At 60.6% G+C, this 56604-nt stretch carries 54 protein-coding genes and 2 pseudogenes (1 of these 56 only partly in view); 16 read left to right on the top strand and 40 right to left on the bottom strand.

Annotation, left to right across the window (positions count from 1 at the left end; all coding sequences use genetic code 11):
- Nucleotides 1–245: 245 nt before the first annotated feature.
- The 7 genes from AC1DYF_RS06530 to AC1DYF_RS06560 form a co-directional block, all read right to left on the bottom strand.
- Nucleotides 246–1958 carry a glycerol-3-phosphate dehydrogenase/oxidase gene (locus tag AC1DYF_RS06530; protein WP_477875884.1) on the bottom strand — a complete coding sequence of 571 codons (1713 nt, stop codon included), beginning with the start codon at nucleotides 1956–1958 and terminating at the stop codon, nucleotides 246–248.
- Between the two features lie 4 nt (nucleotides 1959–1962).
- Entirely contained in the window at nucleotides 1963–3486 is a 1524-nt protein-coding gene (locus tag AC1DYF_RS06535) for an FGGY-family carbohydrate kinase (RefSeq protein ID WP_477875885.1), read from the bottom strand.
- A gap of 57 nt (nucleotides 3487–3543) precedes the next feature.
- Nucleotides 3544–4386 carry a DeoR/GlpR family DNA-binding transcription regulator gene (locus tag AC1DYF_RS06540; protein WP_477876053.1) on the bottom strand — a complete coding sequence of 281 codons (843 nt, stop codon included), beginning with the start codon at nucleotides 4384–4386 and terminating at the stop codon, nucleotides 3544–3546.
- A gap of 159 nt (nucleotides 4387–4545) precedes the next feature.
- A complete protein-coding gene (locus AC1DYF_RS06545; RefSeq protein ID WP_477875886.1) occupies nucleotides 4546–5493 on the bottom strand; it encodes a substrate-binding domain-containing protein in 948 nt (315 codons plus the stop codon).
- A gap of 110 nt (nucleotides 5494–5603) precedes the next feature.
- On the bottom strand, nucleotides 5604–6644 hold the full coding sequence (locus AC1DYF_RS06550; protein WP_477875887.1) for an ABC transporter permease: 1041 nt from the start codon (nucleotides 6642–6644) through the stop codon (nucleotides 5604–5606).
- Nucleotides 6645–6666: 22 nt separating this feature from the next.
- Nucleotides 6667–8208, bottom strand: a complete 1542-nt coding sequence (locus AC1DYF_RS06555) for a sugar ABC transporter ATP-binding protein (protein ID WP_477875888.1) — start codon at nucleotides 8206–8208, stop codon at nucleotides 6667–6669.
- On the bottom strand, nucleotides 8205–8855 hold the full coding sequence (locus AC1DYF_RS06560; RefSeq protein ID WP_477876054.1) for a DUF2291 family protein: 651 nt from the start codon (nucleotides 8853–8855) through the stop codon (nucleotides 8205–8207). The genes AC1DYF_RS06555 and AC1DYF_RS06560 overlap by 4 nt, the downstream gene beginning before the upstream one ends.
- Before the next feature lie 832 nt (nucleotides 8856–9687).
- Between AC1DYF_RS06560 and AC1DYF_RS06565 the strand changes: the two genes are divergently transcribed.
- The 6 genes from AC1DYF_RS06565 (at nucleotide 9688) to derI (ending at nucleotide 16373) form a co-directional block, all read left to right on the top strand.
- Nucleotides 9688–11259, top strand: a complete 1572-nt coding sequence (locus AC1DYF_RS06565) for an FGGY family carbohydrate kinase (RefSeq protein ID WP_477875889.1) — start codon at nucleotides 9688–9690, stop codon at nucleotides 11257–11259.
- A 60-nt stretch (nucleotides 11260–11319) separates the two neighbouring features.
- Nucleotides 11320–12825, top strand: coding sequence for a glycerol-3-phosphate dehydrogenase (locus AC1DYF_RS06570; protein WP_477875890.1), 1506 nt, complete (start codon nucleotides 11320–11322; stop codon nucleotides 12823–12825).
- Between the two features lie 8 nt (nucleotides 12826–12833).
- Complete coding sequence (locus AC1DYF_RS06575; RefSeq protein ID WP_477875891.1) at nucleotides 12834–13766, top strand: sugar phosphate isomerase/epimerase family protein; 933 nt, start codon at nucleotides 12834–12836, stop codon at nucleotides 13764–13766.
- A 372-nt stretch (nucleotides 13767–14138) separates the two neighbouring features.
- Nucleotides 14139–15077: a sugar-binding transcriptional regulator gene (locus AC1DYF_RS06580; RefSeq protein WP_477875892.1), complete on the top strand. Its 939-nt coding sequence runs from the start codon at nucleotides 14139–14141 to the stop codon at nucleotides 15075–15077.
- Between the two features lie 58 nt (nucleotides 15078–15135).
- Nucleotides 15136–15906, top strand: a complete 771-nt coding sequence (locus AC1DYF_RS06585; protein ID WP_477875893.1) for a triose-phosphate isomerase — start codon at nucleotides 15136–15138, stop codon at nucleotides 15904–15906.
- Between the two features lie 11 nt (nucleotides 15907–15917).
- Nucleotides 15918–16373, top strand: coding sequence for a D-erythrulose-4-phosphate isomerase (derI, locus tag AC1DYF_RS06590; RefSeq protein ID WP_477875894.1), 456 nt, complete (start codon nucleotides 15918–15920; stop codon nucleotides 16371–16373).
- An 88-nt stretch (nucleotides 16374–16461) separates the two neighbouring features.
- Here derI and AC1DYF_RS06595 read toward each other — a convergent pair whose 3' ends face one another.
- Together AC1DYF_RS06595 and oiaX are read right to left on the bottom strand one after the other, a co-directional pair.
- On the bottom strand, nucleotides 16462–17772 hold the full coding sequence (locus AC1DYF_RS06595) for a four-carbon acid sugar kinase family protein (protein ID WP_477875895.1): 1311 nt from the start codon (nucleotides 17770–17772) through the stop codon (nucleotides 16462–16464).
- 300 nt (nucleotides 17773–18072) lie between these two features.
- Nucleotides 18073–19329, bottom strand: a complete 1257-nt coding sequence (oiaX, locus tag AC1DYF_RS06600; RefSeq protein ID WP_477875896.1) for a 3-oxo-isoapionate-4-phosphate decarboxylase OiaX — start codon at nucleotides 19327–19329, stop codon at nucleotides 18073–18075.
- 147 nt (nucleotides 19330–19476) lie between these two features.
- Here oiaX and AC1DYF_RS06605 point away from each other — a divergent pair, with 147 nt between their 5' ends.
- Complete coding sequence (locus AC1DYF_RS06605; protein ID WP_477875897.1) at nucleotides 19477–20193, top strand: transcriptional regulator NanR; 717 nt, start codon at nucleotides 19477–19479, stop codon at nucleotides 20191–20193.
- 66 nt (nucleotides 20194–20259) lie between these two features.
- On the opposite strand, the gene AC1DYF_RS06610 is transcribed toward AC1DYF_RS06605, so the two are convergent.
- From AC1DYF_RS06610 to AC1DYF_RS06645, 8 genes are all read right to left on the bottom strand, one after another.
- The gene (locus tag AC1DYF_RS06610; protein ID WP_477875898.1) at nucleotides 20260–20541 is read right to left on the bottom strand and encodes a hypothetical protein; all 282 of its coding nucleotides are present in this window, start codon (nucleotides 20539–20541) and stop codon (nucleotides 20260–20262) included.
- 251 nt (nucleotides 20542–20792) lie between these two features.
- Nucleotides 20793–22667, bottom strand: coding sequence for a D-apionate lactonase (gene apnL / locus AC1DYF_RS06615; RefSeq protein ID WP_477875899.1), 1875 nt, complete (start codon nucleotides 22665–22667; stop codon nucleotides 20793–20795).
- A gap of 229 nt (nucleotides 22668–22896) precedes the next feature.
- Nucleotides 22897–23934 carry a Gfo/Idh/MocA family protein gene (locus AC1DYF_RS06620; RefSeq protein WP_477875900.1) on the bottom strand — a complete coding sequence of 346 codons (1038 nt, stop codon included), beginning with the start codon at nucleotides 23932–23934 and terminating at the stop codon, nucleotides 22897–22899.
- Between the two features lies 1 nt (nucleotide 23935).
- Nucleotides 23936–25003: an ABC transporter permease gene (locus AC1DYF_RS06625; RefSeq protein WP_477875901.1), complete on the bottom strand. Its 1068-nt coding sequence runs from the start codon at nucleotides 25001–25003 to the stop codon at nucleotides 23936–23938.
- On the bottom strand, nucleotides 25003–26547 hold the full coding sequence (locus AC1DYF_RS06630) for a sugar ABC transporter ATP-binding protein (protein WP_477875902.1): 1545 nt from the start codon (nucleotides 26545–26547) through the stop codon (nucleotides 25003–25005). The genes AC1DYF_RS06625 and AC1DYF_RS06630 overlap by 1 nt, the downstream gene beginning before the upstream one ends.
- A 3-nt stretch (nucleotides 26548–26550) precedes the next feature.
- Complete coding sequence (locus AC1DYF_RS06635; RefSeq protein ID WP_477875903.1) at nucleotides 26551–27189, bottom strand: DUF2291 family protein; 639 nt, start codon at nucleotides 27187–27189, stop codon at nucleotides 26551–26553.
- 76 nt (nucleotides 27190–27265) lie between these two features.
- Nucleotides 27266–28207: a substrate-binding domain-containing protein gene (locus AC1DYF_RS06640; RefSeq protein ID WP_477875904.1), complete on the bottom strand. Its 942-nt coding sequence runs from the start codon at nucleotides 28205–28207 to the stop codon at nucleotides 27266–27268.
- A gap of 117 nt (nucleotides 28208–28324) precedes the next feature.
- Nucleotides 28325–29152 (bottom strand): phosphogluconate dehydrogenase C-terminal domain-containing protein, encoded by an 828-nt coding sequence (locus AC1DYF_RS06645; protein ID WP_477875905.1) that lies wholly within the window; start codon nucleotides 29150–29152, stop codon nucleotides 28325–28327.
- A 239-nt stretch (nucleotides 29153–29391) separates the two neighbouring features.
- On the opposite strand from AC1DYF_RS06645, the gene AC1DYF_RS06650 reads away from it, so the two are divergent.
- The gene (locus AC1DYF_RS06650) at nucleotides 29392–29664 is read left to right on the top strand and encodes a type II toxin-antitoxin system Phd/YefM family antitoxin (protein WP_477875906.1); all 273 of its coding nucleotides are present in this window, start codon (nucleotides 29392–29394) and stop codon (nucleotides 29662–29664) included.
- Between the two features lie 84 nt (nucleotides 29665–29748).
- Here the strand turns inward: AC1DYF_RS06650 and AC1DYF_RS06655 are convergent, their stop codons facing one another.
- From AC1DYF_RS06655 to AC1DYF_RS06690, 8 genes are all read right to left on the bottom strand, one after another.
- Entirely contained in the window at nucleotides 29749–30813 is a 1065-nt protein-coding gene (locus AC1DYF_RS06655) for an ABC transporter ATP-binding protein (protein WP_477875907.1), read from the bottom strand.
- A 4-nt stretch (nucleotides 30814–30817) separates the two neighbouring features.
- A complete protein-coding gene (locus tag AC1DYF_RS06660) occupies nucleotides 30818–31651 on the bottom strand; it encodes a carbohydrate ABC transporter permease (protein ID WP_477875908.1) in 834 nt (277 codons plus the stop codon).
- A 4-nt stretch (nucleotides 31652–31655) separates the two neighbouring features.
- A complete protein-coding gene (locus tag AC1DYF_RS06665) occupies nucleotides 31656–32591 on the bottom strand; it encodes a carbohydrate ABC transporter permease (RefSeq protein WP_477875909.1) in 936 nt (311 codons plus the stop codon).
- 101 nt (nucleotides 32592–32692) lie between these two features.
- Entirely contained in the window at nucleotides 32693–33955 is a 1263-nt protein-coding gene (locus AC1DYF_RS06670; protein WP_477875910.1) for an ABC transporter substrate-binding protein, read from the bottom strand.
- A gap of 35 nt (nucleotides 33956–33990) precedes the next feature.
- Nucleotides 33991–35157 (bottom strand): PLP-dependent transferase, encoded by a 1167-nt coding sequence (locus AC1DYF_RS06675; protein ID WP_477875911.1) that lies wholly within the window; start codon nucleotides 35155–35157, stop codon nucleotides 33991–33993.
- Nucleotides 35154–35876: a FadR/GntR family transcriptional regulator gene (locus tag AC1DYF_RS06680; protein ID WP_477875912.1), complete on the bottom strand. Its 723-nt coding sequence runs from the start codon at nucleotides 35874–35876 to the stop codon at nucleotides 35154–35156. Before AC1DYF_RS06680 ends, AC1DYF_RS06675 begins: the two co-directional genes overlap by 4 nt.
- Before the next feature lie 252 nt (nucleotides 35877–36128).
- Entirely contained in the window at nucleotides 36129–36359 is a 231-nt protein-coding gene (locus AC1DYF_RS06685) for a DUF456 domain-containing protein (protein ID WP_477875913.1), read from the bottom strand.
- A gap of 70 nt (nucleotides 36360–36429) precedes the next feature.
- Complete coding sequence (locus AC1DYF_RS06690) at nucleotides 36430–36687, bottom strand: hypothetical protein (protein ID WP_477875914.1); 258 nt, start codon at nucleotides 36685–36687, stop codon at nucleotides 36430–36432.
- Between the two features lie 183 nt (nucleotides 36688–36870).
- Between AC1DYF_RS06690 and AC1DYF_RS06695 the strand changes: the two are divergent.
- Both AC1DYF_RS06695 and AC1DYF_RS06700 read left to right on the top strand, forming a co-directional pair.
- Nucleotides 36871–37047 (top strand): annotated as a pseudogene (locus tag AC1DYF_RS06695) (GntR family transcriptional regulator); the annotation flags it as partial.
- A gap of 36 nt (nucleotides 37048–37083) precedes the next feature.
- Nucleotides 37084–37572 carry a GntR family transcriptional regulator gene (locus AC1DYF_RS06700; RefSeq protein WP_477876055.1) on the top strand — a complete coding sequence of 163 codons (489 nt, stop codon included), beginning with the start codon at nucleotides 37084–37086 and terminating at the stop codon, nucleotides 37570–37572.
- A 131-nt stretch (nucleotides 37573–37703) separates the two neighbouring features.
- On the opposite strand, the gene AC1DYF_RS06705 is transcribed toward AC1DYF_RS06700, so the two are convergent.
- Nucleotides 37704–38615, bottom strand: coding sequence for a dihydrodipicolinate synthase family protein (locus tag AC1DYF_RS06705; protein ID WP_477875915.1), 912 nt, complete (start codon nucleotides 38613–38615; stop codon nucleotides 37704–37706).
- A 622-nt stretch (nucleotides 38616–39237) separates the two neighbouring features.
- Between AC1DYF_RS06705 and AC1DYF_RS06710 the strand changes: the two genes are divergently transcribed.
- Both AC1DYF_RS06710 and AC1DYF_RS06715 read left to right on the top strand, forming a co-directional pair.
- On the top strand, nucleotides 39238–40260 hold the full coding sequence (locus tag AC1DYF_RS06710) for a calcium-binding protein (protein ID WP_477875916.1): 1023 nt from the start codon (nucleotides 39238–39240) through the stop codon (nucleotides 40258–40260).
- Between the two features lie 53 nt (nucleotides 40261–40313).
- Complete coding sequence (locus AC1DYF_RS06715) at nucleotides 40314–41360, top strand: M10 family metallopeptidase C-terminal domain-containing protein (RefSeq protein ID WP_477875917.1); 1047 nt, start codon at nucleotides 40314–40316, stop codon at nucleotides 41358–41360.
- A 79-nt stretch (nucleotides 41361–41439) separates the two neighbouring features.
- Here the strand turns inward: AC1DYF_RS06715 and AC1DYF_RS06720 are convergent, their stop codons facing one another.
- Nucleotides 41440–42417, bottom strand: coding sequence for a threonine ammonia-lyase (locus tag AC1DYF_RS06720; RefSeq protein ID WP_477875918.1), 978 nt, complete (start codon nucleotides 42415–42417; stop codon nucleotides 41440–41442).
- 89 nt (nucleotides 42418–42506) lie between these two features.
- Between AC1DYF_RS06720 and AC1DYF_RS06725 the strand changes: the two genes are divergently transcribed.
- On the top strand, nucleotides 42507–42968 hold the full coding sequence (locus AC1DYF_RS06725) for an Lrp/AsnC family transcriptional regulator (RefSeq protein ID WP_477875919.1): 462 nt from the start codon (nucleotides 42507–42509) through the stop codon (nucleotides 42966–42968).
- A 167-nt stretch (nucleotides 42969–43135) separates the two neighbouring features.
- Here the strand turns inward: AC1DYF_RS06725 and AC1DYF_RS06730 are convergent, their stop codons facing one another.
- A complete protein-coding gene (locus AC1DYF_RS06730) occupies nucleotides 43136–44104 on the bottom strand; it encodes a hypothetical protein (protein WP_477875920.1) in 969 nt (322 codons plus the stop codon).
- Between the two features lie 330 nt (nucleotides 44105–44434).
- Here AC1DYF_RS06730 and AC1DYF_RS06735 point away from each other — a divergent pair, with 330 nt between their 5' ends.
- Nucleotides 44435–45646 carry an AI-2E family transporter gene (locus tag AC1DYF_RS06735; protein WP_477875921.1) on the top strand — a complete coding sequence of 404 codons (1212 nt, stop codon included), beginning with the start codon at nucleotides 44435–44437 and terminating at the stop codon, nucleotides 45644–45646.
- On the opposite strand, the gene AC1DYF_RS06740 is transcribed toward AC1DYF_RS06735, so the two are convergent.
- Nucleotides 45614–47734, bottom strand: coding sequence for a hypothetical protein (locus AC1DYF_RS06740; protein WP_477875922.1), 2121 nt, complete (start codon nucleotides 47732–47734; stop codon nucleotides 45614–45616). The two genes, AC1DYF_RS06735 and AC1DYF_RS06740, sit on opposite strands and share 33 nt — an antisense overlap.
- Before the next feature lie 183 nt (nucleotides 47735–47917).
- Between AC1DYF_RS06740 and AC1DYF_RS06745 the strand changes: the two genes are divergently transcribed.
- A complete protein-coding gene (locus AC1DYF_RS06745; protein WP_477875923.1) occupies nucleotides 47918–48934 on the top strand; it encodes a fumarylacetoacetate hydrolase family protein in 1017 nt (338 codons plus the stop codon).
- Here AC1DYF_RS06745 and AC1DYF_RS06750 read toward each other — a convergent pair.
- From AC1DYF_RS06750 to AC1DYF_RS06800, 11 genes and pseudogenes are all read right to left on the bottom strand, one after another.
- Nucleotides 48931–49308, bottom strand: coding sequence for a type II toxin-antitoxin system VapC family toxin (locus AC1DYF_RS06750; RefSeq protein WP_477875924.1), 378 nt, complete (start codon nucleotides 49306–49308; stop codon nucleotides 48931–48933). The genes AC1DYF_RS06745 and AC1DYF_RS06750 overlap by 4 nt on opposite strands.
- Nucleotides 49305–49529, bottom strand: coding sequence for a type II toxin-antitoxin system Phd/YefM family antitoxin (locus tag AC1DYF_RS06755; RefSeq protein ID WP_477875925.1), 225 nt, complete (start codon nucleotides 49527–49529; stop codon nucleotides 49305–49307). The genes AC1DYF_RS06750 and AC1DYF_RS06755 overlap by 4 nt, the downstream gene beginning before the upstream one ends.
- A 63-nt stretch (nucleotides 49530–49592) precedes the next feature.
- The gene (locus AC1DYF_RS06760) at nucleotides 49593–49817 is read right to left on the bottom strand and encodes a type II toxin-antitoxin system Phd/YefM family antitoxin (protein ID WP_477875926.1); all 225 of its coding nucleotides are present in this window, start codon (nucleotides 49815–49817) and stop codon (nucleotides 49593–49595) included.
- 56 nt (nucleotides 49818–49873) lie between these two features.
- Nucleotides 49874–50887 carry an aldose epimerase family protein gene (locus tag AC1DYF_RS06765; protein WP_477875927.1) on the bottom strand — a complete coding sequence of 338 codons (1014 nt, stop codon included), beginning with the start codon at nucleotides 50885–50887 and terminating at the stop codon, nucleotides 49874–49876.
- 91 nt (nucleotides 50888–50978) lie between these two features.
- Nucleotides 50979–51860, bottom strand: a complete 882-nt coding sequence (locus AC1DYF_RS06770) for a 3-hydroxybutyryl-CoA dehydrogenase (protein ID WP_477875928.1) — start codon at nucleotides 51858–51860, stop codon at nucleotides 50979–50981.
- A 162-nt stretch (nucleotides 51861–52022) separates the two neighbouring features.
- A complete protein-coding gene (locus AC1DYF_RS06775) occupies nucleotides 52023–52952 on the bottom strand; it encodes an electron transfer flavoprotein subunit alpha/FixB family protein (protein WP_477875929.1) in 930 nt (309 codons plus the stop codon).
- A gap of 43 nt (nucleotides 52953–52995) precedes the next feature.
- Complete coding sequence (locus AC1DYF_RS06780; RefSeq protein ID WP_477875930.1) at nucleotides 52996–53748, bottom strand: electron transfer flavoprotein subunit beta/FixA family protein; 753 nt, start codon at nucleotides 53746–53748, stop codon at nucleotides 52996–52998.
- Between the two features lie 204 nt (nucleotides 53749–53952).
- Nucleotides 53953–54708: a rhomboid family intramembrane serine protease gene (locus AC1DYF_RS06785; protein WP_477875931.1), complete on the bottom strand. Its 756-nt coding sequence runs from the start codon at nucleotides 54706–54708 to the stop codon at nucleotides 53953–53955.
- Nucleotides 54709–54722: 14 nt separating this feature from the next.
- Nucleotides 54723–55301, bottom strand: coding sequence for a cob(I)yrinic acid a,c-diamide adenosyltransferase (locus tag AC1DYF_RS06790; protein ID WP_477875932.1), 579 nt, complete (start codon nucleotides 55299–55301; stop codon nucleotides 54723–54725).
- A gap of 71 nt (nucleotides 55302–55372) precedes the next feature.
- Nucleotides 55373–55567 (bottom strand): annotated as a pseudogene (locus AC1DYF_RS06795) (twin transmembrane helix small protein); the annotation flags it as partial.
- A 30-nt stretch (nucleotides 55568–55597) separates the two neighbouring features.
- Nucleotides 55598–56431, bottom strand: a complete 834-nt coding sequence (locus tag AC1DYF_RS06800) for an SDR family oxidoreductase (RefSeq protein WP_477875933.1) — start codon at nucleotides 56429–56431, stop codon at nucleotides 55598–55600.
- Nucleotides 56432–56508: 77 nt separating this feature from the next.
- On the opposite strand from AC1DYF_RS06800, the gene AC1DYF_RS06805 reads away from it, so the two are divergent.
- Nucleotides 56509–56604, top strand: partial view of a YihY/virulence factor BrkB family protein gene (locus tag AC1DYF_RS06805; RefSeq protein WP_477875934.1) — the start only. The gene runs 846 nt beyond the window's last position; 96 of the gene's 942 nt are visible here — the first part of the coding sequence; its start codon is at nucleotides 56509–56511; its stop codon lies beyond the right edge, outside the window.

Raw genomic sequence — 56604 nt, forward strand, 5'->3', positions numbered from 1 at the left:
AGCGCCCGCGCGATCGGGGTTCTCTGCGATCATATCCATGAGGCCCTCCAAAGTTGGGATTGCAAACACGACTTTGATACAAGCCGTGGCGCTATCCACCCTCATGGAATCTTGTGGGGGAGATGGCCGGCAGGCCAGAGAGGGTCTTTGCCACATGCGAACACCTTCAGGGCGGCTGGAAGATGACTCAACGGTCACCAGGAGGGAAGGCCGTTCCGGCGGCTATTCAGCAAGTTTTTCAGGCGTCAAAGCCTGACGCGATGATAAGTCGCCAGATGCGCCGTCAGCGCCGCAACCTCATCACGCCGCCGCACTTCATCCCAGCCGAGCGCCTGCGCCGCGGCAACGGAGAGCTCGTCGATTGCCGCAGTCGTCATTCTGCCCTCGATCGCCAGCGTCGTCCGGCGCATGACGAGATCGGCAAGATGGACCACCATTTCCGACCGCGCCAGCCAGGCGACTTCAACGGCGCTGAAATCCGGCAGATGGGTGAGCGGCGCATCATTTCCGGCATCCGGCAGATGGGCGACGAACTGATCTGCCGTTGTGCCGTAACGGCTGAGCAAGGCTTCCACCCGTTCGGCAGTCAGGCCGCTTTGCTTCGACCTTTTAGACACCCAGCGGCGGCGCGCGGCCGGATCGGTCGGGAAATCGCGGCCGCCCCCGATCGGCAAGGTCTGCGTGCTCTGGATTCGCTTTTTGCTTAGCCGGCTTATCAGACTATCAGCGACCTCTTCCGCAAAACCACGGAACGTGGTCCATTTGCCGCCGACCAGCGAGACCAAAGCAAAAGGCCGCCCCTCCTCCGGTTCGAATGCCGGCGAGGAATGATCGCGGCTGATCAGCCCTGGCTCGCTTGCATCCGAGGCCGGCAGCGGTCGGATGCCGCTATAGGCATAAACGATCTGATCGCGGCCAAAGCTCAGCCGCGGCAGCAGCGATTTCAGGCTTTCGAGGAAATAATCGATCTCGTCTTCCTCGCATTTCACCGTATCGGGATTGTCTGCTTTGATATCTGTAGAGCCGACGAGTGCGAGACCGAAGGCCTCGTAGACCAGGCAGATGCGGCCGTCATCGGCTTCGAAATAGATCATCCGGCCTTTGAGGCTTTTCACCAGCTCAGGATGGTCGAGCAGGATATGCGAGCCCTTGGTGCCGCCGACCAGTTTTTTGTCGACGCCAAGCGTGGCATTGACATGATCGATCCACGGGCCAGCGGCGTTGACGACGACCTGGGCTTTGGCGAGACGAAGCGAACCCACGCTGTTGCGAAGCCTGAGAACGCCACCATCCCGCCCTTCAAGGGTGACGAAATTTTCGGCGCGCGATTGCGGATTGGCGTCGAGCCCGTCCTTGACCAGTTCCCAGACCAGCCGCTCCGGCCGGGTGATCCGAGCGTCGTAATAGATGCCGCCGGCGACGATGCGCGGCGTCACTTCCGGCATTTCCCTGAGTGCCGCTTGCCGGAACAGGAACTGGTGCTTCGGCATGACGCGATGACGGGCACCATAGATATCGTAGAGGGCCAGCCCGATCTTGATGAGCAAGGCTCCACGGCTGCGCGGCGCGGTCGTCGAGCCGAACAGCGTGCGCAGCGCTGCCCATACTCCCTTCATCAGCGAGAAGGACGGGATGAACGTCGGCAGCGGCTCGACGCAATGCGGCGCATTCTTGAGCAGGAGATTACGCTCCAGTGTCGACTGCGACACGAGGCCGAACTCACCCGTCTCCAGATATTTGATGCCGCCATGGATGAGCCGTGACGGCGCTGCACTGGTGCCCGAGCCGAAATCTGCCTTATCGACGATCAGGCAGTTGACGCCCTGCAGGCTGAGTTCCCGGAACAGCCCGGCGCCATTGACGCCGGCGCCCAGGATAATGACATCATATTCCTCCACCAGGTCCGGCGCATTTCCTCCCGTCTTGCCGGCCTGGACGTCACTGTCGATTGCTTGCATCATTTCATTCCTGTGCTGAACCCAGCATCTGCAGCTTTCGCCACAGGGGTTTCATCGTCTCGGCGAGTTCGAGGAAAACGGCGTATTTCTCGTCGTAGGTTTTTTGGCGCGCAGCGTCGGGATAATAAGTCGTTTCCAGCGCTTCGAGATTGCGCGGATCGGCTGTCGGCTCGGCAAACAGGCCAGCGCCGACGCCAGCGCAGAGCGCCGCGCCCCAGGCTGCCGCCTCTTCCGTCCTGGTCGCGGTGACGGGCAGGCCGAGAATATCGGCAAACAGGCCGGCCAAAGCGGGATTGCGGGATATGCCGCCGGTCAGCCGTGCGGATTTGGGTCTAAAACCATCCAGCAGCGCATCGACATGAATGCGGTGGTTGAAGGCAATGCCTTCGAGCACGGCACGCACCATGTCGCCGCGATCATGCCAGGCATTGATGCCGAAGAAACCGGCGCTCGACGCGCCGCCGAAGGGCGAGCCGAACAGGTAGGGATGGAAGAGCACGCTCGACGGTTTTTTGCGCGCGCGCTCGAATTCCTCACCGAGTATGGTGTGGATGCTGGTTCCTGAGGATTCGGCCTCACGGCTTTCGCGGGCGCAGAGCTGATCGATGAACCAGTCGTAATTCGCCGTCGATGCGGGCGAGATCGACATATTGTTCCACTCGCCGGGCAATATGCCGTTGCGGCAGAACCAGCGGCCGTCGACTTTGGGATGGTCCGATACAGTCTCATTGATCGAATAGGTGCCCGCAATCACCGCGACGACATCCTTGCGGTAACCGCCAATGCCGAGCGCCGAGGCGGTCACGTCATGCAGGCCGGCAACGACAGGCGTGCTTTCCGCCAGACCGGACAGCCGCGCCGCGTTAGCCGTGACACGACCGACAATCTCGGTGGAGACGGCCATCGACGGCTTTTTGCCCGCAAGTTCATCCAAGCCAAACAGCCGGAAAGCATCGTCGGTGAAAGCCTGGGTGCCGACATCCGTGAAAGACGTGCTGGCTTCGGTCCGATCCGTGCCGATCGTGCCGGAAAGGCAATAGACCAGCCAATCCTTGGCGGCGATGAAATGGGCAATCTTGCCGTAGCGATCCGGCTCGTTCTGCTTGATCCAGCGCAGAATGGCGGAGGGGGCCGAGGCATGCGGGCGCTGCCCGGTCAGTGTCAGCGATAGCGCCCCGACTTCACCGGCATTCCAGTCATCGGCGATGTCGCCGGAGCGCGTATCGAGCGAGACGATCGCGTTGCCGAGTGGCCGGCCGGCGCCATCGAGAAGATAGATACCATCCCCATGTGCCGTTGCCGCCACGGCGACGATATCCGTTGCCGGGCGTCCGCTGGCCGTGATCGCTTCGTGGATGGCTTCGGCCGTTGCGGCCCACATGCCATCCATATCGCGCTCGACATGACGCGGCTTCGGGATCAGTTGCGGCACGCGCCGGCGGGCGACGGACAGCACCGCGCTATCGGCATCAAACACGACCGCCTTGGTCATGGTCAGCCCACTGTCTATACCCAGGATGCAGGGCATTTGCGCCTCCATTCAGTAGCGAATGAAGCCCCGCGGATCCTAGATCGCCGCGAAACTTCAGAGCGGACGCTCGCCCTCCGCCACGACGACCTTGATCCCCTTGGCGCGCATGCGCGACAGATGGGCGATCGGAATGTCCTCGTCGACGATGACGGCGTCGAATTCCTCGAGTGCGGCGAACCGGTGCAGCGCCCGCCGCTCGAACTTGGTGTGGTCGGCCAGCAGAACACGCCGTTGCGCGCATTCAAACATTGCCCGCTTGGTCTCCACCGTGTCCGGCGACTGGTGGAAGACGATGTCGTCGATGATCGCCGACAGCGACATGAACACGGTATCGGCCCGCATGCGGCGAATCTCGTTGATGGTGATATGGCCCATGAAGGCATTGCACCAATTGTAGAACTGGCCGCCGAGACAGATGAGGTTCAGGTCGTTGATGTCCTTGAGATCGTTGATCAGGACGAGCGAATTGGTGATCACCGTCAGCGGCACCTTGGCCGGCAGCAGGCCCGCCATTTCATGCACGGTCGTGGCGTCATCGAGGAAGATCGCCTGGCCGGGTTCGACGAAATTCATCGCGGCTCTGGCAATCGCCTTCTTCTCCTTCGGCTGGCGGGTGGCGCGGTAGGCGTCACTCGATTCGATCAGACTGGTCGGGGCAGCGGAGACGATTCCACGCGTCTTGCGGAACAGGCCGCGGTTGACAAGATCATCGACGTCGCGATGCGCCGTCATCAGGCTGATGCCGAAACGTTCGGTCAGATCCTCGATGCGCAGCGAGCCTTCGGCGATCACAGTCTCGGCAATCAATTGCCGCCTTACCAGCTGGCGGGCATGCCGGCTGTCGCTCGGCAATTCCTCTGAGAGAAGGTCCTTGACATCCACTTTCCTGTTCACGATCGCCCCTGTCTTGAAATCGAGGATGAACCGTCTCGTATCTCGGATCGAGCGCCAAGGCAAAGGCCGCAGGCCAGGCCTCGGGATGCACGCGAAATCAAGAAAACCTGTCGTGGCGGCGAAGGTGGGAGCGCCGGCAAACCGGCGCTCCCCAAGTCGAAATCACTGGCTGAGCGTGAAGGGGCCAGTGTACTTGTCGATATTGTCCTTGGTGATCAAGAGGCAGTCGAAGAGCTGCTTTTCGTGATCGACGCCAGTCTTACCGGTCTTGATGAAGTTGTCGGCCTGCTTGACCGCTTCCGCGGAGAACACGGCGACCGGCTGGAGGACGGTATACTGCATCTCGCCCGCCTTGATCGCGGCGACCGCGTCCGGCGAACCGTCGAAACCACCGACCTTAACCTGCGACAGCTTGCCGGCTTCCTTCAGCGCGGCGATCGCGCCCAGCGCCATTTCGTCATTGCCGGAGATCACGCCGACGATGTCGGGGTGAGCCTGGAACATGGACTGCATCTTGTCATGGCCCTTGGTGCGATCCCAATCCGCCACTTCCTTGGCGACCTTCTTCAGGTCCGGATACTGCGTCAGCACGGTTTCGTAGCCGTTCGAACGGGTTGCGGCATTGTTGTCGGCCGGGTTGCCGAACAGTTCGGCGTAGTTGCCCTTGTCGCCGATCGCTTCGACCCATTGCTGCGCACCGATGGCGGCACCCTGGGCGTTGTTGGAAACGAGCTGCGCCTTGGCGAGGCCTTCCTGGTTGATTTCAGCGTTGACGAGGAAGACCGGGATATTGGCCGCGACCGCCTTCTTGACCGCACCGACCGAACCGTCGGCATTGGCCGGATCGAGAATGATGGCGACCGATTTGTTGGTGATCGCGGTGTCGATCAGGTTGCTTTCGGTATTGGTGTCACCCTTGTGGGCGGCGACATTGGCGGAGTAGCCGAGCTTTTCGGCGGTTGCCTTGGCAACCTGGCCTTCCGTCAGCCAATACGGATTGGCCGGATCGGTGACGATGATGGAGATCAGTCCGCCGGCCCAGGCGCTGCTGACCAGCAATGGGGCAACTGCGGCGGCGGCCAAAAGTACGCGCATTCCTCTTCTGAACATAGTCTCACTCCCTTTTTGATGAGCTCAGATTGTGCCGGTTTCCGGCCATGCTTGCTGCGGCCGGCCGTTGACCGGACCGCAGCGAAGTTCCATTCAGTCGCTGCCTGCCGTCAGCGGCGACTGTATTTGATGCTGTTGAGCAGGACCGCGAGCACGATCACCGCACCTGTGAAGACCGTCTGCCAGTAGGCGGAGACACCGACGATCACGAGACCGTCCGAGAGAAAACCGATGACGAAGGCGCCAAGCATGGTGCCGACCACCGTGCCGCGGCCGCCGGTCAGCGCCGCACCGCCGATGACGACAGCGGCGATCGCGGTCAGTTCGTAGGAGCCGCCGGCGGTGGGGCCGGCCGAGGTCAACTGGGAGGACAGGACCAGGCCGGCCACCGCCGCGCAGATGCCGGAAAGCACGTAGACGGTGATTTTGACGCGCTTGACCGGCACACCGGACAGTTCAGCGGCACGCTCATTGCCGCCCGAAGAGTAGAGCCAGCGGCCGAAAGCGGTGCGCGACAGCAGGATGGCGGCGATCATGGCGAAGACGGCAAGCGTGATGACGCCGATCGGCACGCCGCCCAGCCGGTTGAAGCCGAGCCAGTCGAAGCCGGTATTGCCAAGTTCCGGACGACCGCCGAGGCTATTGTAGGTCAGGCCGCTGGTTATCAAGAGCGCAATGCCGCGCGCCACATAGAGGACGCCCAGCGTGGCGACGAAAGCCGGCACCTTGAGATAGGCGATCAGCACGCCGTTGACCGCGCCGACGATGGCGCCGAGCAGGCAGGTGAGGATGACGACGACCCAGACCGGCGGATAGAGGATGACGCCGAACTGCTGGATCATCACCCCCTGCATCAGGAAGCCGGCGATAACGCCCGACAGGCCGAGCGTCGAGCCTACGGAGAGGTCAATGCCGCCGTTAAGGATCACCAGCAGCATGCCGATGGCAAGCAGGCCGTAGATCGCGACATGCGAGGCCATGATCAGGAAATTGCTGAGCGTGAAATAGTTCGGCGACAGGAAGGAGAAGACGGCGACGATGACAATCAGCGCAAAGAAAGCGCGACCGTCGAACAGGCGTTCGATCAGGCCCTTCTTGCGCCTGCCGGCCGAAACGGCGGCTTTGCTGTCGGATGCTGTTGTGACTGCCATGCTGATCGCCCCTCCACCCAGGCTAGTGTGTGACCACAGCTTCGCCCGAAGCAGCCATGATTTGTTCCTTGGTCGCGTCAGGACCGAATTCCGCCGAGATGCGCCCGCGCCGCATGACGATGATGCGGTGGGCGATGCTCAGGCACTCGCCGACTTCCGACGTGGTGTAGATGACGGCCAGACCGGTCCTGGCGCGCCCGGCCAGCAGCCGGAAGACTTCGGCCTTGGCGCCGATGTCAATGCCGCGGCTCGGCTCGTCCAGCAGCATCACTTCGGGCTCCGTCGCCAGCATCTTGCCGATCACGACCTTCTGCTGGTTGCCGCCCGATAGAGACCCGATCGGCGCTGCGCCGCCGTCGGTCTTGATATGAACCTTCTGGATGGACTCGCCGACCAGTCCCGCCTCGCGCGTCAAAGAAGTGAAGAGACCGCGGGTAAAGGCGCCGAGACTGGCAAGCGACAGGTTCTTACCCACGCTCATGGTCTGCACCAGACCGTCGCGCTGCCGGTCCTCCGGTACCAGGACGAGACCATCCTGGATGCATTGCGCGATCGATTGGCCGGTGATGTCGCGGCCTTTAAGCAGCACTTTGCCCGCTGTCGAACGCAGCTTGCCAGCCACGGATTCCAGCAATTCGGTGCGCCCGGCGCCCATCAGTCCGTAGATGCAGACGATCTCGCCGGCGCGAACGGAGAGCGACAGCTTGTCGACGACCGAGAAATGCGCGCCCGAGGGGTCGGGCACCGTCAGGCCCTCGATCGAAAGCGCCACGTCGCCCATCTGATAGCCCGTCGGCGGCGAGCCGAGGTCGAAATTGTCGCCGACCATGTGCCGGACGATCCATTCGAGATCGATATCCTTGCGCTCGGCATAGGCGGTCATCGTGCCGTCACGCAGCACCACGGCATGATGAGTAATCTGCAGCGCTTCTTCGAGATGATGCGAGATATAGACGATGGAGACGCCGCGGCTGGTGAGGTCGCGGATCACCTTGAACAGCACCTCGACTTCCGTCGCCGACAGCGCCGAGGTCGGCTCGTCCATGATCAGGATGCGCGAATTGACCGACAGCGCTCGGGCGATCTCGACGATCTGCTGCTGGCCGAGGCGCAGATCCTCGACCTTGGTCAGCGGATCGATATTCTCTTCCAACTCCTTCATCAAAAGCCGCGTCTGCCGCTCTTCCTCTGCGAAATCGACGCCGGTCGGCGTGGTGATCTCGCGGCCCATGAAGATATTGTCACGCACATTCATGTTGGGCGCGAGGCTGAGTTCCTGATGGATAATGGAAATGCCGTGATCGCGGGCTTGGGAGGATGACGCGAACGCGATCTGCTGGCCATCGAGGATGATGTCGCCTGATGTCGGCGGCACGACGCCTGAGAGGATTTTCATTAGGGTCGATTTGCCGGCACCGTTCTCTCCAAACAACGTCGTCACCTGGCCACGATGGATGTCGAAATTGACGCCCTTCAGCGCATGGATACTGCCATAGGACTTGGCGACATTGCGCGCGGCCAGCACGACTTCACCCCTTTGTCCGTTTTCGACGACCTCGCTCATTTGACGTCGAACCTCACCGGCGTGACAATCCAGTTCTTCGGATTGATCAGCTTGAAGACGCCGACGACGCTGACCGTCTTGCCGGTCAGAGTATTGGGATCGATGCCGGCGAGAATCTTTTTCTTGACCTCGTTGTTGATGGCCGAGCCGGCATCCTGGTATTCGATCTGGTTGGTGAACTGGCCGAACTGGATCTTGCCGGTCGCATCGCGCAGATCCGTGCCGTTCAGCGCCGGGCCGGTCTGGACTCGGACGGTGATCTCCGGCGGCAGGCCGTCGATCTTGAACGTGTTGAAATTCGACTTGCGCTCGCCGACGACGCCAGTGAACGAGACCGGAAGGACAGGACCGGTCGATGTCGCCACGCCATATTTCGCGCCCGCGGCCTTCTTGTCGGCCGTAACAGCCTTGGCAAGATCAGCCGCGGGGACCGCACGCTTCTCGACATCCGCCTTGATCTCGGGGAACTGCTTCTCGCCAAAGCTTTCGGGCGAGAATTTCTGCTCGCGCACGTCATGCACCGAACCGATCTTCACCACCGTCGTATCGAGCGCCATGGCCGCGACCAGAACCACCACGGCGGCGATGCCGATCCAGCGATGGGTCTTGGAAGACGCAGTAAATTTTCGTTTGGCGTTGTCAGTCATGTCTAGGGCGACCGTGGGTGTGACGAGGTTGTCGAGGCGCATTCCGGAGGACGTCAGTTTCGGTGTCGCTCGCGATCCGGCACACACATAGCTTTGCGTGACGGCCAGACGCGCGCTCGGTTTGGGCACGGCCACGTGCCCGGTCTCTGGCAAAGCTCCACGATGTCCTCCCATCGAATATACCGGGCCTGTCTCCTCGACTCGCCCGACACGGCAGATGCATATGATGCTGCACTGCGATATATACATGTTAGATGCAGCGAAAGATATGTTAAGTTATCATAGACTGTCAACGGGCGATTTCGAATTTTTTGCCGCTCATCTTATATGGCACGATCGCAAGCTCGGTTCTTTCTCCAGCCATTCTACGCCCATTTTTGCAGCTGCAAAATTCCTGAAACAGCTTCTTCGGCGCTGCAAAAATTTCCGCATAGATTCTTGGCAATCATTTAAATAATTGATTTTGAATATTTATATCCAGAACGCCCGATTCGTGCTCGCGTTCACATCTAAAATGTTCACCTGAAAGCCGAACCTACGTGAATTGTCCGCTTCAGAGCCTCGTCAGACTCTGGTCTTCCAATTTGCATCTCATCATATATGAAAAAAAATACGCAACTAGAAAAATTTTACGAGACATACGATAACTTTGTGATATCTTTTCTGGTGAAATTCGAGAGTGATATGTTATGTTGGCTACAGGACGGTTTTCGCCGCCTCCTGCAGCAGCTACGGTTGTCATGGACGCTATCGCTCCGCCGGCATATCTCGACGACCATGGGGAGGATGAAATGCTGTTTTCCAGGCAGTTCCTGTCTGCCTCGACGCTCGAATGCCCCAAGAAGGTGACGGCGTGACGGACGAGGCGGATCTGATCATCGGCATCGATGCCGGCACCTCCGTGATGAAGGCCGTCGCTTTCTCGACCTCGGGGCGACAGATCGCCAGCGCATCCGTGCGCAATTCCTACCATGTCGGCAACGGCGGCGCGGTCACGCAATCGCTCAACCAGACCTGGGCCGATTGTGTCCGCGCCTTGCTAATGCTGAAGGACAAGGTCGAGCGCCTCGCGCAACGGACGACCGCGATCGCCGTCACTGGCCAGGGCGACGGCACCTGGCTGGTCGGCGCGGAAAACAAGCCCGTAACCGATGCCTGGCTGTGGCTCGATGCTCGTGCTGCGCCGACGGTTGAGGAACTCGCAAACTCCGGAGCGGATCGCGCCCGCTTCGAAGCCACGGGTACCGGCCTCAACACTTGCCAGCAAGGCAGCCAGATGGCGCATATGCAACGCCATTGCCGCGATATCCTGGATCGCAGCGAAGCCGCTTTGCATTGCAAGGACTGGCTTTATCTCAACCTCACCGGCATGCGCGCCACCGATCCTTCCGAAGTGAGCTTCACCTTCGGCAATTTTCGCACCCGGCAGTATGACGATACGGTACTCGATGCGCTCGGCTTGCGACAGCGCCGGGCCTTGCTGCCCGATGTGATCGAGGGCACAGAAGTCACCCACCCACTGGCGGCGGAGGCCGCTGCCGCCTGCGGGCTCAAGGCCGGTACGCCTGTTTGCCTCGGCTATGTCGACATGGCGATGACGGCGCTCGGTGCCGGCGTCCGCAGCAGCTGCATGAACGCCGCCTGTTCCGCCATCGGTTCGACCGGGGTGCATCTGCTCGCCAAATCGGTGGAAGACGTGTTCCTGAACAACGAGCGGACGGGTTATGTCATCGCGCTGCCCATTCCCGGCATCGTCACCCAGGTGCAGACCAATATGGGCGCGACGATCAATCTCGACTGGCTGCTGCAAGTCGGCGCCGACCTGCTGGGCGAATTCGGCGTCGAGATCGAGCTGGGCGACATGATCCCGCGCGTCGACGCCTGGTTCGCAGCCAGCAAGCCGGGTGCAGTGGTCTATCATCCCTATATTTCCGAAGCCGGCGAACGCGGGCCGTTCGTCGATGCCAAGGCGCGCGCCAATTTCAGCGGGCTTTCCAGCCGGCATCGTTTCCCCGATCTCGTCCGGGCAGTCATCGAAGGCCTGGGCATGGCGACCTGCGATTGCTACTCCGCCATGGGGGCGCTGCCATCGGAGCTGCGCGTCAGCGGCGGTGCCGCGCGATCCGCAGCCTTGCGCAACACGCTGGCTGCCGCCATCGACGCGCCTGTGCGTGTCTCTTCGCGCGAGGAAGCCGGTGCCGCCGGCGCCTCGATGATGGCAGCCGTGGCGATCGGCGCCTATCGCAGCATGGATGATTGCATTGCCGATTGGGTGACACCGCATCTCGGCGCGGCCGAGCCGCCGGCTCCGGCTGATGTCGAGCGCATGGCGCGCTTGTTCGCCGCCTATGGCGAGATCCGCCGCGGTATAGCACCCGCTTGGGGCATCCTCGCCGGGCGCTGACAAATTTCGATTGATGCCTGGCCGGTCGCGCAAGCGATGCCGGGCGACAAGGAGACACGCATGACGCAAACCTACGATCTCTTCGTGATCGGCGGCGGTATCAATGGCGCCGGCATTGCCCGCGATGCGGCCGGCCGGGGCCTGTCGGTGGTACTTTGCGAGAAGGACGATCTTGCCGAGGGCACGTCGTCGCGGTCCGGCAAACTGGTGCATGGCGGCTTGCGCTATCTCGAATATTATGAGTTCCGGCTGGTACGCGAGGCGCTGATCGAGCGCGAAGTGCTGCTCAAGGCCGCGCCACACATCATCTGGCCGATGCGCTTCGTGCTGCCGCACAGCCCTGAGGATCGTCCGGCCTGGCTCGTGCGGTTGGGACTGTTTCTTTATGACCATCTCGGAGGCCGCAAGCGGCTGCCCGGCACCCGCACGCTCGATCTCCGCCGCGATCCTGAGGGCATTCCGATCCTCGACCAATATACGCGAGGCTTCGAATATTCCGATTGCTGGGTAGATGATGCCCGTCTCGTCGTGCTCAATGCCGTCGGTGCGGCGGAAAAGGGCGCCGTTGTGCTGACCCGCACACCGGCCGTTTCCGCCCGACGCGAAGGCAAGCTCTGGACGATCACGACCAGGAACAGCCTGACCGGCGAAACCGCGACCTACCAGGCTAAATGCCTGGTCAATTGCGCCGGCCCCTGGGTGTCTGACGTTATCGGCCGCGTCGCCGGTTCCAATTCCAGCCGCAATGTTCGCCTGGTCAAGGGCTCGCACATCATCGTCCCTAAATTCTGGCAGGGCGCCAATGCCTATCTTGTGCAGAACCACGACAAGCGGGTGATCTTCATCAACCCCTATGAGGGCGACAAGGCGCTGATCGGCACCACCGATATCGCCTATGAAGGCCGCGCCGAGGATGTCGCGGCGGACGAGAAAGAGATCGATTATCTGCTCGCCGCCGTGAACCGCTATTTCAAGGAAAAACTGCGCCGGCAGGACATTATCACGACATTCTCCGGCGTCCGGCCGCTGTTCGACGACGGCAAGGGCAATCCTTCGGCAGTGACGCGCGACTATGTCTTCGACCTCGACGAAACCGCCGGTGCGCCGCTGCTCAATGTCTTCGGCGGCAAGATCACTACGTTTCGCGAACTGGCCGAACGCGGCATGCAGCGGCTCAAGCATATTTTCCCTGATATGGGTGACAACTGGACGGAGCATGCGCCGCTGCCAGGCGGCGACATGCCAAATGCCGACTACGAGACTTTCGCCAACAGCCTGCGCGACGCCTATCCCTGGATGGGCCGCACGCTGTTGCATCACTATGGCCGGCTCTACGGCACCCGCGCCAAAGACGTTATCGGCCGGCCCCTCAGTCTGGAAGGCTTGGGGCGTCACTTCGGCGGCCAGTTCTACGAGGCCGAGGCGCGCTATTTAGCTGCCCATGAATGGGCGCAGACGGCCGACGACATCCTCTATCGCCGCACCAAGCATTATCTGCATCTGACGGAAGCCGAACGCGACCAGTTCCGCCAGTGGTTTTCCTCCAATCAGCTCGCTGCCGCCTGAGGAAGACCATGGCCCTGACGCTTTCGCTCAACACCAATCCGCTGGTGAACCGCTTCGCCGATCCGGACGACCTGATCGATACCGTGGCGCGTGACCTCAGGCTGCGCGATTTGCAGCTGACGCATGAATTCATCAACCCGAGCTGGCCAGCTTCGACCATCCGTCCCCTGACCCGGCAGATGCGGGCCGCACTCGACCGCACCGGCGTGCGCGTCACCTCAGGCATGACCGGCCCCTATGGCCGGCTCAATCATTTCGGCCATCCCGATGCCGAGGTCCGGCGCTACTATATCGACTGGTTCAAGACCTTCGCCGACATCACCGGCGATCTCGGCGGCCATTCGGTCGGCACACAGTTCGCCATCTTCACCTACAGGGATTACGACGATCCAGCCCGGCGCGAAGAGCTGATCAGGATCGCCATCGATTGCTGGGCGGAAGTGGCCGAGCACGCCAAGGCGGCTGGCCTGTCCTATGTCTTCTGGGAGCCGATGAGTATTGGCCGCGAATTCGGGGAAACGATCGCCGAATGCATCGCCCTGCAGGACCGGCTGACGGCTGCGGACATGGCCGTGCCGATGTGGATGATGGCCGATATCGACCACGGAGATGTCACTTCGGCCAATCCCGATGACTACGACCCCTATGCCTGGGCGCGCGCGGTCCCAAAAGTCTCACCGATCATCCATATCAAGCAAAGCCTGATGGACAAGGGCGGTCATCGGCCGTTCACCACCGAGTTCAACGCCAAGGGCCGTATTCATCCCGCCCCTTTGCTCAAGGCTTTTGCCGAAGGCGGTGCGGTGGACAATGAAATCTGCCTGGAACTGTCTTTCAAGGAAAGGGAGCCCAACGATCGGCAGGTCATCCCGCAAATCGCTGAAAGCGTGGCCTTCTGGGCGCCGCATATCGATACCGGCGCGAGTGATCTCAAGATTTAAGGATCGAGCGGATGGAAACCAAGGCAACGCTGACCCTTCGAGGGCCCATTCCGCTTCGCGTCGTGGGACGCCTCAGGGTGAGGGAGAATGGGGTGCTCGCTGTGCCACAAGCACGCTTGCAGCAAGGGGAGATTGAGGCACCTGCACTGCCACACTCTCGACCTCACCCTGAGGTGCCCTATGACGCGAAGCGGAATAGGGCCTCGAAGGGTCCATCCCAAGCACAACGAAAAAGCCGCTGCGCTACGAGCCACCTTCTCCCCAATGGGAGAAGAGCAAAGGCGCTGGCCTCACAACGAAGCCAATGCTTGCAATGTCGAAAGACAGACAGTTATCCGTCTTGCCTTCAACGCATGTCCGGAGCCTCCTACGATGAATGACAATGACGACTCCCTCGCCGTGAGAGCGGCCTGGCTCCACTATGTCGGCGGCTTTACGCAATCGGCCGTGGCCAAGCGGCTGGGCGTGCCCTCGGTGAAGGCGCATCGTCTGATCGCTAAGGCGGTGGCCGACGGGATCGTCAAGGTCAGCATCGACGGCGATATTTCCGAATGCGTCAATCTCGAAGTGGATCTGTCGACGCGCTACGGGCTCAAATATTGTGAGGTAGCGCCGGATGTGGATGAGGACGGCCTGGCGCTGACGACGCTCGGCCATGCCGGCGCCAGCTTCCTGCGCCGGGAGATCGAGCGTGACGACGTGCAGGTGATCGGCCTCGGCCATGGCCGGACGCTGTCCGCCGTGGTTCACTACCTGCCGCGCATCACCGCGGGCGCCACCCGCTTCGTGTCGCTGCTTGGCGGCCTGACGCGCAATTACGCCGCCAATCCCTATGATGTCATGCATCGCCTGGCGGCGAAAACCAGCTCGCAGGCCTATGTCATGCCAGTGCCTTTCTTCGCCAATACGGTCGAGGACCGGGAAGTGCTGCTGTCGCAGCGCGGCGTCAGAGATGTGTTCGATCTGGCCGATGCTGCCGACCTCAAGATCGTCGGTATCGGCACGGTCGACAGCCAGGCGCATCTGGTGACCTCGGGCATGCTGGAACCGGACGAGCTCGCGGAAATCGCAGCCCTTGGCGGTGTCGGTGAAATGCTCGGCCATTTCTTCGATCGCAGGGGCCGGATTCTCGAAACTTCGGTGACGGCGCGGACGCTCGCTGCATCTTTCCTGGAGACCCGCGACGACAGGATCGTGGCGATCGCCGGCGGGCCAGTCAAAACCGAAGCCATTCGCGCTGTTTTGCACAGCAACAAGCTGCATGGCTTGATTACCGACGAAAGAACAGCGAAAGCATTGCTGGCAGGGTGATTATACCATCACCACATGATATGACGCGTCGAATGCATGTGGCAACGGAGACGAATGGATGAGCGCTGAGCGCAAAGCCTGGATTGGCACGAGCTGGAAGATGAACAAGACTTTCGCTGAGGCGAAGGCATTCGCGGACGCGCTTGTGGCTGCAGATGCAGCGCGCGATCCGCGCATCCAGCGTTTCGTGATCCCGCCCTTCACGGCCGTGCGGGAGGTCAAGGCGATTCTGGCCGGCGCATCCGTCAAGGTCGGGGCGCAGAACATGCATTGGGCCGATCAAGGCGCCTGGACCGGTGAGGTCTCGCCAGTGATGCTTAAGGATTGCAATCTCGACATTGTCGAGCTCGGCCATTCCGAGCGGCGCGAATTTTTTGGCGAGACGGATGAAACGGTCGGCCTGAAGACGGAAGCCGCGGTCCGGCATGGGCTGATCCCGCTGATCTGCATCGGCGAGACGCTTGCCGACCGCGAGGGCGGCCGTGCTGCGGAGGTTCTGGCGCGCGAAGTGCGCGGCGCGCTTGGAAAATTGAGCGGCGAGCAGAAGAAGGCGGAAATCCTGCTCGCCTATGAGCCCGTCTGGGCGATCGGCGAAAAGGGCATTCCGGCCACGGCCGACTATGCCGATGCCCGTCAGGCCGAAATCATCGCTGTCGCGGAAGAGGTGCTCGGCCGCCGCATCCCATGCCTCTATGGCGGCTCGGTCAATCCCGAGAACTGCGAAGAGCTGATCGCATGCCCGAATATCGACGGGCTGTTTATCGGCCGCTCGGCCTGGAAGGTCGAGGGCTACCTGGGCATCCTGGCGCGATGCGCCGCGAAACTCTGAAGGAGAAAGTCATGAAACTTGCTGTTGCCGGTGACAGTGCGGGCGAAGGCCTCGCAAAAATCCTCGCCGAACATCTGAAGGACAAGCACGAGGTGCATGAAGTGTCGCGCACCGATGCCGGCCCGGATGCCTTTTACGCCAACATCGCCGACCGGGTCGGTTCGGCGGTCCTGGCCGGCGAATATGACCGCGCCATCCTCGTCTGCGGCACCGGCATCGGCGTCTGCATCTCGGCCAATAAGGTGCCGGGCATCCGCGCAGCATTGACCCACGACACCTATTCGGCTGAACGTGCGGCGCTGTCGAACAATGCCCAGATCATCACCATGGGCTCGCGCGTCATCGGCCCGGAACTGGCGAAGAGCATCGCCGACGCCTATCTGGCGCAGACGTTTGACGAAAACGGTCGCTCGGCCGGCAATGTCCAGGCGATCAACGCGGTCGACGCGAAGTACAAGGCGAAGTGACGTGGAACGACGAAGCGGGGCCAGAGCCTCGCTTCGTTTCAACAGGCTGTGGCCAGAGCCTTCGCAGGCTGACAGCGAGGGCTCGACATCAGTTTTGCTTGCCGCTGCGGATCATCGAGAAATAATCATCTCCGCCGACCTGGCCGCCCTTGAGGGCGATCTGTAATCCGTCCGCGCCGCCGCCATGCGCGATGCAGAGCGGCGAACCGGGCGTCTGTGGCAGCGGCATGGTCAGTGTCAGTGCTGAGATACCCATCTCGCCCAGCGCGTGGCTCGACGTATCGCCGCCGGCGACCACGGCGCGTTTCAGGCCTGCGCGCGCCACCAGTTCACGCTGGATGCGGCCGAGCGCCTTGCCGATGCGATGCCGGGCACCAGCGGACGTGTCGATCTCGCCGCCGCGATCGGCAGCCGGGCCGAGCGCCGTATAGAGAATGACGCTGCGGCCGGCCGATAGAACGGCGATACCGGCATCGATGGCCCTGGTGATTTCATCGTCACTGGCAGCCAGCGCGACCGGATCGAGCGGGATGCCATCGAAGCCATTGGCCAATGCATGGCGGATTTGTCGCTCCGTGGTCGGCGAGACGCTACCAGAGACGACCGCGATTTGATCAACCGCGCCGGCGTCGGAAAATTTCGGTTTTTCACCAATCAGGCCAGTCGCTCGCCAAGCCGGGATTAGAGCATATTCGACACCGGACGAGCCGCAGACGAAGCGGTTTTTCTCACGCAGCACGTTCCAGAGCAGATCACCTGCCGCGGCCTGCGTGGCCGCGTCGAGAACGTCGATCAGCAGTATGTCCGTCTCGACACCGGCCTGCTGCCTGGCGTCAGGCGTCAATACGGCGACATTGTCGATCGAGGCGGAAGCAAGGTTTGTCTGGCGCGCCAGGTGCTTCAAAATATCGGCCTCGTCCATCGGCGTGACCGGGTGTCGGCTCATCACCGGATGCCGATCGATGCGGTAGTTGCGTCCCTGGTAAGCGGCGAACAGATGGCCGAAAGCGGTGTAGCGGCGAATTTGCGGCGAACCGACGATCAATGGAACGACTGCCTCGCTGAACAACTTGCGCCCGATCTCGATGGCGCGGCCGATATTGCCGATTGCCGGGCTGGAATCGAAGGTGGAGCAAACCTTGTAGTGGCAGAGCCCGGCATTCAGCGTCTTCAGCCACTGGAACGCTTCAGTCAGATGCACATCCATCCACTCGGGCGTCTCGCTGCGGCTGGTCCCAGCAAGGCCGAAAGCTTGCGCGGTCGAGAAGCGGGACAGGAGCGACACGTCAGGCTGGCGAAGAAACAGCACCGTGTCGATGCCATTGGAGGCAAGCGCTTCCATCGCATCGGTCGAGCCGGTGAAATCGTCGCCGTAGAAACTGATCAATGGGGTGAACAAGGTCGTGTCTCGCTGTTGATGTTGTAGTTCAATTTCGCGTGCCATCTGATTGCAAATGGCGTTTTCACTCCTCACCAACTTCGGCCAAGGGTTCGCAAGTGCTCTCCCGGCCTTCGTATCCTCTCCCGCAAGGGGCGAGGAAAAACTCACGGCTCCCGCTCTGCCTCAAGCGAGACCGGTGATCGTGGCACCCTGCCTCGCCCCTTGCGGGAGAGGATAGTAAGCCCGCGAGAGCGTAAGCGATCGCTCGGGCGCACTTGGTGAGGGGTAATGACGCTCGAATGTGCATCGATTCAGATCTCACGCAGCCTTCCCGTCGGCAAACTTTTCGATCGATTGCGCCAGTTCGCGATGCTCCTTCGCGTACTCCTCGAGTGCAATCCCGGCCACTGCCGCCTCCCAGGCCTGCTGCACCGCCTTCACCCCCGCCCCCGGTCCGCCGGGATGGCTGACGATGCCGCCGCCGCAGAGGTAAAGCAGATCGGTCGAGCCGCCGGTTGCGGCAATCGTGTCCGGCGCCTGACCCCCCCATTGACCTGAGCAGACCACCGGCATGGCAATGTCGCACTCTGTGAACAGCGGCGTGCTGACCGCCTGGTAGGAGCGGATAAAACTCTCATCCGGCTCCCAATATTTGGCACGGATGCCATTGATCTGAAACTGGTCGACGCCCAGCAGCCGCCAGAATTGCTGCCAGACGGAGAATTCGAAGCCCAGGCCCGGATGGCGCGTGAGAATGTCCCAGCCGTTGCGATGGCCATGCAGCGCTAGGCCGGAGCGCTTGCGCAGGAAGGACATGCCGCCGAAGCCGATGGAATTGATGTTGACCACGGCGGCGTTGCCGCCGGCCGCCAGCACCATGTCGTGATTGCGCATCATCTCATCCGGATCGGTATGGCTGATGCCGAAGGCATACATGACCTTCTTGCCGGTCTTCTGCTCGTGATCGAGGATGCGCGGCATGATCGCGGCGACCCGCTCCTTGAGCGGCGAATAGGCCGGGCTCATCAGTTTCTCGTCGTCCTTGATGAAGTCGACGCCGGCTTCGATCAGTTCGCCCACCATCTCCGCCGTCTCGTGCGGCCGCAGCCCAAGCGCCGGTTTGACGATCGTTCCGATGATCGGTCGTTTCTCGACGCCGGTCAGCCGGCGGCTGCCGGGAATGCCGAATTGCGGGCCGGGATAGGCGGCGGCGAATTCCTGCGGCAGCTTCATGTCGACGATGCGGATGCCGGTCAGCCCCTTGATCGAAAACACGCCGCCGATGGCGATGGTCATCAGCGCCGAGAGGTCCGTTCCGATCGCATCCATGGGAAAATCCACGTCGGCGTCGGCGCGGTTGAAGCGTTGCGCCGCGGCGCCCTCATCTGGGAAGGATGGCTTGTCGGTGTCCGGCAGCGGCCGTATGGCGACGACGCGCGCAGCAACCCGCGCCTTCAACTCCTCGGTCTCGCCCGGAACCGCGACGAACGTGCCCGTCGACTGGTCGCTGGCGATCTTGTTGGCCATCGCCTCCACCGAGCCGGGCGTTTCTATCCTGTATGTCAGGCGGATCATGGCATCCTCCTCGCCCATGGCGTCGGCTTGCAGCTTCATCGAAACTGGTATAATGAGTATTTATGTGAATACAAGTCGCGCCGCTGCAAAAGCGGTGGTGCGTCGGACAATTTATGTATAAAAAAGCCTGTCATTCCCAGGTGATCCATGAACATTCCTTCCGAGCCGATCCTCCGCAGAAAACTCTCCGATGAAGTTTTTGCCCGCCTGAAATTGCTGATCGAAAACGGGGAATTGAAGGCCGGCGACGAGATGCCGTCCGAACGCGAGCTGATGGAGCGCTTCGGCGTCGGCCGTCCGGCGATCCGCGAGGCCATGCAGGCGCTGGCCGGCAAGGGCCTGGTCGAAATCTCCCATGGCGAACGTGCCCGTGTGCTGCAGGTCACCGCGGAATCGATCTTCCGCCAGGTCGACCTGCCAGCCAAGCTGATGCTGTCGGGCTCGGCAGATTCGCTCGAACATCTGAAAAGTGCTCGCATCTTCTTCGAGCGCGGCATGGTGCGCGAGGCGGCCGGGAAGGCCACCGCCGATCAGATCGCGGAATTGCGCGCCCGCCTCGCCCGGCAGAGCGAAAATCTCGGCAATTCCGAAGCCTTCATCAATGCCGACATGGCCTTCCACCAATATATCGCCCAGATCTCCGGCAACCCGATCTTCGCCGCCGTCAGCGAAGCCATGCTCGGCTGGCTGAAATCATACCATACGGAAATGCTGATCTGGACCGGCCGCGAGAACTATACGCTGGCCGAGCACGAGGAAATCATCCGCGCCATCGAGAAGGGCGATCCCGATCTCGCGGAAAAAGCGATGATCAAGCATCTTGAGCGCTCACGGGCGCTTTATGCGATGAAGGCGCAGGGCTAAGGCTGCTCTTTTTTCGTCACCGGATGAATCGGTTTGTCGATTTGCTGGCCTCAATACCGTGGCTGTTCACTTCTTGTGAGGAAGCTCGATGCTTTTTATTTTTTTGAAAGTCGCCTCATCAAAAACTTCGACGAAAGAGCCCGTCGGAACCGAGCCATCGAATAGAACTGGATGCATCATCGATAACACCTGATCGGGAGAATTGGTGTAGATGTAAATCGAGAAAAACCCCTCGCCTGCTTCATCGCCGTCGACATTCCCCGCATTGCCAATATCGCTTCCGAGTCGATCTTCCAGGTCGTAGAAACCGAAAGTCTCCCCTTCAGCGCCGAAGGTGGAATCGCTCAACTTTACATTTATCTTAATGAGATTGGTTTCGTCTGCTCGGCTCGGAATCGGAGACAAGCACAGCATCGCGCCGATCGCGATTGGTATAATCCTCTTCATTGTCTGGATCACGCCCCCTCAACCGTGCCACTTGATTGGCCGAAATATGCTAAGCGACGTGCATTGCCGTCGCAAGATCGCATCATTGGCAACGGTATTTATCCCGGCCTTTCGGGGGTGATGGTGCAAACCAACCGCGGCGTTTTCTGGAGTTAACGTGTGACGCGCGCGCAACCATACGGGCCAAGCACGATGGTATCAGTCGCACTGGTAGCGCGGAATTCACCGTCCATGACCTCGACCGCTCGCGCGCCGTCGAGCACAACCCTCTGGGTCTCTGGCGTCGTATTGGCTAGCAATAGTGTCGTCGCCGTCGACAGGCCGACCACTGCATCCGGGCGCGAACTCTCGATAATGTGCAACGCCTGGCCTGATAGGGCACCGAGCGCGGCGATCACCGCAGCCAGCGGCCGCAAGGAACCTGCGTCTGCTGGTTCGCCTCCCCCGGCGACCAGTCCAAACGGCCCGGCCAGCGTCGACAGCGTCAGCACTTCAAGACCGGCCTCCGCCACCGTCGCGGCATAGGCTAGCGCCCAGGCCGCACCGAACTGGCCGGCGTGGCGCGGGTCGGCATTGGCCATCGGGATACGCGACAGTGCCGGATTGTCCTTGGCGGCGCTGCCATAGGGATTCTGGCGCATGGCGATGGTCGAGGGGCCGATGCGATAGGGCTTGTCGCCATAGAGGCTGCGCACGGATTTCACCACATAGCGCAATGCCTCGAAAGTCTGCATGACCGAGAGATCGTCGGCGGCATGCACGATCGGGTTGGTGCAATGGCTGACATAGTCGATCAGGTCGTTCGGCACGCGCTTGCGGTTGAGCTCGGTGAAATAGGAAAGCATGCCGCCGCCTAGCCGGACGCCTGGAAAAGCGTTTCGCGCAGCAGCGTAGATGTCTTCGAGCGGCGGGCAATCGGGCCATTTGCTGCCGGGCGGCGTCGATTGGCGGTCCACGGCAGGGCTGACGAACAATGTGTCGAGCGCGAGACCGGCCTGCTTGACCATATCCGCGATATCGCCCAGCTCCATGTCGAGAGGACGGATGCAGGGCACCGCAAGCTCCAGCGTCACCCTCAGCCCGGAAGCTTTCGCCAGTTCGGCATAGCCCTTGAGCGCCTCGATGCCGTGACCGGCAATCGGATCGAAATGGGCGATCAGATGGCGGGCGCCGATTGCCTTCAGCGCATCGAGCGCCGCAAGCTCCTCCGCACGGCATTCCGGCCTCAGACCGATGCCGATATCCGGCAGAGGCACGCCGGTTTTCTTGATCGTCAGGTGGACCGGCGCATCGTTAGCGACAGCGGCAACCGCGTCGCCGGTGACACGAATGTCGACGGTCACCTTCTGCCGCAACGGCTCGCCCTTGCGGACCAAATAGGGCCAGGGCAACGCCAGCGGCCGCACATAGGTCTTATAGGACCCATCCGTCCAATTGCGCTGATCCTCCATCTCGAAGACGTCGCCCTCGAAACGGGTTTCCGCTGAAATGCCCTTGGCGACGGCATGGGTGATCGCCGTCATGTCCATGAACGGCTGCCAGGGATCGATGAGTTCTGGCCAGTGTGAATGTTCGATCGAGCCGTCGCTGTGCTCGACCGACACCGGCTGGCCGGCGACGCCGTTCAATGGGTGGAGCACGGTGAAGCCGGCGCGGGCGGTCTCGAAATCGGCATCGCTCACGCCTTCCGCTTCGAAGACCAGCGTGCCACCGGCCGAGGCAAAGATACGCATGCGGCAATCGAGATTGGCGCCTGATGGCGCGGCATAACGGGCTCGGTAGCGCACCGAAAATTGTTGATGACCACTTTCGATTGACAGGTCGGTGAATTCGGCCTTGCAGGTACCCCAGTCTTTGTCGCGGACGAGGAAGGAAACGGCGCGCAGCACTTCATGGCCCATGAAGCGGATGGTCCGGAGGTTGCCGTCCTGGAGGGTGACCGTGAGGGGGCCGGCGGAGAGTTCACGGTTTTCGGGTTCAGGTTCGGCTGTGCCGTAGAGGGCGAATGTCGATTGATCAATGGTCACGGTACCCTCCATGAAACTTAGAATTCTCGGCCACCCCCCTCTGCCCTGCCGGGCATTTCCCCCTCAAGGGGGGAGATTGGCAAGCGGCACGCTTCCCGCCCAAAACCTCTGTCGAGCACAGGGCGTGGGCCAGAAGTTTGTGGCAGAGCGGCGCCCCATCCAATCTCCCCCCTTGAGGGGGAGATGCCCGGCAGGGCAGAGGGGGGTGAGCCACTTGCACCCCCAGAAATCACCCCAGCAGCGTCTTCAATTCCACCGTCTGCCCCTTCTCGGCGCTCAGATAAGCTGCCTCCACCAGCGCAAACGTCTTCAGATTATCATGCCCCGACGTGTCCGGTTCCTTGCCTTCCGCCAGCCTTTCCGCCCAGTGCTTTTCGATCAGCGCCACGCTCTCCTGCACATTGTGCCACGGCTTCGTCGCCCAGGGCAGCAGGTTGGGTTCGACAGAACGGCGGTCGGCATGGCCGGACTTGTTATAGACAACGAGCTGATAATCCTTGTTGAGCCGGATCGTACCCTCGGAGCCGTCGATTTCGACCAGCGTTTCCGGGAACTGCTCTTCCGGCAGGAAGGTGCTGTAACTGCAGTCGACGATGGAAGTGATGCCGTTTTCATGGCCGAGCAGCATGGTGGCGACGTCCTCGCCGGCAATGTCGGGGCGTACCCGCGTGGTGCGCGCGGTCATGGTGGCGACATCGCCGAACAGGAAGCGGGCGATGTCGAGCGCATGGATGCCGAGGTCCTCGACGATGAAGCGCTTGCCCTTGGCGAGATAGGGCTGGTTGGCGAACACGTCATAGCCGGAGCGGAACGATACCCGGCCCCAGAATGGCTTGCCGATCACGCCGCTTTCCAGTGCTTTCCTGGCTTCGAGAAGCGGCGTCTGCCAGCGGAAATTCTCATGCACCATCAGCGGGATGCCAGCATCATCGGCGGCCTTGACCATGGCCTTGGCGTCATCGAGGTTGAGCGCGAAGGGTTTCTGGCAGATGGTCGGCACCTTGTGTTTCGCCGCCAATTCGACCAGCGGCTTGTGGCTGCCGACCGTGGTGGCGATGTCGACGAAATCGAAGCCGCCATCGGCGAACATCTTTTCCGCGTCGTCATAGCGCCGCGCTACGCCGAATTCGTCGCCGACGATGCGCAGCCGCTCAGAATCCTTGTCGCAGATGGCGACGATCTCGACCGTATCGAGGTCCTGCCAGCCATGCATCTGGTTGATCGCGAAAAAGCCGCAGCCGATCACGGCGCCTTTAAACTTAGCCATTTCAATTCGCTCCCTTTGCCATCTGCATCAGCGTCACCCGCTGCTGCAATCGGCGCTGTGCCTGATCAACCACCACCGCAACAATGATGACAAGCCCTTTGATCACCATCTGCCAGAAAGAGCTGACGCCCATCATGACCAGGCCGTCCGACAGGATACCAATGACGAAGGCGCCGATGATCGTGCCGCCGATCGTGCCGCGTCCGCCCGACATCGACGTGCCGCCGAGCACGGCCGCCGCGATCGCATTGAGCTCGAAGGATTCGCCCGTGGCCGGATGCGAGGCCATCAGGTCGGACGAGATCACCAGACCGACAATGCCCGCACAAAACCCGGAGAACATGTAGACGAACATTTTGACGCGGTTGACGCGGATGCCGGACATGCGAGCGGCGCGCTCATTGCCGCCAACGGCAAAAATATGCCGGCCGAGCGGCACGTAGCGGGCGAAATAGGCCGCCACCAGCGCCACGACGATCAGGATCCACACCGAGACCGGCAGGCCGAGGATCTTGCCGGCACCGAGGAAGCCGAAGCCGGTATTGTCGAGATCCGGCTTACCGACGAGATTGGGAAAAGTCTGGCCGTCGGAGGAAAGCAGGGCGAAGCCGCGCGCCACATAGAGCGTGCCCAGCGTGGCGATGAACGGCGCGACATTTAGCCGGGTGATCAGCAACCCGTTGATGGCGCCGATGACGATGCCGACCACCAGCACGATGAGCGAGACTTCGAAAATGTTGAAATAGACGGTGTAGCCGATCGGCAGCTGGATGCCGTGCAAAATCAGACCGCCGGCGACCATGCCGCAGAGGCCGACGATCGAACCCACAGAGAGATCGATTCCGCCAGTGACAATGACGAAGGTCATGCCCATGGCGAGAAAGGCGTTCTGCGCCACATGCTTGGACATCAGCAGCATGTTCTCGGTCGATAGGAAGTTCGGCGCGAAGATCGAGAAGAAGACGATGACGGCGATCAGCGCGATGAAGGTCCGGAGCTTCATCAGAAGAAGCAGGAAGGAGCCGCTCGTCTGGCTGCTTGTGCCGGAAGTTTCGGTCACGGTCGTCATCAGGCATGGTTCCTTTTGCTTTTATGGCCCTCGGCCGAAGCCGAGACGATCATCTCCTCGGTGGCGTCCTTGCGGTCGACGACCGTGATCAGTCGGCCATTGCTCATCACGGCGATGCGGTCCGACAGCGCCATGACTTCTTCGAGGTCTGAGGTGGAAAACAGGATGGCCAGTCCTTCGCTTGCCAGCCGCCGCATGGTGCGGAACACATCCGCCTTGGCGCCGACATCGATGCCGCGGCTGGGCTCGTCCATCAGCAGCACTTTCGGCCCGGTCATCAGCGCCTTGCCGATGACCACCTTCTGCTGGTTGCCGCCCGACATAGAGGTGACTTCGAAATCGGGATTGCGCGCTTTGATCGAGAGGTTGCGGATCGCTTCGCCGATGGCCCGCTTTTCGCGGTTGAGGTCGATATGAAAACCACCGCGGACGAACTGGCCAAGGCTTGCCAGTGTCAGGTTGCCGGCGATCGACATCGATTGCACCAAGCCCTCGCGCTGCCGGTCTTCGGGGATCAGGGCGATACCTTCCTTGATGCGGCGGGTCGTATCATGGCCACGCAGTTGCTTGCCGTCGATGAAGACCTGGCCGGTATAGTGATCGTAACGACCCATAATGCATTCGAAGAGTTCGCTGCGGCCGGCGCCCATCAGACCGTAGATGCCGAGAATCTCGCCCTTGCGCACCGAAAGTGACACATGATCGACGGCATAGCCGCCTTGCGCCCGCGGCAGGCAGATATCCTCGACGCGGATCACCTCTTCGCCCAGCGCATGTTCGCCCTGTTTGGCGAAATCCTTGGCGTCGGAGCCGATCATCGAACGAACGATCCAGCGCGTGTCGATATCCCTAACCATGGCATGGCCGGTGATCTGGCCGTCCTTGAGCACAGTGATGTAATCGCCGATCCGCATCAGCTCTTCGAGCCGGTGCGAGATATAGACGATCGCCACGCCCTTTGACTTGAGGTCGGCGATGACACGAAAGAGGATATCGACTTCGGCGGCGCTGAGCGCCGAGGTCGGCTCGTCCATGATCAGGATGCGGCTGTCGAGCGACACCGCGCGGGCGATCTCGACCAGTTGCTGCTGGCCGATCGGCAGGTCTTCAGCCAGCGTCTCGGCGGAAATGCCGGCCTCTAGGCGGTTCAGGAATTCATTGGCTTTGGCGACCTGCGCCTTGTGGTCGATGCCGAGCACGCCGCGGGTGATCTCGCGGGTTGCGAAAATGTTCTCGGCAACCGAGAGATTGCCGAAGAGGTTGAGTTCCTGGAAAACGATGCCGATGCCGTGCTTGACCGCATCGGCCGTGCCGCTGAGCTCGATCTTCTTGCCGTCGAGAAACATTTCGCCGAGCGTCGGTTGTTCGACGCCGGCGATGATACGCATCATCGTCGACTTGCCTGCTCCATTCTCGCCGACCAGTACGTTGACCGCGCCGCGCCGGAGCTTCAGATTCGCCTTCTTCAGCGCGACAATGCCGGAATAGGCCTTGGTGATGTCGCGCAGTTCAAGGATCACATCGCCGTCATCGATCTCGGCCATGGCTCAGCCCCCGATCGTCATCGTCGCCGGCACGAATTGCGGCAAGTCGCTGCCCGAGGGCAGCGGGAAGGCGCCGAGCGCCTGAACCTTCTTGCCGACGAGATTGTCGCGCGGCAGCTTTTCGAGCACGGTCTTATTGACATGCAGGTTGAACGACTTGCCGAATTGCGCCCATTCGATCTGGTTCTTGAATTCGTTGAAGTCGACGAAATCGAGTGCGTCGCGCAGCGCCGTGCCCCGGATCGCCGGGCCGATGAAGATGCGCACATCCGCCTTCTTGTCGGCATTGACGTCGACATCGACATACGCGGCGCGCGACGTGGTCTCGGCCGCGACGACCGTACCGTCGACCTTGGCGACATAGGCCCAGGGGGCATTGCCCACCTTTTCCTTGTGTCCGTATTTGGCGCCGGCCGCATCCGGGTTCTTGGCGATCTCGGCCATCACATCGGGAAAGTTGCCGGCCGTCTTGTCGAGATAGGGCACGACCTTGGAAGCCCAGATTTCGGCGACACGCTTGTCGGGGTCGAAAGCGGTTGCCGCGGCCTGCTTCTGCTCGTCGGCGGTTTTGACGAACTTGCAGCCGCCAAGAGCCAGCATCGAGGCGAGCGCGACAAAGGCTATGGCCTTGATCTCGGGCATGGAATGGAAACTCCAACAATCAAAACGGATGCAGGGCGGCGCAAGCCACCCCGCATCGCAGACTTTTCGGCAGGGATCACTTGCTCAGCGCAAAGGTTTCCAGCTTGCCGGCATTGTCGGCAGTGATCAGCAGGCAGTCCATGAGCTGCTTTTCTTCGGCCGGCTTCTTCTTGCTCTTGATGAAGGCGTCCGCCTGCTCGACAGCCATCTGCGACTGAGCATAGGCCGGCTGCAGCACGGTGGCCTTGATGCCACCAGACTTGATCGAGTCACGCACATCGTTCGAACCGTCGAAGCCGACGACGATCAYGTCCTTCTTACCGGCGGCCTGAAGCGCTGCAATCGCGCCCATGGCCATGGTGTCATTGCCGGCGATCACGCCCTTGATGTTCGGATTGGCCTGCAGGATGGTTTCCATCTTGGAATAGGCTTCCGTCTGGCTCCAGTTGGCCGACTGCTGGGCGACCATTTTCAGATCCGGATAGTCATCCATGACGTCATGATAGCCCTTGGAGCGGATGCCGGCATTGGTGTCGGATTCCTTGCCCGTCAGCTCGACAAAATTGCCTTTTTCGCCCATCAGCTTGACGAATTCCTGGCCACCGAGCTGTGCACCCTGGTAGTTGTTGGAAACGATCTGGGCGACGGCAACGCCGGAGGCGTTGATCTCGCGGTCGATGAGGAAGGCCGGAATGCCCGCATCCTTGGCCTTCTGCACAGCGGCGACAGACGCGTCGGCGCCGGCATTGTCGAGGATGATCGCCTTGGCGCCGCGACCGATGGCGGTGTCGATCAGCTGGCTTTGCTTGGAAGCGTCGTCGTCATGGACCATGACGAGCGTGTCGTAGCCAAGCTCCTTGGCCTTGGCTTCGGCGCCGACCGCTTCGGCCTTAAAGAATGGGTTGTCGTGGCTGGGCGTGATAATGGCGATCAGGTCCGCGGCAAAGGCGGGCATTGCGACGCTGGCGGCCATGATGGCGGCGAAACCGGCGATCGTCAGTCTACGGGTCATGTTCATGCTTCTCTCCTCCGTGTTAGGCGCGGGCAGCCCTTGTCTTTGGCGAAAGGTGCCTTGATCCCGCGCGATCAAGCGGCCGGCGCACCCCCGCACCGGCCGAAATCCGATCCTGAAAGATCAGGTAATCCGCTGGATGCTGGCGGCGATCTCTTCCGGCTCGAAGACGCGCTTCCAGTCGTCGCGCATCAGCACCGGCTTGCCGAACTCGATCGCCTTGTTGCAGGCATCCGAGAACACGCCCTGAACCTCTTCGAAGATCACGGCGCCGAGCACGTTCATGTGACCCAGCAAGAAGTCGCGGGCGGCTTCCTTCGGCACGCCGCGGCGGACGCATTCTTCCATGGCTTCGCGCATGATGACAAGCAGCGAAGCGCAGACGGTTTCGGACAGACCGGGCTCCAGCAGCGCCATCTGTTCGACGGTCACACGGTGCGAGCGCATCACCGGCGCCCAGATCGTCTTGGCGATTTCCTCGCCCAGCGCATAGGCGCTTTCCGGGCCCTGCATCAGCGCCGAGACGATGTGTTGCTTGGCATAGAGGCCACCAAAATGGTCATGGATCGCCTGCGGATCTGTCTCGTCGTTGAAGATCGGCGGATGGCAGGGATGGGTGACGAAATAGGTGAGGTCGTCGCGCTGCGGCAGGTGGCCGGCAAAAGGTGCTGCGGCATCGAGCGCGATCACGATCGTGCCAGCCTTGAGCTTGTCGTTGATGCCGGCGGCGACCTTGCCGATCGCCGTATCCGGCACAGCGAGGATGACGACGTCAGCGCCATTCAGGCCATCGTCGGCGGAAACACAATCGAGGCCGAGATCATTCTTGAGGCGCGCCCTGCCGGCATCACTGACTTCGACATGGCGCACGTCAAAACGCGAGCCCTTGAGATTCTTCGCCAGCCGATAGCCCATTTTGCCGCCAGCACCGAAGAGTGCGATCGATGTCATTGCTGACCTCCCTGGATTGTCGCCTTTGGATGGATCGCCGGCGCGTTGTCGTGTGCGCAGGTTTTCGCCTGCTCCTGGATTGGTCATWTCGACAACTGGTATAACATGTCAATGACTATTGGAGATAACATGTCAGCAGACACCACTGACTTCGCGAATTCCTGAATTTGCTCAAAGCTACCCATCTGATTTCTGGCAAATCATCCGGATTTCAGCGACAATCCGGGAGTTCTGGAACTATGGGCGTGCTTGATATGATCCGGGTATCATCGACCGAATTCAGCAAAGGGGCGGAACGCTATCAGGGCATGGCCCTATCTCAACCTGTCATAGTAACGCGCAACGGGCGTGACCATACGGTGACGATCTCCATTGAAGAGTATCGCCGTCTTAAGAGGCGTGACCGCGAAGTATTGGGCATTGAGGATTTCACCGATGCGGACATCGAAACCGTCCGCCGTGCCGAGCCTTCCAAAGGCGCGGAAGGCTTCAATCACGAACTTGATCCATAACGCGCGGCTTTCCCCAATCACGTTCCCGGTATGGTCATTCGCCGTGTCCTCTCACGTAATTCGAGAAACCTCGCGACCGTGCGGCTAATCTACCCGCTGGCCTGCGCTGTCGAACAGATGCAGATATTTGCCCGGGAAACTCACATGCAACGTGCGGCCTGGATCGAGTGCCGCCCGATCCAGCGTGAATGCCTTGAGCGGCAGGCCGTGCAGGGAAAGATGCAGGATGATGCCGAAGCCGGTCGGCTCGACCAGTTCGACATTGGCCTCCAAGCCTTCGCCGCCGAGGACGACATGTTCGGGGCGGATGCCGAGGGTCACGGGAGAATTGGCCTCCACGGGCCTGGGAGCGCCGCTCGGGATGATCGTGCCGTTGGCGAGCCGGAGATCGGCATGATTGTCCGACGATAGATATTTACCCTCGAGGAAATTCATCCCGGGCGAGCCGATGAAGCCGGCGACGAAGAGGTTGGCGGGACGGTCGTAGAGATCGAGCGGTGAACCCACCTGCTGCACTATGCCGCCATGCATGGCGACGATGCGGTCGGCGAGCGTCATCGCTTCGATCTGGTCATGGGTGACGTAGATCGAGGTTGCCTTGAGATCGCCGTGCAGCTTCTTGATTTCGGCACGCATCTGCTCGCGCAGGCGCGCATCGAGATTCGACAGCGGTTCATCGAACAGGAAGGCCTTTGGCTGGCGGACGATGGCGCGACCCATGGCAACGCGCTGCCGCTGGCCGCCGGACAGCGCCTTTGGCCGACGTTCGAGCAGTGGGTCGAGGCCGAGTTTGGAGGCGGCATTGGCGACGGCGCTGGCGATCTTATCCTTCGCCGTCTTCCGCAGTCTGAGGCTGTAGCTCATATTGCCGGCGACGTTCATATGCGGGTAGAGCGCATAGGACTGGAAGACCATGGCGATGTCGCGGTCCTTGGGCGCGAGGTCGTTGACCCGCTTGCCGGCAATGGCGATGTCGCCAGCGGAGACTTCCTCGAGGCCGGCGATCATCCTGAGCAATGTGGACTTGCCGCAACCGGACGGGCCGACAAGGACGATGAATTCGCCGTCCTTGATGTCGAGGTCGACGCCGTGCAGCACCGCGACCTTGCCGAAGGACTTTTGGACATTCTGGATATGGATCGATGCCATGGGTCTAACCTTTGACCGCGCCGGCCGTCAGGCCCTGGACGAGATAACGCTGGATGAGCAGGAAGAACAGGCCGGCCGGGATGAGCGCCATGACGCCGGCCGCCATCATCTGCCCGAAATCGACGGAGAATTTTGACACGAATGTCAGCAGGCCGACCGGGAAGGTCGCCGCGTCATTGCCATTGATCAGCATCAGCGCGAAAAGCAGTTCGCTCCAGGCGGCGGTGAAGACGAAGCCGAGCGTGGCGGCGATGCCGGGCAGCGTCAGCGGCAGGATGATCTGGCGGAAAGCGGTGAATTGCGTCGCGCCGTCGATCATCGCCGCCTCTTCGAGATCCTTCGGGATGCCGTCGAAGAAGGATTGCATCAGGAAGGTGGCGAAGGGCACGTTGAAGGCGGTGTAGACGATCACGAGGCCCGTCAGGCTGTTGGTCAGATGCAGTGGTGACAGGATCTTGAAGATCGGCGCCACCAGCATGACGAGCGGGAACATCTGTGTCAGCAGCATCAAGGCCACGATCCAGTATTTGGCGCGAAAATTGAAACGCGACAGGGCGTAGCCGGAGAGCGAGGCGCAGACTGTGACCGCAATGGCGGTGGAGGCCGAGACGATCAGGCTGTTTTCGAAGAAGGTCGGGAAGGCCGAGTGCTGCAGGACGAAGAGATAATGCTGCCAAGTGGTCTGGGATGGCCACATCCGCACGCCTTCGGTGTAGAGCAGATTGTCAGGTGTCACCGACACTTTCAGCAGCCAGTAAAGGGGGAAGAGCGCGAAGGTGATGTAGCAGAGCAGCGCCAGGCGATGCAGGATGGTGGGAAGGATCAATCGCGGATTCATCGGCTCAATCCTTGTTCAGCAGCATCTGCCGGAGCAGAATGATCAGCATGGAATAGGCGAGCAGCAGGATCAGCAAAACCAGCGCGATCGCCGACGCATAGCCGAAATCGAGCCGCCGGAAGGCCTGGGTAAAAATGTAGCTCGCGACGATCTGCGTCCGGTCGGCCGGGCCGCCGGCCGTCATCACCACGATCAGGTCGGCGAAATTCGACACCCAGACGGTGCGCAGGAGTACGGTGATGGCGATGGTCGGCGCCAGGAAGGGCAGTGTGATCGAGCGGAAACGCTGGAACCAGGTGGCGCCATCGATCGAAGCGGCTTCGTAGAGATCGCGCGGGATCGCCTGCAACGCGGCCAGCAATGTGATGGCGAAGAAGGGAATGCCCCACCAGACATTGGCGATGATCGGTCCCCACATCGCATAATGCGGATCGGAGAGGATATTGCCGGGCTCGCTCATCAGGCCGAGGCCATAGAGCCAGTGCGGAATGGGGCCGATCACCGGATTGAACAGCCAGGCCCAATTGAGTCCGGCAAGGAAGCTCGGCACGGCCCAGGGCAGGAAGCATAAGGCCTGCACCACGCCCCTGCCCCAGAAAGGCTTGTCTAGCAGCAGCGCCAGGATGAGCCCGAAGATGAATTGCAGCGCCACAGAGGCCCCGGTCCACCAAAGGGTGTTTTTCAATGCATAGTAGAAGGCCGGATCCCTCGCCAGATCACGAAAATGATCGAGGCCGACAAAGCCGCCGGAGAAGGGATTGAGCAATACGATATCACGGAACGCATAGGAAATGCCGACCGCGAGCGGCGCCAGCATGACGGCGGCAATCAGGATCAGCGACGGCGCGCTATAGAGATAAGGCGTCGATGCGTCGGCAAGACGTGTCAGCCAGGGCTTGCGGTCATGCCGCCCGTCGATCCTGTCGGCGGAGATTGTCATCGGCCAAGTGTTCCCAATGGCGGCGCTTCTGCGCCGTTCTCAGATAATTGTCAGGATTGGCGGCGACAAAACCCCGAATGCCGCCGCCAAGTCTCGCCAGGTTATTTCTTAGTGGCGAGGAATTTCTGCTGTGCCTTGGTCAGGTAGTCCGCCCACTGATCGGCCAGATCCTTCGGCGAAATATCGCCCAGCATCGCCTGCTGCGAGGTTTTGATCGCCAGGGAATCCTTGAAGAAGGCGAATTCCTCGAGATAGGTCGGCATCACGGTCGGCACCGTGTTGCTGTCGGCCAGTTCCTCGAACCAGCCCTTGAACTGATCACCCCTGTAGAACGGATCGTTCTGGGCGGCGGTGTAGGCCGGCAGCGCGCCTATGCGCTTGTTCCAGGCGATATTGCCTTCCGGGCCTTCGAGTGTGGCGATCAGCTTCCAGGCCAGATCCTTGTTCTGGCTGGTGGAGAACATCGACCAGCCGCCATAGCCGATGGTCGGGAAGGACTTGCCGTCCGGACCCTTCGGCAGCGGCGTGACGCCGAAATCGTCCTTGCTCATGCGCTCGGCAACCGCGATCAGAGCATCCGGATCCTGGTCGAGGAAGGCGCAGGTGCCGGAATAGAAGCCGGCGACGACTTCGTTGAAGCCCCAGTTGACGCTATCCTTGGGGGCCAKGCCCTTCTTGTAGAGATCGACCATCCATTCGATGCCCTTTGCCCAGCCAGCGCTGTTCATCGTCGAGGTGCCGTCGGCATTGAAATAGGTGTTGTTGCCGGCCATCGAAGCGGCGAAGATCATCCAGCCGTTCAAGCCGCCCGGACCGCCGCGCATGCAGTAGCCGTATTTGCCCGGCAGCTTGGAAACGGCCTCGGAATCCTTGACGAACTCATCCAGTGTCTTCGGTGGCTCGGAGACGCCGGCTTCCTTCAAAAGCTTCTTGTTGTAGAACATGGCGCGCAGATAGAAGCCGTAGGGCAGCATATAAGCGGTGTTCTTGACATCGCGGCCGAGTTCGAGTGCGCGCGGCGTCAGTTCCTTGGTGTGCTCCCACTTGGCGAGATAGGGCTCGAGGCTTTCGAGCATGCCATTGTTGCCATAGAGCGACAGCCAGGTGTCGGGCATTTCCATCACGTCGGGCGTGTCGCCGGCCGAGACCATGGTGGCGAATTTCTGGAAGGCTTCGTTCCAGGGCAGCGAGATGATATCGACCTTGGTGCCCGGATTGGCCGCTTCGAACTTGGCGACGATCGACTTCAGCGTCTCGGTGCGCTCGGGGCTGGTGATGACTTCCACGAGCTTCAGCGTCGTGTCGGCCATGGCTGTACCCGCCATCATGGCGGCGAACAGGGCTGCGGTTATCAGTCTTTTCATGGTTCTTCTCCCAGTTGTTGTCGTCGTTGTGGCTGTTACGACGCGGCTGTGATTGCCGCATCGAGATCGCTCCACAGGGCCTCGGTTCCTTCGAGGCCGACATGGAGGCGTACGGATCGCGCATGGATGCCGAAGGCTTGCGCGGAATTCGGCTGCGCTTTCTGCTGCAGCACCACCTCGCCCGGTACGATCAGGCTTTCGTGGCCACCCCAGCTGACGCCCAGCTTGAAGAGTTTCAGGCGATCGGCAAAGGCGCGGATGTCGATGCCCTCGCGGAAGATGAAAGAGAACAGGCCGGACGTGCCGTTCAGGCCCGCCGGCAGGCGATTGGCAAGGCCGGGATGGCAGACCTGCTCGACCAGCGGATGGGCCTGCAGTCGCCTGGCGACCTCCTTGCCGGCCGCTTCATGCGCCTTCATGCGGATCGGCAATGTCCGGAGCCCACGGATCAGCAGCCAGGCGTCGAAAGGCGAGAGCTTGCCGCCGAGATAGGGATAGGCTTCCGCCTTGATCCTGCCGATCAGGTCCTTCGAACCGGCGACAATGCCGGCGACGACATCGCTGTGGCCGCCGAGATATTTCGACGCCGAATGCAGCACGAGATCGACGCCGAGCTTGAGCGGTTGCTGGAAAATCGGGGTCGCCCAGCTGTTGTCGATGACGCTGACGATGCCGTGTTTCCTGGCCAGCGCGGCGAGCGCGCCGACGTCATGGGCATCCATCACCCAGCTCGTCGGACTTTCCATGTAAAAGAGCTTCGCGCCCGGCAGCGCCTTGGCGACCGCCTCCTCATCCTTGCCGTCGACATAGGTGACCTCGACCTTCATCTTCTTAAGAATCGTGCCGAACAGGCGGAAGGCATCCGGATAGACGTGGCGGACGGCAACGATCCGGTCACCCGGCGCGACGAAGCTCAGCACCGTCGACGAGATCGCCGCCATGCCACTGGCAAAACCGAGCGCATCCTCGGCTCCCTCCAGCTTTGCCAGCATTTCCTCGAACATGCGTACAGTCGGGTTAAGTCCGCGGGTATAGATCGGCCGCACCTTTTCGCCGCGATAAGAGGCGATCATGTCGTCATAATTGCTGAAGGTGAACAGCGAGGTCTGCACGATCGGCGGCACCACGGCCTCGAAGGCATTGCCTTCGTCATGGGCGACGATCAGCGAGGCAAGATCGAACGGTTCCGGACCGTCATTCATTTCGACATTTCCTTGATATCTTCCTCGACGACGTCGAGGATCTTCAGTGTTTCACGCCGCGCCGCCTCGGTATCCTGGGCGGCGATGGCGTTGAAAAGCGTGCGGTGGAACGGGAAGGAGCGACGGGCAAAGTCCGAACGGTCGAAGGGCTTGTCCCAGAAGCGCCAGAAGGTCTGCCGCATCTGTTCGAGGATCTGCTTGAATAGCGGATTGTGGGTGGCATCATAGATTGCCAGATGAAAGGCCAGATCCTGCGGCCCGGCGGTGCCTTCCGACATATGTACCCGCTCCATCTCGTTGAGCCGGTGCTCGATGGTCACCAGGTCCTTGAGGGTGCGGCGGCGCGCGGCGACCATATTGGCCTCGCATTCAATGCCGCGCCGCACTTCGAGCGTCTGCAACAGCACGTCGCGCAAATGCGTCGTGTCGAGCGACAGCGGCATGTGGATCGTGCCTGATGATACCGGCTTCAGCAAATAGGTGCCGCTGCCCTTGCGGGTCTCCATGACACCGAGCGCCTGGAAATGGCTGATGACTTCACGGATGGTGGAACGGCCAACGGCGAGCGCCGCCATCAACTCACGCTCAGCGGGCAGACGGTCGCCGGCCTTGAGATTGGCGCCGTCGATATAAGATGCCAAGGCTTCGATGACCTGCGCCGCCCTGTCAAGCGGCGGCAAAGGCGCGATGATCGGCCTGTCCTGCAATTCTGCCGGCATGGCGGCATATTCCCCGTTTCAATGTCAGCTTCTCAAATTGGTCTGACATCCTAGCATTTCGCAAGACGAGGCTCACGTCAATTGGTCTGACATCTGTCCTGTGGAAAAATTCGTGATCGCGAAAGTGGGATTTGGCGAATATATTTTTGCTTACCTCTGAAGCCGAGCAGGCCTTGCATGCCGAAAGCGGCCACAAACGGTCGCCTTCGGTTGGTATCCGATCGATTGATTGATTGCGGCTTAGAGAGCAGGCTAATTAGTGTGGTGTTTGCGGATGATGACACGGCGATGGTGATATCTATCCGCTTCCTTGCCGAGCTGGTAGCCGGTGACACCACCGATGACTGCGCCGACGGGGCCTGCGGCAATGGCTCCGGCGACTGCACCACCGACGAGGCCGGTGGTCTTGTTGCTGGCGGCATCAGCCGCCGTGCCAACAGCCAGGATCGAAACGGCTGTCATCGCAAAAACAAGTTTTCTCATGATCTTACCCTTTCCTATGACTGAGCAGATGAATCGTTGGCTTGCCAACGAAAGTCTGCTTAGTCCGGTATCATTCACCGTCGTCGTTTAGATCCACGCCAGGATCATCGTTCTGGTGAATGACGACATCGGGTTGCTGCTTCTTGATGATCACTGTCGGCTGCAGTCGCTCGATGACCACGGTAGGCTGTCTCTTCTGGACGACGATACTGCCCGTCGTGTCATCGTTGTCGATCACGGTGTGCGTCTCAATTTCGTCCGCGTAGGCAAGTGATGCCGTTGCGGGAGAGGCAATAAGAGCGGCGGCAAGCAGAATCCGCATTCTCATGACGAACTCCTTTTCTTGATTGGTCGATGTCTTGCAAACGACAGGAACAAGCGTTCGGTTCCGATCGAAAATCCGACGGCGGGCGGAAGCGGAATTCTGAAAGCGAGCCGGAATCTTCAGTTTGAAGTTTTGTCCCGCCAATTGTATAAAATGTGCAATCGCCGAATTATCGGCGCGAACAATATGGTGCGCTCCTTGGTTCCTGTCAGCAAAGGCCTGAAACACAAGACAATTTCCACGGCGGCGGCCGATGAAATCCGCAGCCGTATTCTTGGTGGGAGTTTCGCGCCGGGCTTCCAGCTCAAACAGGAAGACCTTGCGCAGGAGTTCGGTATTAGCCGGATTCCGATCCGCGAGGCGCTGCTGCTGCTCGAAAGCGAAGGCTTGGTGAAGATTATGCCGCATCGCGGCGCGGTGGTCGTCAAGCTCAGTGCCGAGGAGATCGAAGAGCTGTTCAACATGCGCATGCTGCTGGAACCGTTTCTGCTCGAACGCTCCGCGCCGCACCTGACAACGGACGATTTCGAGGCGCTCGGCAACATTCTCGCACGCTATGAGGATTCGATCGGCAAGCAGGACGTTGCGCGCTGGAACGACCTGAATGTCGAGTTCCATCTGCTGCTTTACAGCCACGCCCGCAGTCCGCGGATGCTGTCGACTGTGCACAGCCTGCTGAACGATTGCGATCGTCACACGCGCATCCAGTTGTCCAATATCGAGGCGGATCGCATGCGCGCCATGGCCGAACATGCCGACATGGTCAGGCTTTGCCGGGTTGGAAAATTTTCGGAAGCTGCCGCTCTGCTCTACACCCATATCGACCACGTGCGTGGCGGCTTGGTCGAGTTGCTGGGTAAAAAGCAGGAAACAGTCGAGGCGGCCTGACACCTTTGGCTCTTCGGATCGAGACTGAATCCAGCGCTCTCTACGAGCGCTGCTTAAGAAAGTTCGGCTCGCCCTGCTGAGCAAGGCGAGCCTGGAGGTCGCGCATCTGAGCGTAAAGGTCGCGCCTGCTCTCAGGCCGCCTTTTTCCTCGCGGTCGGCCGGGTAGCGGCAGCCTTTTCGACCATGGCGATGACCTCGGCGCGGCGGGCGCCGGTAAGCGGCATGCGCGGCATGCGGACGCGTTCAGAGCCGCGGCCCATGATCTGCTCGGCGAGCTTGATCGTCTGCACGAGGTCGTGCTCCGCATCGAGATGCAAGAGTGGCATGAACCAACGATAGATGCGCCGCGCCTCTTGCCAATCACCACGATCGGCGGCTGCGACCAATGCTACCGATTCTTCCGGGAAGGCGCTGGTGAGGCCGGATATCCAACCCTTGGCGCCGAGCATCAGGCCTTCCAGTGCGACGTCATCGAGACCGGCGAAGAGGTCGAAGCGGTCGCCGAACGCGTTGATCAGGTCGGTGAAGCGACGCGGATCGGGCGCGCTTTCCTTCACCGCCTTGATGTTCTTGACGTTTTCCAGCGACTTCAGCACGTCGGCGCCGATATTGACGCGATAGGCAGGCGGGTTGTTGTAGAGCATGATCGGCAGCGCGGTCGCTTCCGCCACGGCGCGGAAATGGGCGGCAAGCTCTTCGGGCTTCGGCACATACACCATGGCCGGCAGGAGCATCAGGCCGTCGGCACCGAGCTTTTCGGCATCCTTCGCATAAGCGATGGCGCGGCGGGTATCAAATTCCGAAATGCCTGTCACCACCGGCACGCGGCCATTCACCACTTCGACGGCGCCCTTGAGCACCCTGCGCTTCTCTTCGGGATCGAGCGAATTGTTCTCGCCGCAGGTGCCGAGAATGATCAGGCCGTTCACGCCATCCTTCACCAGCGCATCCTGGACGCGCTGCGTCGCATCCATGTCGATGGAAAGATCCTCGTGGAACTGCGTCGTTACCGCCGGAAATACACCATGCCAACCCGTCGTCATGCTCAAACCTCCAAGATTGTATAAAATCTTCAATATACAAAATTAAAATCGTGGTCAAGTGATATATCAGACGATGGGTAGAAAAATCGCCGAGCAGATTCGCTGCGCGGCGTCACGCTGGCTTCAGAAAGAAGCCGTGGCGCAAGCGGCGGCTGGAACAGGGCCAGTCAGGTTTTCAGCGCGGCGACGCACTTTCAGCCGGCGATGAATCCGCCGAGCAGACAGGTCAGATCAGCGTTCAGGAGCTGACGTCCGTTGAACTGCGCCACCTCCAACAGCAGTTGGCGCGACAGCGCAAGTGCCAGTCGACGGTCTGCCGGATGAGTTCCGGGACTTGAGTGATCTCGATCATCGTCGGTACCGCAATGCCCTTGTTACGGGCCACGTTCAGGCGGCTTCGATCATTGGCGGGACATCTGTTTGGACTCCCCTGCATTTGTCACCTGTAAAATATTTCGTCGATTTTCTCTATGGTGCCGAATAAATCATATTTTACATACGTAAAATATCTGACAGTCGTAAAGGACCGCGAAAACCCGGGCTGGATTTTGCGACCGGACCGCTCAAGCACGCTGCAAACAGGCTCTCCGTCGCCGATCGCGACGCCAGGAAAGGTCGGACCATGTCTCTCGTCGTTTACGATATATCCCTGAAGGATTCCGGAGTCATCGCCGAGCTCGGCACCTCGAACAGCGCCCTCATCGAAAGCGGTGTGACGCTCGCGAGCACGGGCTCCGAGGTCGTGCACACGTCAGGCAATAATCAGACAGTGAACATCCAGGGGACGGCATTCGGAGGTCTCTTCGGCGCCTATATGGGCGGTGCGGGTGCTTTCAATCAGACATTGATCGTCGGAGAGAACGGCTATCTTTCCTCGCTCCAATCGGAAGCGGCCATCCTCTGGGGGCATGGTTCCACCGTCGTCAATCACGGTGTGATCGAGGCATATGTCGCCAGTCTTGGCCTGCACGGAGACGGCGGCAATGACAGGATCGACAATAGCGGCACGATCCACAGCATAAACTATGACGGCATTTTTCTGACCGGAAGCGACAATGTCGCGGTGACCAATAGCGGCCTGATATCGGGCGCGGCCCTGGCGATCGATTGTGCCACCGACACCGGCAACATATCGGTTCGCAACACCGGTACGATGTCCGGCGGCATCTTCTTCGGCGACGGTGCCGACAGCTATGATGGAAGCGGCGGCGCCGTGTCGGGCCTCGTTCAGGGCGGCATTGGCGACGACCGGATCGTAGGCGGGGACGCCGCCGAACAGTTCGAGGGCGATGCAGGGCGTGACGTCCTCGCTGGCGGGGGCGGTGCGGACCATTTCATCTTCGCCGCCGCCCTGGACTCCACCGTCGCCAAGGCGGGCCGCGACCTGATCACCGACTTCTCTCATGTCGACCACGACAGGATCGATCTTTCCCTCATCGACGCCACGGCCTCGACCGAGGCGACCAACGATACCTTCCACCTGATCGGTACCGCAGCCTTCAGCGGCCAGGAGGGCCAGCTCCGTTACGTCTTCCACGGCGGCCACACCCTGATCTCGGGCGACACCAACGGCGACAAGACCGCCGATTTCGAAATCGAACTCGGCACGCATGTGGCGCTCGCCAAGGGCGACTTTCTTCTGTGACAGCCAACCCCTTCATGGTCTCCCCCTGAACGATACAAACGGAAAACCTTATCATGAGCACATTGAGAACCGTGACCGGCACCCTGGTGGGTGCCGGCTCACAGATCAACCTGGCCGACACCGACAGCCTCTACATCGCCGAGAACGGCATCGTCGCCAACACCAACCGCAGTGTCGGTAGCGCGCTCGACTTTGCCATCTATGGTTATGGCAGCCAGCAAACGGTGATCGTCGATGGGCAGGTCAGCGCCTATTGGGGCGGGGTGGTGCTGGTCGCCAACCAGACGGCTGCCAATTCAGGTCAGAAAGTGGAGGTCGGCGATACCGGCAAGATCTTCGCCGAGGTGGGCTTTGGCATCGCGGTCACCGCCGACAGCTCGTCGATACACAATGACGGCCTGCTGCTGGGCGGCGGCGGCATCTCGCTTACTTCCAATGCCAGTTGGAGGTCCGAAATCGTCAATCGCGGCACGATCGATGTGACCAACAATGCGATCCTCTACAAGGGTTCGGAGGATTTGACGCTGCTGAACCGCGGCGTGATCTCCGGTTTCGCCTCGTTCTATGGACAGTTCGGCACGGGTGCGGAGCATATCCGCAACAGCGGCGAGATGAATGGCAGCATCCTGCTCGGCACCGGCGGCGACAACTATGACGGCCATGATGGCATCTGCACGGGGCTGATCAGCGGCATGGCCGGCAATGACCAGATCATCGGCGGGCGTGAAGCCGAAACCATACAGGGTGGCGACGGCCGTGACATCCTGACGGGCGGCGGCGGTGCCGACCAGTTCATCTACCGTTCTCTTACCGAAAGCACGGCGGCGCGCACCGGCCGCGACCTGATCATCGATTTTTCCCATGCCGATCACGATCAGCTCGACCTCCGTGGCATCGACGCCACGTCGTCCGACCCATCGACCACCTCGTTTCATTTCATCGGCAGTCACGCATTCTCGGGTCAGGAAGGCGAACTACGCAACACCTTCCACCACGGCCACACGCTGGTCGAGGGCGATATCGACGGCGACAAGCATGCCGATTTCGAAATCGAGCTCGGCACGCATGTGGCGCTCGTCAAAGGTGATTTCGTGCTTTAGCCCCCAGGCAAGCGAACCAGCGGGGGCAATTGCACATGTGGTGATACCCGCTGAACTCAGCCCGACCAAAGGCATTGCTCTAGCCGATATTCCCATCATGCCTTCCGGCCGATGGTAGCCACGTCTTGATCTGTTGCTCCGTGAGGTTGGCGCCGCACAGCATAGTCGCAATGCGGCGGCCGTTCAGCACGGACGCTTGTGCAAGAATAGCTGCAAGCCCCGCCGCTCCGGCCGGCTCGACGATGCGGTTCCATGTTTCGTGGGCAAACCGCAGCGCACCGAGAATCTGATCGTCATCGACGAGAACGACCTCGTCCACGGTCTCTGCAAGCCATTCCACAGCCGATGGCACGGGAATCCGAACAGCAATTCCGTCGGCGATCGTGTGCGCCTCGCGGGTCGGGATCGCCTTCCTCGCATCGAAAGACAGCGCCATGCAGGGCGCGCCCTTTGCGGCGACGGCGACGACCCTTGTCCGCGGCGATCTGGATTTGAACCAGCATCCCATTCCAGCCGCCAGAGCACCGTTGCCGAGCGGAATGAAGACGGCGTCGATATCGTCGACCGCTTCGGTGAGTTCCGCCGCGATCGTTCCGGCACCCTCGGCAATCGCGGCACTTGCGCCGTCTTCGACGAAAGACAGGTTGCGCTCAGACGCGTAGACTTTGGCTTCCGCCTTGGCGGCGTCGAAATCTTCGCCGGCAAGAAGGACCTCCGCCCCGAACCGGCGCATTGCCTCGATCTTCAGCGGATTGGCGTTGAGACTGGCGAAGACGACCAGGGATCGCCCCTGTCGCGCGGCATTATAGGCGAGCCCCTGACCGAAATTCCCGGCCGATGCCGTGACCAGAGTCGTTCTGCCACCGGCGAGACCAGCCAGGAAATATCCTGTCCCGCGACCTTTGAAGCTGCGGATCGGATTGTCCGTCTCGTCCTTGGCGACAAGCGACAGTCCGAGACTTTCGGAATGCAGCAGTTGGGTGTTGAGAAAGATCGGATCGATGCGTTGGCGTGCATCGTCGATATTGAGGGAAGAGAGAGGCGCTTGTTTTGTCATGMAGAGATGCTACGGATTTCCAACGCGGACAAACCGCGCCGTTCAGAAAATTGTCGCGGATTTTCCGTGAAAATGAAGAGTTCTACGCCATGGACGACATCGATCGAACCATTCTCTCGATCCTGCCGGAAAATGCCGATATTCCCGGCAAGGTCATTGCCGATACCGTCAATCTATCCACCTCAGCCGTCGAAAGGCGGATCAACAAGCTCAAGCAAGATGGGATGATCGAGAGGATCGTGGCTGTGGTCAGTCGGAAGGCCGTCGATCGTACCCTGTCCATTCTGGTCGAGCTCGAAATCCAGAACGAATACCGGCACACGCTGGAGCAATTCCAGCGGTGGCTGGATCGTGCGCCAGAAATTCAATCCTGCTGGTATGTCACCGGCGATGTCGACCTCGTCCTGCTTGTGGCTGTCCGCAATCTCGAAGAATACAATGCTTTCATCGACCGGCTGATGAATGAGCAACCGGCGCTGGTGCGAAAATACAAGAGCCTGATCGCGCTCAAGACGGTCAAGCATGGCCTGACGCTTTCCGTTCAGGAGTAGCGGCTTTTCGTAGCGCCCGGCGATGCAGCGACTTTATGGAAACGGTGGGAAGGGTCGACTTGAGCACAGATCAGGTGCATGAGACCGCTACGCTATGCTAGCCTCATTCGGGCTCATAACGGATGAAAGCGCCGGCGCAACCATGGCCGGCGCTTAAAAATTCACAATCAGATCAGAACGTTGTCGCTGTTCAGCTCCGAGGCGCTGACACCGAGCAGCTTGATCATGTTGCCGTCGCCGAGATCGAGAACGACGTCGCCATGGTCGGATTGCTGCCAGCAGCGGCCGGCATCGCTATGGCCATGCTTGTCGTCTTCGCCGCCGTGCCAGCCGTGGCCCTGGCCAGGCAGCACGTCGTCGAGGCTGGAGAAGCCAAGCGCCGTGAGGTCGAGCTTGTCGGAATTCGGATCGAAATCGAGGATCAGGTCCATGCCCGACTTGGCCTCGAAAACAAAACGGTCCGCGCCGGCGCCACCGATGAGGAGGTCGCTCTGCTGGCCTCCATCGAGGACGTCATTGCCCGCGCCGCCCATCAGTTCGTCGACGCCCTTGTTGCCCAAGAGCGTGTCGTCACCTTTGCCGCCATACAGCAGGTCGCTGAAGCCGGAGCCGGAAATCGTCTCGTCGCCGCCCAGCACCATGCTCAGGAGCTTGGTCGCGTCAAGGTGCGTGACGGCCTTGACGAAGTCCTTGGCGTCGATATCGAGGCCGGAAATCGAGAAGTCGGCCTTGCCGGGGCCGTCGATGGAAAAGGAACTGATCGTACCGCTATCGATTGTCGGAAGCTTGCCTTTTTCGATCGTGACGCCAAGATCGGAACCGGTGATTTCGAATGTCCACTTATGACCCAGCGTGACGCTGATCAGATTGTCCTCGACATCGAAATTGGTGACCTTGCCGAGCGACTTCAGGTCGAGACTATTGAGATTGACCTTGAACGAGGTCGGAAGATCGAAATGAAACTGCGCGGACGGATTGCCGCCGCCATGATCGTGGCCGTTGTCGTCCCCGCCATCATCATCGCCGTTGTCGTCGCCGCCATTGTCATCGCCCCACTGGCCGTCATCGTGCCAGGAGCCGTGATGGTCGGAATTGTCGTCATGCCCATTGCCAAAAAAACGCGATTTTCCCGTCATGGAGAACCCTCTATTGCACCCACCACCACTGAAGTGCTGCAATCCTTACGCCGGGCCCGTCAAACATTCGTAAATGTGCCGATTAAAATTTTAAATTGCGACTATTCGTGCGGACGGGTTTCCATATTGGCGGAATAATAGCGCTCGCCAGGGTGTTGAGCGATCGGGGGCGGGGTTGCCTGCGTTCGCACCCGTTCCCAGATATGGTCAGACTGACCGAGCTCAAGATATCAAATTAACGGAATGTCGCTAGGATTCATGAAGAAAGTGGGCTAGCGAGCATTTCGATGGCATAGTCGGCGGCGCGCATCCTCAAGAGCGAGAAAACAGATGAATGTGTTCAACCGCGATCCGAAAGAGCCGCTGATCGAGCGCACGCTGATTGTCAGCAGCCAGCGCACGAATGCCGTGCTCGTGGCGCCGCATTCGATCGCGCGCTGGCTCCTGGTTTTCGTGCTCCTCGCCGGCGCCTATTTCTTCTACGGCTTCCTTGTGCCGGCGCTTGCAGCGCTCATTATCGGTTTTGCCAGCTGGCCGATCTATCGGTGGCTGCTCGGCAATATCGGGGGCAATCGTAGCTGGGGTGCGACGATTGCCATCCTTCTGGTCGTCTTCTTCATCGTCGCACCTTTGTCGCTGACTGCCGTCTATGCCTTCAAAGAAACGAAGATCTGGGCGGCCTGGGCGATCCACGCCAATGCCGCGGGCGCGGCCGTGCCGCTCTGGATGTCGAAGATACCTGTCGTCGGCGACATGGTGGCCGAACAGTGGACGAAAAATCTCGGCCATCCCGGTGGCCTGGGCGAGCTTGTGCAGGCGATCAGCGGCTCTAATATCAGCAATATCTACAAGGGCATCGTCATTGTCGGCGCCACGGCCTTCCATTGGGTGCTGACGCTGCTCTTCATGCTGATCACCCTCTTCTTCGTCTATCGCAACGGCGAGGACCTGGTGGCGCAGCTCGATCTGATCGGCGAAAGCGTATTGCCCGGTCGTTGGGAGCGCGTCTCGCGCATCGTGCCGCTGACCATCAGTTCGACCGTGACCGGCATGACGATGATCGCCATCGGCGAGGGCATCGTGCTCGGTGTCGCCTACTGGCTTTGCGGCGTTCCGTCACCCGTCTCGCTCGGGCTGATCACCGGCATCATGGCGTTGATCCCTGGTGGCGCTCCGCTCTGCTTCTGCCTCGTCTCCGTCTACTTGGTCGCCACCGGCAATTGGGTCGAGGGCATGGCACTCGTCGCCTGGGGCTCGGTGGAACTCTTCATCGTCGATAAGACGCTGCGGCCGAGGCTTGTCGGCGGTCCAATCAAGCTGCCGTTCCTGCCGACATTCTTCGGCCTGATCGGCGGCGTCAAGACGATGGGCTTCCTCGGCCTGTTCATCGGACCGGTGCTGATGGCGCTGCTCGTTTCCGTCTGGCGCGAATGGCTGCACGATGTGCACCTGCAGCACCAAACCGCCAGGGGCGTCGAGGTCGACCCGCATCTCGATCATCCCACAGCGCTAGACGACCGAAAAGTCGCTGCTGGTGAGTGAAAGGCCCGGCTGCAGATGGGCGAACAATATCTGCGCGGCACCGTCTGAGCCATCGGCATCGAAGTAGAGATTGCCTGTCGCGCTGTCATAGATGATGCGCTGCAATGTATCGGTCGCCGATGTCCCGACATGGAAGGCATCCGCGGATAGGCTGCCAACCGGCCCGACACCCACAAAAACACTATCATCAAGCGCGAAAGCGTCGTTGGCGACGGAGAATTTCTTGATCGTATCGACGTTGGATGTGGCATCCAGCGGCGTGCTGAACAGGAACGTGTCACTGGAGAGACCGCCAATGATCGTATCGTTTCCGGCACCGCCGTCGAGCGTGAGATTTTGCCCGGATGCGGCACCAGACGCATCAATCATGTCACTGCCTGTGCCGGCGGCGAATAACACCGTATCAAACGTGTCCTCATGCGCGACGGTGACGCGCCACGGCAGGCCGGTGATTGCCAGACCGGCAGTGGTGGTTTTGATTTGCACGCTGTCGGCCATGCCGGTGCCAAATGTGGCGACATTGTCCACCTGGCCGTCTCTCAAACCCGTGCCGAGCGTGGCTTCGAGATCGATCACGACCGATTCAATGCTGCTGCCGGTCAGATTATCGATCGCAATGTTGTCGGCTCCCCCGAGAGCGTGAAGCATGACCTGCTCGACGCCGCGCAGATGCATATTGATATTGGCGACGTTGCGAAAGAGATTTGCCTGCCCATCGACGGGGGAAGAGAGAACCATGTTTTCCACGATATTGGCGCCGAAGAAATCCAGCGTGTCCTTGCCACCCTGACCAAGGACAGTATCGCTTTCGTCTCCGGGCTGCCAAATGTACCTGTCATTGCCATCTCCCATAATAGCTGTGTCATTGCCACGGCCGCCGGTGATCACATCGGCATTCTTCGATCCGATCAGCACATCAGCATCATCGCCGCCATTCAGGGAAAAGCCTGTCGCACTCGTCGTCACGTCACTGGCATCGATCACATCCGCACCGAATCCGCCTTGGATGGCGATCATATCTTTCGCATCGGCGCCCTCGACAACGAGTTTGGCCGCGAGCCCGGTGACAACGAGCGCAGAACCGTTGTCGGAAATGGTGATGAAGTCGCCGTTGGCCGTGCCGAAAGCCGACACCGTGTCGGAGAAGCCGGCGCCGCGCGTGAGGTCAATATCGACCCGGCCGACGGGGGAACCAGTGAAATCGGATAGCGACAGGAATTCCGCCGCAGCACTGGCTTGAATGACGAGATGTTCGATGCTGGTAAGCGCGAGCGCACCTGCGTCCGTACCGAGGCTGATCGCTCCGGCATTGTTCTGCGCGATGATCTCGAAATCGTTCTTGCTGGCGACAAATGTCGCAGTGTCGGTGCCGTCACCGCCATCCAGGCTGAACGCGAACTTGGAAACCACGCCGCTGTTGATGTCGATGGCGTCATTGCCTGCGAGTGCGAAGACCTGCAGCAGATCCGTTGGATCCGCGGCCTGAATGCTTGTCTTCCAAGTCGAGGCCCCCGTACCGGAAGACACGCCGGATCCCGTTACGCTTATTGTATCGGCGAGGCCTGAGCCGTCGATCGCCACCGTGTCGGTCTCGCCGCCCGCCGAAGCGAGATCGAGCACGACATTTTCGATGCCCGTACCGGCGAGATTGCCGACGGTAATCGTGTCGGCGCCGGCCAGGGCGTGAAAAACGATCGTCTCGAAGCCCTGTACGTCGAGATTGATATTGGCGACGTTCCTGAAGAAGTCGAGATGCGAGCCGACCGCGGTCAGATTGATGACTTCCGCGATATTGGCGCCGCTGAAATCGAGCGTGTCCTCGCCCTTGCCGCCCGTGATCGTATCGTTGCCGTCGCCTGGTCCCCAGTGAAAGAGATCGTCTCCGGCGCCCATCGACACCAAGTCGTTGCCCATGCCGCCGGCAATGCTGTCATCGCCGCCACCGCCGGCGATTGTATCGTCGCCGCCGCCGCCAAAGATCGTATCCGCCAGGTTTCCCGGCCGGCTGGCTCCGGAGGTAACGACGCTCGGCGACACTTCGTCAGGCGTAATGATTTCGCTGTCGATGGTTCCGGTAAATGTCGGCATGGCTCACTTCCTCCCTGCGCAGCGCATCTCGCGTAATATTACTACGAAACAGCATCCTCGTTTCTTCGCCGAAGAGGATGCCGGCATTCGCCCATCCCGACAACGGGTGACAAACGCTGCGGATTGCTGCACCATTGCGTTTCGCCGTGCGTCGCGGCGCCAAAAGCATTGGGGGGGAACAGCATGAAACTCGCAACACTCAGGGATTCAACGCGTGACGGCCGGCTGGTGGTCGTGTCAAAGGATTTGACGCGCTGCTCCGAAGTCGGGCACATCGCCCGGACGTTGCAAAACGCGCTGGACGACTGGGAACATGCTGCCCCGCGGCTGAGGCGCGTCGCCGAAGGCCTGGAGACCGGCGCAGAACCGACCATGCGGTTCCATGAACATGATGCGGCCTCGCCGCTGCCGCGCGCCTATCAGTGGGCCGATTGCTCAGCTTACGTCAATCATGTCGAACTGGTGCGAAAATCCGGCAACATGGAGATGCCCCCGAGCTTCTGGACCGATCCGCTGATCTATCAGGGCGGATCGGACACCTTTCTCGCTCCGCGGCAGCCCATCCCGCTCGTGGATGAGGCGCTTGGGCTCGACATGGAAGGCGAGGTGGCGGTGATCGTCTCAGACGTGCCGATGGGAGCAAGCGTAGAAGAGGCGCGCGAGGCGATCCAACTGGTCATGCTGGTCAACGATGTAAGCCTTCGCACGCTGGCACTCGGCGAGATCAACAAGGGCTTCGGCTTCTTCCAGGCCAAACCGTCATCCGCCTTTTCGCCCACGGCCGTATCGCCGGACGAATTGGGCGATGCCTGGCAGGCCGGCAAACTGCATCTGCCGCTCTCCGTCGACCTGAACGGCAAGCCGTTCGGCCGCGCCAATGCCGGCGTCGACATGACCTTCGATTTCGGCCAGCTTGTCGCCCATGCGGCCCGGACACGCCCACTCTCGGCCGGCACGATCATCGGCTCCGGCACGGTGTCGAACAAGCTCGGCGATGGGCCTGGAAAACCGATTTCCGACGGCGGTGCCGGCTATTCCTGCATCACCGAGATGCGCATGGTGGAAACGATGATGCACGGTGCTGCAAAGACGCCGTTCCTCAAGGCTGGCGACGTCGTGCGCATCGAGATGAAGGACAAGAGCGGCCATTCGATCTTCGGGGCGATCGAGCAGACGGTGGAGGCGTATCAGCGGGGCTAGGCGATTGTGATGTCGTAGAGCGGGAAATTGCTGTCCACCGTCAGGACCTGCAAATTCTCGCTCATAGCCTGCGCGATCAGCATCCGGTCGAACGGGTCGCGGTGATGATGCGGCAGTGCTTCATATACGGCGATATGAGATAGAGTGACTGGGAGGATTTCGATGCCGGCTCGAAGCAGGAGGATACCCAGGTCATCTTCGATCTGCAATTTTCCCAGGCTTTTCTTGATTGCGATCTCCCAGATGGAGACGATGCTGACAGTGCAGAGATTCTCACGCTCAAGAAAGGGTAAGTATCGCTGAGGGATCTTTTCCTTCTGACCCACAGCCCAAATGACGATATGTGTGTCGAGCAGATAGAGCCGACCACTCATTTGACATACTCGTCCCATTCGGGACCGAGTTCGTCAAAATCATCCGCAATCCAAATCTTGCCCTCGAATGCGCCCAACAGCCGAGGACGATCAACACCGCCCTCGATTGCCGGCTCAACCTTTGCGATCGGCTTGCCATCACGCGTGAGCGTCACATGCTCGCCTGCCTCGATACGCCGTACCAGGTCATCAAGCGTGGTGTCCTTGATCGCGATGTTCATCGGCATCAGTCCCGGAGGTGATTAGTATTGCATACTCGATATAATTCGCGACGAGTTATATACTCAGCAGCTGTATTTTTCCATTCCGGTTGGAATGTCTTCCCAATCAACCGGCAACTCGAACTGCCCTTCGAATGCGCCGACGCGAGGCAAAGGTCGTCCCGGCAGGGCCGCGACGACACGCACATAGGGTTTGCCGTGCCGCGTGATTTCCACGTCCTCGCCGCCCGCGGCCTTGTGCAGGATCTCCGAGAGATTGGCCTTCATCTCGGCAATGGTGATGTTCATCGACGGCTCCAAACTTAGAGCCATAAATTAGGCCATAAAGCAGTCGCCAACAAGCCTCAGCTACGCGCGAATACGTAGTCCGTCTCCTGCCGCAGCACTTTGCCGGGGCTGAGGATCGCCTTCGGGAAGCCGGCTTGATTGATCGCATCCGGCCAGATTTGGGTTTCCAGGCAAAGGCCCGAGAACGGGCCGTATCTGCGCCCTTCCAGCCCCGGCACCGGCACGTCCACCTTGAAGGCGGCGTAGAACTGGACACCAGGCTCCGTGGTCAGGACACGCATTTCGACGCCAGATTTTTCGCTGCGCAGACGCGCGACCTCGCGCTTGGTGACGCGCTCATCCGACAGGCAGAAATTATGGTCGAACAGGACCCGTTCGCCGTCTTCCACCAGCACTACCGATTTCAGGTCTCGGAAATCGAAGGCCGTTCCAGTCACGTCGCGCGGGCCGCCTGCGGGGATTTGCACTTCATTGGTCGGCAGATAGGCGTCTGCGGCGATCTGCAGTTCGTGTGCGTCGGTGGTCGGCTCGCCGTCGAGGTTGAAATAGCTGTGCTGGCAGACATTGGCGATGGTCGGCTTGTCTGTGGTGGTTTCGTAGATCACCGACAACACACCGTCTGGCTTCAGTTCATACGTCGCAACGATGGTGCAGTTGCCGGGATAGCCGGCGCGCCCGTCCGGGTCGAGAATGGTGAGCACGATCTTGCTTTCGGTCTGCTCGACGATCGTCCAGTTCTGCTTGCCCATGCCATCCGAACCGCCATGCAGATGGGTGACGCCGCGCTCGTTGCGTTCGAGATGGTATTCGTGGCCGTCGATCGAGAAGCGGCCGTCGGCGATGCGATTGGCGTTGCGACCCGGCGTCGCGCCGAAATAGGGCGAGTGGACGAGATAGTCTTCCATAGTCTCGAAACCAAGCACCAGCGGCGCATCGTGGCCATCGAACCGCAAATCCTGGATGATCGCACCCCAGGTGAGCACCTGCGCCGTCAGACCGCCGCCCTTGAGGAAGACCCGGGTCACCGTCTCTTCATTGGGACCCATGCCAAAAATATCGCTTCTCGTCATTCCAGATTTCTCCCCGCGGCGAAGCGCCGAATGCCGGCGCGAAATTGTATGATTTTTGCGCCGGCTGCAACAGGGAAGATGAAAGAAGCGCTTAACGGGTGGGAACCGGCACTGCACCGCGGTAGTCATAGAAGCCGCGGCCGGACTTGCGGCCAAGCCAACCGGCCTCGACATATTTCACCAGGAGCGGACACGGACGGTATTTCGAATCGGCCAGACCGTCATGCAGCACCTGCATGATCGACAGGCAGGTGTCGAGGCCGATGAAATCGGCGAGCTGCAGCGGTCCCATCGGATGGTTGGCGCCGAGCTTCATGGCAGTGTCGATCGCGTCGACCGAACCAACGCCTTCATAGAGCGTGTAGATTGCTTCATTGATCATCGGCAGCAGGATACGGTTGACGATGAAAGCCGGGAAATCCTCGGCGACCGTGATCGTCTTCTCGAGCGAGGTGACGAATTGCTTGGCCGCGTTGAACGTGCCCTCATCGGTGGCGATGCCGCGCACGAGTTCGACAAGCTTCATCACCGGCACGGGGTTCATGAAGTGGATGCCCATGAAATGCTCAGGTCGGTCGGTCGCGGAGGCGAGCCGGGTGATCGACAGCGACGACGTATTGGTGGCGAGGATCGCTTCCGGCTTCAGGACCGGACAGACGGYCGAGTAGATCTTGCGCTTGGTCGCCTCGTCCTCGGTCGCCGCTTCGATCACCAGGTCGGCAGAAGCGAGGTCGTTGAGGTCGGCGGAGCCGGAAATGGCGGCAAGCGCGCTCTTGCGTTCTTCTTCCGTGATCTTGCCGTTGGCCACCTGACGGGCGAGGTTGCCGTTGATCGTGGCAAGAGCCGCTTCGATGCGCTCGGAAGACAGATCATAGAGCTGGACGCGATAGCCGGCGGCGGAGGAAACCTGGGCTATGCCACAGCCCATCTGACCCGCCCCAATCACACCGACATTCCTGATTTCGCTGCCCATGGTCTTTCCCGTGATAGATTTTTTCGATTTTTGGCGGTGAACCGCTTATCAACACATCATAGTGGCCGGGCTCGCAATTTCGCAAGCCCGGCCATTTTGATACTTCCGTTCAACAAGGATAGCCAGAGCTTTTTCGCAATTGCGAAGACCTGGTTAATCGCCTCAAAGGGCCTTTTCGAGTTCGGGCAGCGCCTCGAACAGGTCGGCCACGAGGCCATAATCAGCCACCTGGAAGATCGGCGCTTCCTCGTCCTTGTTGATCGCAACGATCACCTTACTGTCCTTCATGCCGGCGAGATGCTGGATGGCCCCGGATATGCCGACCGCGACATAGAGATCAGGCGCCACCACCTTGCCGGTCTGGCCAACCTGCCAGTCGTTCGGCGCATAGCCGGCATCGACCGCGGCGCGGCTGGCACCCACTGCAGCACCGAGCTTGTCGGCCACCGGCAGGATGACCTCGCGGAACTTTTCCGACGAGCCCAGCGCCCGGCCACCCGAGACGATGATTTTTGCCGAGGTCAGTTCCGGACGATCCGATGACGACAAGGCATCGCCGACATGGGTCGACAGGCCTGGGTTGGCTGCAGATGCGATTGCCTCGACGGAGGCCGAGCCACCTTCCGCTGCAGAGGCAAAGCTTGCCGTGCGCACGGTGATCACCCTCTTGGCGTCGGTCGCCTGCACCGTCTGGATCGCATTGCCGGCATAGATCGGACGTTTGAACGTGTCGGCCGAGACCACTTCGATGATCTCGGACACCTGGGCCACATCGAGCAGGGCGGCAACCCGCGGAAACACGCTCTTGCCGGTGGCGGTGGCCGCGGTGATGATCGTGTCATAGCTCGGTGCAAGGCTGACGATCAGGGCTGCCAGCGCTTCGGCGATGTTGTGGCCGTATTCGTCGCTGTCGGCGAGCAGCACCTTGGCAACGCCGGAGAGCTTTGCCGCCTGGTCGGCAGCGGCCTTGGCGCCTTTGCCGGCCACCAGCACATGCACATCGCCGCCGATTTTCTGGGCAGCAGTCAGCACCTTGGCGGTCTGGTCGGAAAGGCTTTGATTGTCGTGGTCGGCAACAAGAAGAATGGTCATATCGGTCTATCCTGGATCTCTATCGGGTTCTCGTTGCCTGGGCTCAGATGACGCCGGCGCTTTTCAAGCTGGACACCAACTCAGCGACGCTCTTGACCTTGACGCCCGCCTTGCGGCCCGACGGCTCCTCGGTCTTCAGAACCTTGAGGCGCGGCGAAATGTCGACGCCCAGGTCTGCCGGGGTCTTCTTGTCGAGCGGCTTCTTCTTGGCCTTCATGATGTTGGGCAGCGAGGCATAGCGCGGCTCGTTCAAACGCAGATCCGAGGTGATCACTGCCGGCAGCTTGACCGCAATCGTCTGCAGGCCGCCATCGACTTCGCGGGTGATATTGGCGCTGTCGGCACCCAGGATCTCGACCTTGGAAGCAAATGTCGCCTGTGCCCAGCCGAGCAGTGCCGAAAGCATCTGGCCGGTCTGATTGCTGTCGTCATCGATCGCCTGCTTGCCGACAATCACCAGGCCGGGCTGTTCCGCCTCGACCACGCCCTTGACCAGCTTGGCGACGGCCAGCGGCTCGACGATCTCCTGATCGGTTTCCACCAGGATCGCCCGATCGGCGCCCATGGCCAGCGCGGTGCGCAGCGTTTCTTCCGCCTTGGCCGGACCGACCGATACCACCACGACTTCGTCGGCCTTGCCGGCTTCCTTCAGGCGCAGTGCTTCCTCGACCGAAATCTCGTCGAACGGGTTCATCGACATCTTCACATTGGCAAGCTCGACGCCCGAACCATCCGCCTTCACCCGGATCTTCACGTTGTAGTCAACGACACGCTTCACGGTCACGAGAATTTTCATCGACGGTCCTTCCTGTTCCTCAGTGGCGGCGAAAATGCGCCATTTCAGCCCCTTGCCGATTGTCTGTCGGCGGCACTTTCAAGCCAGATTTTCCCCATTTTTACGGCTTTCGGCTGGAAAACCGGCCTCCGCTCAATGTCGCAACGGGAATATAGAGCCGCTATCGGGGCGTCAATACGGGCATGAATCCTCAAATCGATTTTATCAACGGCCCCAGCGCGACGGCTCCTGGCCAGTCTCGGCGGGCTGCAATCGGACGCCGCGCGGCGTCACCACCGTCCGGTCGAACAACGGCACATCCCGGCGTTTGAGCAGCGGCGTCAGGATCAGTCCGGCAATGATGCCGCCGACATGGGCGGCAAACGAAACATTGCCGACGCGATCGACGGCGAGCATGTAGATTTGCTGGCCGATCCAGAAGATCAGCGGAATGAAGGCCGGCAATGGCAAGGGGATGCGCCAGAGGATCAGCACCCAGACCCGCACCTTCGGATGCAGAAAGAAATAGGAGGCGACGACACCGGAAATCGCACCGGACGCGCCAATCAGCGGGCCTTGCGAATGCGGCAGGAGCAGACCGTGGAACCAGGCGGCCGCCGCCGCGCAGGCCAGATAAAACACGAGGAAGCGGACATGCCCCATGGCGTCCTCGACATTGTCGCCGAACACCCAGAGGAAAATCATATTGATGGCGATATGCCAGAAATCGCCATGCAGGAAGGCATAGGTGATGAAGGTGAAATCTTCAGGAACGATGGCGACGGCCGGGTCGAGGCGGACATTGTCGTGAAAGAGCGCCGGTATATAGCCGAAGCTCCCAGGCGCCGTCGACGCGAAGTGGTCGGTCACCAGAACCCGGGTGAAGAGCCAGACCAGGATATTGATCGCGATCAAGCCGATCGTGACATATTGCAGGCGGATATGTTTCAGCGCATTGACGTCATAGAGCGGTATGAACATGCGCCAAAAATCTCCTATCTGTTCTTGCCCGGCACCCAGAGAATATCCGCCAATCCATTGTCATTGGCATGACGGGCGGCGACGAACAAGAAGTCCGACAGCCGGTTGGCATATTTCAGGGCCTCAGGGCTGACCACCTCGCCTTCGACATCGGCCAAAGCCACCATCAACCGCTCCGCCCGCCGTGTCACGGTGCGCGCCAGATGCAGATGCGCCGACAGCGCCGAGCCGCCCGGCAGGATGAAGGAGTTGAGCGGTTTGAGGTGGACGTTCAGCCGGTCGATCTCCTGTTCGAGCCGATCGACCTGGCCGGAGATGATTCTGAGCGGCTCCCAGGCGACAGCTTCCCCGGTGTCCGGCGTCGCGAGATCGGCGCCGAGATCGAAGAGATCGTTCTGGATGCGGGTCAGCATGGCGCCGAGCTCGGCATGGGCGCCGATATGCAACTGAGCCAGCCCGATCGCGGCATTGGCCTCGTCAATGGCGCCGAAAGCCTCGACCCTCAGATCACTCTTCTTGCGGCGCGGGCCGGCCGCAAGCCCGGTCGTACCGTCATCGCCCGTGCGGGTATAGATCTTGTTGAGCTTGACCATGCCGTTCAGACCTGTGCGACGGATTGGACATGCGCCGTCGCCGGCATGTCGATTTCCGAAGTCTTCTGCGAGCGGCCGCCACCCGTCAGCCACAGCGTCGCCATGATCAGAGCGATCGCGATCGCCTGCAGCAGAATGCGCAGCTGCATCAGCTTGTTGGAGGTCATCGGACTGCCGCCCCTGAGCATGTTGAAGAGGCCGCGCACAAGAACGACCGCCACCAGGAACATGACGACGATGGCGGCAAAATACGTGAAGGTACCCATGATTCAATATCCGGTTTGATCCCGGCCTGCTCATCCCATCCTGGCGAGGATCTTGTAGAAAAGGCCCGCTGGCAGCAGCCGCTTGAGGAGAACGCCGCGCCGGGCCGGTTTGGTGATCACATAATGCGGCTTTGGCCGCGGTGACGTCAAGGCATGCCGGAGTGCGGCATAGACGGCTTCCGGTCCGAGCTTGCCTTTGGCCTGGCCGGATTCACCCTTGAGCCGGCGAATCTGCCGCTTGTATATGGCCCGGTGCACGGAGCCTTCGATGTCGATATGCTGTTCGGCGGCGGCCAGTGCATTGGCCATGAATTCCGAATGGATCGGACCGGGCTCGATCAGGCTGACATGAATGCCCGAACCGTAGAGCTCCATCGCCATGGTCAGCGTCAGGCCTTCGAGCGCGAATTTCGAGGCATTATAGGCACCACGCCAGGGATAGGGGACGAGGCCGAGGATGGAGGAGCAATTGACGATCCGCCCGCGGCCCTGGCGGCGCATGATCGGGATCACCTGCCGGGTCAGTTCATGCCAGCCAAAGAAGTTGGTCTCGAATTGCAGCCGCAGCACGTCCGTGGTCAGGTCTTCGACCGCGCCAGGCTGACCATAGGCGCCGTTATTATAGAGCGCATCGAGCCTGTCATCGGTGCGCTCCAGGACCGCTATGACCAGCGCGTTGATCGTCTCCGGCTTCGTGTAGTCCATGAGGAAGGCCTCGATGCCCTCCGATTCGAGGCTCAGCTTCTGCTCCTCGCGGCGCACTGTGGCAAAAACCCGCCAACCATCGGCCTTCAACGCTCTTGCGGCATAGGCACCGATTCCAGACGAGGCCCCGGTGACGATGATGCTTGGCTTTTCATTCATTTCGATAGGATTCCTCGACAAGGCAACGTTTGTTTCCCATATTCGTACCAGCCACGATAGAAAAGCCTGGAGGTTGGATGCTGACATTCGTCCGCATGGTCTGGAAAGTCGCCTTCGATGCTTTCTGGCATTTTTCCGACGACGATGGCTGGGCGATGGCGAGTCATGTGGCG

This window comes from Rhizobium sp. P2_G9 (assembly GCF_056403475.1).

Bases quoted from the DNA above. Each gene is read 5' to 3' on its own strand.
- AC1DYF_RS06620 (WP_477875900.1), bottom strand. From the start codon at position 23,934: ATGGCTAAGTTTAAAGGCGCCGTGATCGGCTGCGGCTTTTTCGCGATC.
- AC1DYF_RS06680 (WP_477875912.1), bottom strand. From the start codon at position 35,876: ATGCCGGCAGAATTGCAGGACAGGCCGATCATCGCGCCTTTGCCGCCG.
- AC1DYF_RS06685 (WP_477875913.1), bottom strand. From the start codon at position 36,359: ATGAGAAAACTTGTTTTTGCGATGACAGCCGTTTCGATCCTGGCTGTT.
- AC1DYF_RS06565 (WP_477875889.1), top strand. From the start codon at position 9,688: ATGCCCCAAGAAGGTGACGGCGTGACGGACGAGGCGGATCTGATCATC.
- AC1DYF_RS06700 (WP_477876055.1), top strand. From the start codon at position 37,084: ATGCCGCATCGCGGCGCGGTGGTCGTCAAGCTCAGTGCCGAGGAGATC.
- AC1DYF_RS06755 (WP_477875925.1), bottom strand. From the start codon at position 49,529: ATGAACATCGCGATCAAGGACACCACGCTTGATGACCTGGTACGGCGT.
- AC1DYF_RS06630 (WP_477875902.1), bottom strand. From the start codon at position 26,547: ATGGCCGAGATCGATGACGGCGATGTGATCCTTGAACTGCGCGACATC.
- AC1DYF_RS06575 (WP_477875891.1), top strand. From the start codon at position 12,834: ATGGCCCTGACGCTTTCGCTCAACACCAATCCGCTGGTGAACCGCTTC.
- AC1DYF_RS06550 (WP_477875887.1), bottom strand. From the start codon at position 6,644: ATGGCAGTCACAACAGCATCCGACAGCAAAGCCGCCGTTTCGGCCGGC.
- AC1DYF_RS06655 (WP_477875907.1), bottom strand. From the start codon at position 30,813: ATGGCATCGATCCATATCCAGAATGTCCAAAAGTCCTTCGGCAAGGTC.
- AC1DYF_RS06665 (WP_477875909.1), bottom strand. From the start codon at position 32,591: ATGACAATCTCCGCCGACAGGATCGACGGGCGGCATGACCGCAAGCCC.
- AC1DYF_RS06800 (WP_477875933.1), bottom strand. From the start codon at position 56,431: ATGAATGAAAAGCCAAGCATCATCGTCACCGGGGCCTCGTCTGGAATC.
- AC1DYF_RS06790 (WP_477875932.1), bottom strand. From the start codon at position 55,301: ATGGTCAAGCTCAACAAGATCTATACCCGCACGGGCGATGACGGTACG.
- AC1DYF_RS06530 (WP_477875884.1), bottom strand. From the start codon at position 1,958: ATGCAAGCAATCGACAGTGACGTCCAGGCCGGCAAGACGGGAGGAAAT.
- AC1DYF_RS06715 (WP_477875917.1), top strand. From the start codon at position 40,314: ATGAGCACATTGAGAACCGTGACCGGCACCCTGGTGGGTGCCGGCTCA.
- AC1DYF_RS06750 (WP_477875924.1), bottom strand. From the start codon at position 49,308: ATGAGTGGTCGGCTCTATCTGCTCGACACACATATCGTCATTTGGGCT.
- AC1DYF_RS06745 (WP_477875923.1), top strand. From the start codon at position 47,918: ATGAAACTCGCAACACTCAGGGATTCAACGCGTGACGGCCGGCTGGTG.
- AC1DYF_RS06765 (WP_477875927.1), bottom strand. From the start codon at position 50,887: ATGACGAGAAGCGATATTTTTGGCATGGGTCCCAATGAAGAGACGGTG.
- AC1DYF_RS06675 (WP_477875911.1), bottom strand. From the start codon at position 35,157: ATGAATGACGGTCCGGAACCGTTCGATCTTGCCTCGCTGATCGTCGCC.
- AC1DYF_RS06725 (WP_477875919.1), top strand. From the start codon at position 42,507: ATGGACGACATCGATCGAACCATTCTCTCGATCCTGCCGGAAAATGCC.
- AC1DYF_RS06710 (WP_477875916.1), top strand. From the start codon at position 39,238: ATGTCTCTCGTCGTTTACGATATATCCCTGAAGGATTCCGGAGTCATC.
- AC1DYF_RS06690 (WP_477875914.1), bottom strand. From the start codon at position 36,687: ATGAGAATGCGGATTCTGCTTGCCGCCGCTCTTATTGCCTCTCCCGCA.
- AC1DYF_RS06660 (WP_477875908.1), bottom strand. From the start codon at position 31,651: ATGAATCCGCGATTGATCCTTCCCACCATCCTGCATCGCCTGGCGCTG.
- AC1DYF_RS06605 (WP_477875897.1), top strand. From the start codon at position 19,477: ATGAACATTCCTTCCGAGCCGATCCTCCGCAGAAAACTCTCCGATGAA.
- AC1DYF_RS06735 (WP_477875921.1), top strand. From the start codon at position 44,435: ATGAATGTGTTCAACCGCGATCCGAAAGAGCCGCTGATCGAGCGCACG.
- AC1DYF_RS06780 (WP_477875930.1), bottom strand. From the start codon at position 53,748: ATGAAAATTCTCGTGACCGTGAAGCGTGTCGTTGACTACAACGTGAAG.
- AC1DYF_RS06650 (WP_477875906.1), top strand. From the start codon at position 29,392: ATGGGCGTGCTTGATATGATCCGGGTATCATCGACCGAATTCAGCAAA.
- AC1DYF_RS06785 (WP_477875931.1), bottom strand. From the start codon at position 54,708: ATGTTCATACCGCTCTATGACGTCAATGCGCTGAAACATATCCGCCTG.
- AC1DYF_RS06570 (WP_477875890.1), top strand. From the start codon at position 11,320: ATGACGCAAACCTACGATCTCTTCGTGATCGGCGGCGGTATCAATGGC.
- AC1DYF_RS06645 (WP_477875905.1), bottom strand. From the start codon at position 29,152: ATGACATCGATCGCACTCTTCGGTGCTGGCGGCAAAATGGGCTATCGG.
- AC1DYF_RS06635 (WP_477875903.1), bottom strand. From the start codon at position 27,189: ATGCCCGAGATCAAGGCCATAGCCTTTGTCGCGCTCGCCTCGATGCTG.
- AC1DYF_RS06580 (WP_477875892.1), top strand. From the start codon at position 14,139: ATGAATGACAATGACGACTCCCTCGCCGTGAGAGCGGCCTGGCTCCAC.
- derI (WP_477875894.1), top strand. From the start codon at position 15,918: ATGAAACTTGCTGTTGCCGGTGACAGTGCGGGCGAAGGCCTCGCAAAA.
- AC1DYF_RS06560 (WP_477876054.1), bottom strand. From the start codon at position 8,855: ATGACTGACAACGCCAAACGAAAATTTACTGCGTCTTCCAAGACCCAT.
- AC1DYF_RS06775 (WP_477875929.1), bottom strand. From the start codon at position 52,952: ATGACCATTCTTCTTGTTGCCGACCACGACAATCAAAGCCTTTCCGAC.
- AC1DYF_RS06585 (WP_477875893.1), top strand. From the start codon at position 15,136: ATGAGCGCTGAGCGCAAAGCCTGGATTGGCACGAGCTGGAAGATGAAC.
- AC1DYF_RS06760 (WP_477875926.1), bottom strand. From the start codon at position 49,817: ATGAACATCACCATTGCCGAGATGAAGGCCAATCTCTCGGAGATCCTG.
- AC1DYF_RS06705 (WP_477875915.1), bottom strand. From the start codon at position 38,615: ATGACGACGGGTTGGCATGGTGTATTTCCGGCGGTAACGACGCAGTTC.
- AC1DYF_RS06555 (WP_477875888.1), bottom strand. From the start codon at position 8,208: ATGAGCGAGGTCGTCGAAAACGGACAAAGGGGTGAAGTCGTGCTGGCC.
- AC1DYF_RS06740 (WP_477875922.1), bottom strand. From the start codon at position 47,734: ATGCCGACATTTACCGGAACCATCGACAGCGAAATCATTACGCCTGAC.
- AC1DYF_RS06730 (WP_477875920.1), bottom strand. From the start codon at position 44,104: ATGACGGGAAAATCGCGTTTTTTTGGCAATGGGCATGACGACAATTCC.
- AC1DYF_RS06720 (WP_477875918.1), bottom strand. From the start codon at position 42,417: ATGACAAAACAAGCGCCTCTCTCTTCCCTCAATATCGACGATGCACGC.
- AC1DYF_RS06625 (WP_477875901.1), bottom strand. From the start codon at position 25,003: ATGACGACCGTGACCGAAACTTCCGGCACAAGCAGCCAGACGAGCGGC.
- AC1DYF_RS06545 (WP_477875886.1), bottom strand. From the start codon at position 5,493: ATGTTCAGAAGAGGAATGCGCGTACTTTTGGCCGCCGCCGCAGTTGCC.
- oiaX (WP_477875896.1), bottom strand. From the start codon at position 19,329: ATGATCCGCCTGACATACAGGATAGAAACGCCCGGCTCGGTGGAGGCG.
- AC1DYF_RS06535 (WP_477875885.1), bottom strand. From the start codon at position 3,486: ATGCCCTGCATCCTGGGTATAGACAGTGGGCTGACCATGACCAAGGCG.